The following is a 57671-nucleotide window of genomic DNA, read 5'->3' on the forward strand; positions in this document are numbered from 1 at the left end:
AGAGAAATTGCTCTACACAGCACTGATTGCTTTTATCTGGTATGAAGGTGATGAAGAGGAAAAAAATCTGAATACCCTTCTGGATCTTTTGAATGAAAGCGAAACCCGTGAAGAGGATGAAACTTACCAGAATCCAGTGGATATGATGTTTCAGGAACTGGAAGAAAGAGATCCGCAGCACTTTGCGGTCAGACAGTATAAAAAATACAAAATGGCCGCCGGCAAAACTGCAAAATCGATTTTGATTTCCTGTGGAGCCAGACTTGCCCCATTTGACATCGCAGAGCTTCGTGAGATCATGTCTTATGATGAAATGGAACTGGATAAGATCGGTGACAGGAAAACAGCCTTGTTTCTGATTATGTCCGATACAGATACAACCTTCAACTTTGTGATTGCGATGCTGCAGTCACAGCTTTTCAATCTGCTTTGTGATAAGGCAGACGATGTATATGGAGGAAGACTTCCGGTGCATGTGCGTGTCATCGCTGATGAGTTTGCTAACATCGGGCAAATTCCTCAGTTTGACAAGCTGATTGCAACTATCCGAAGCAGGGAAATTTCTGCTTCTATTATTTTGCAGTCACAGAGTCAGCTAAAGGCAATGTATAAGGATAGTGCAGATACCATTCTGGGTAACTGTGATACTACACTATTTCTTGGTGGAAAAGAGAAAACTACCTTAAAGGAAATGAGTGAACTTCTGGGTAAGGAAACCATTGATCTGTATAACACTTCGGAAACGAGGAGCAATCAGAAGTCCTTTGGATTGAATTACCAGAAAACAGGCAAACAGCTGATGACAGAAGATGAGATTGCAGTCATGGATGGAGGAAAATGTATCCTGCAGATTCGTGGTGCCAGACCATTTTTCTCAGACAAATATGATATCACGAAACACAAAAATTATCGGTTTCTTGCAGATGAAAATGAGAAAAACCGATACAAAGTAGAAAAAGAGTTAAACCCGCAGTACACACCGAAACCCGAAGAAGAGGTGGAGGTAATTCAGGTGGAGCTGTCGGAGTAACCATGGGAATGAACGAAAAATAATGAGGAAAGGAATAACTGACATTAGGTGCGCCGGCTTTTTAGTCGGTGTTTTTTCATTCCCGTAAACACCTGAAAGAGGTCAGTTTTGGTGAATGTATATGGCATTTTTTAGCAGTGCAATTACAACTTTAAAAACTCTTGTAGTCGCAATCGGCGCAGGTCTTGGCGTGTGGGGTGTCGTAAACCTTCTGGAAGGATATGGAAATGACAATCCCGGCGCTAAGAGCCAGGGCATCAAACAGCTGATGGCTGGTGCCGGAATCATGCTGCTGGGAACTACCCTGATTCCACAGCTGGCAACATTGTTCTCTTAAGAGGAGTGGTAGATGAACACCATCATTGAGAGAATTACGGAAGCGATAAAGGATATCCTGATCGGGCTTATCAAGTCAAGTTTGGATAACATGTTCACGTCTGTCAATGAGCAGGTGGGAACCATAGCCGGGCAGGTGGGGCAGACACCGCAGGGATGGAATGCAGGGATTTTTAATCTGATTCAGAATATATCCCAAACGGTGATTGTCCCCATTGCGGGACTGATCATCACCTTTGTCCTGTGCTATGAATTGATCACGATGGTAACACAAAAAAACAATTTCCATGAATTTGAGACTTATAACATTTTCCTCTGGATCTTCAAAGCGTATGTAGCCATTTATCTGGTGACAAATACGTTCAATATCACGATGGCGGTCTTTGATGTTGGCCAGCATGTGGTCAACAATGCCGCCGGGGTGATATCAGGAAACACTGCGGTGGATGCAACAGAAGCAATTTCACGGATTGTGGATGCCCTGGAGGATATGGAGTTAGGGGATTTGTTCCTGCTATCCATGGAAACGATGTTAATCAGTGTTACCATGCACATTCTGTCAATTATCATTACGGTAATCTTGTACGGAAGAATGATAGAAATTTACCTTTATACTTCCATAGCACCAATTCCGTTTGCCACCATGACCAATAAGGAATGGGGTAATATCGGAAACAACTATTTAAAAGGCTTGTTCGCACTGGCATTTCAGGGATTCTTCATGATGGTTTGTGTGGGAATTTATGCAGTTTTAGTAAATGCAATGACCATATCCAGTGACCTTCATGCAGCAATGTTTTCAGTAGCGGCTTATACCGTGATTCTTGCATTTTCATTATTCAAGACCGGAAGCCTTAGCAAATCGATATTTAATGCCCACTAACGGGCAGGAAAGGAGCGCATACCATGGCGTATGTACCAGTACCAAAAGACCTTACCAAGGTCAAAACAAAAGTAGCGTTAAATCTGACAAAGCGGCAGCTGATTTTCTTTTCACTTGCCGCAGTTGTGGGAATTCCGTTTTATCTGTTCATGAGAAAACCAATTGGTTCCAGTATCGCAGCCATCCTGATGGTAACGATCATGCTTCCATTTTTCTTCATGGCAATGTATGAAAAAGACGGGCTTCCATTTGAAAAAGTGGTGGCAAATATCATTCGACAGAAGTTTATCTGTCCGGCGGTAAGACCATATAAGACAGAAAATTTTTATCAGGAGATTTCCACCCTTGTAAAAAAGGAGGGTGTGCCGGATGGCAAAAAAGACAAAGCAGGAGGCTCAGCAGGAGCGTCTGTCCCTGGCGGAAAAAAGAAACCGTCAGGAAAGAAGAAACAAAAAAAGCAGAAAAGAAAGAGAACAGGAAAAGCGTAGGAAGAAGCAGGAACGGGATCGTAGGAAACAGAAAAACATTCCTACAACTGCACAGCAGAGTATTCCGTATATTCGGATGCTGCAGGATGGTATCTGCCAGGTGACAAAGACCTTTTTCTCTAAGACAATTCAGTTTTATGACATCAACTATCAGCTTGCTTTAAATGAGGATAAGACCACGATATTTGAAAATTACTGTGATTTCTTAAATTACTTTGATTCTTCCATCAGTGTGCAGCTGTCCTTTATCAATCAGCAGGTGGATGTGGCAGAATTTGAAAAAAGTATTGATATTCCGGATCAGAACGATGACTTCAATGCCATTCGTGAAGAGTATCGTACTATGCTGAAAAATCAGCTTTCCAAAGGAAATAATGGTCTGGTGAAGACAAAGTATATTACTTTTGGAATCGAAGCAGAAAGCCTGAAGGCGGCAAGGCCAAGGCTTGAAAGAATCGAAACAGATATCTTAAATAACTTTAAGGTCCTGGGAGCACAGGCACATTCCTTGAATGGTTTGGAAAGGCTGGAGATTCTGTATCATGTGTTCAACCAGGATCGGATTGAACCATTTAAGTTCCAGTATAAGATGCTTCCAGAAACAGGATTAAAGACCAAAGATTTTATTGCACCGACTTCCTTTAACTTTTCCAAGAATCAGACATTTTTGATGGGAAGAACGATGGGAAGTGTGAGTTATCTGCAGATTTTGGCACCAGAGCTTACAGACCGGATGCTTGCAGACTTCCTGGATGTGGATGACAGCATCAATGTCAACATTCATATCCAGTCCATTGACCAGAGTTCTGCGATCAAGATGATCAAGAGTAAGATTTCAGATTTGGATAAGATGAAGATTGAAGAGCAGAAGCGAGCAGTACGTTCCGGTTATGATATGGATGTGCTTCCGTCGGACCTTGTGACTTATGGAGAAGAGGCGAAAAACCTGCTGGAAGATCTGCAGTCCAGAAATGAGAGAATGTTCCTCGTGACGGTTCTGGTAATGAATACCGCAAAGAAGCGTCAGAAGCTGGATAACAATATTTTCCAGGTGCAGGGAATCGCACAGAAATATAACTGTTCCTTAAAACAGCTGGATTATCAGCAGGAAGCAGCACTCATGTCCTGTATTCCGCTGGGAGTCAATCGGATTGAAATTCAAAGAGGGCTTACCACATCTTCAACAGCGATCTTCGTGCCGTTTACGACACAGGAACTGTTTCAGGAAGGGGAGGCTCTTTATTATGGACTGAATGCATTATCCAACAACATGATTATGGTTGATCGGAAACGTCTGAAGAACCCGAATGGACTGATTCTTGGTACACCAGGTTCCGGTAAGTCCTTCTCAGCAAAGAGAGAAATTACAAACTGCTTCCTGATCACAGAAGATGATATCATCGTCTGCGATCCAGAAGCCGAATATTCGGCACTTGTGCAGGCACTGCACGGACAGGTGGTACGGGTTTCTCCGGTATCTGACCAGTATATCAATCCAATGGATCTGAACCTGAACTATTCCGAGGAAGATAATCCACTGTCATTGAAAGCAGATTTTATTCTGTCTTTGTGTGAGCTGATTGTTGGAGGAAAGAATGGACTGGAGCCGGTAGAAAAGACCATCATTGACCGTTGTGTGCGGTTAGTATATCAGGAATATCTTGCCGATCCAGTACCGGAGAAGATGCCAATCCTGGAGGATTTATATAACCTTCTGAGAAAACAGGAAGAGCCGGAAGCACAGCGTCTTGCAACTTCATTGGAGATTTATGTTACAGGCTCCCTGAATGTATTTAATCATCGCACAAATGTAGATATCAACAATCGTATCGTTTGTTTTGATATCAAAGAGCTTGGAAAACAGCTGAAAAAGATCGGGATGTTGATTGTGCAGGACCAGGTATGGAACCGAGTGACTATCAATCGTTCCGCTCATAAATCTACCCGTTACTATGTGGATGAATTCCATCTTCTATTAAAAGAAGAGCAGACAGCAGCTTACAGTGTGGAAATTTGGAAGAGGTTCCGTAAATGGGGAGGTATTCCAACTGGTGAACTGGTTTGTTACTTGTTGGTCGCTTAAAGTGCAAACTATCGCCGTTCTGACTGAAACCGGCAAGTAAGTCAGAAGTATCAATGCGGAAAAAAACGGGAAAGGGGTAGCGACCTAATCCGAGTGGAAGGCTATTCATAATAGAATAGCCACACGCAACGCATAGAGCTTGAACCTGCATAAGCAGAATATAACAGCTCCAAGAGGCCGCATTGCCAGCCGGTACGATATAATCGTGGTAAAAAGATATGCTATGCTGAGCGTGAAATGACACGCTGATGAAAATGGGCGAAAGCCCCAGAGAGGTGGATAAAAAGCCGCCTGATAATAACAATCAGATAACACAGAATATCAAAGATTTATTGGCTTCCAGGGAAATCGAGAATATTTTTGAAAACTCTGATTTCATTTATATGCTCAACCAGGCTTCCGGAGACAGGAAGATTCTGGCAAAACAGCTGAATATCTCACCAACCCAGCTGTCCTATGTAACCAACAGTAATGAGGGGGAAGGACTTCTGTTCTATGGAAATGTCATTATCCCATTCGTAGACAGATTCCCGAAGAATTCCCTCTATAAAATCATGACAACCCGCTTGGAGGAAACTTCTGAAGCAGGGTAAATCAAAGGAGAAAACAATGTTACGAGCAATTTCATATGTATTAACTTTTAGTGGCGGTGCTGTTTTTGGCATCGCTTTTCTCTGCTTATTACAGGCAGGGAAAGGGTATCCGAAGAAGGAGGAGTAAGTAGTGGCAGAACAGAGAATGAAAGTCAGGGACAAGAAAGTCCAAAAGATGACCAAGGATGGTCTGGTGGAAGAAAACCTGACGGATAAATCTTCTGTTCGTGTCAGTAACCGTGCCAGTGATGTGCAGATGGGAGGAAAACAGGGGGAAAAAGAATTAAGCCTTGTGGATAAGTCTTCCCGCCAGTCTGAACGGAGTGGGAAAAATATTCGTCCCTCTGTGCAAAAATCCAGAGATGCACCGGAACTGATACGGACAGAGAAGCAAAGTGAGGATTTTGGACAAAATAGAAAGCAGCAAAACCGGAAAAGGATTCGTGCTGAAGTCGGAAAAGAATCCAGACTTGCAGAAAAATATGAATCCGGACAGTTAGGGAGACTGAAAGAAAAACGTGTTGATCTATCAGAAAACCGAGGAGACAGCCGGAGAAATCAGACCGGCGGCAGCAAAAAGCCAAAACAAAAACAGCGTTTGAAGTTTGCTTATGAGGAAACTGGTGCTTCTGTGAAAAATGACAAAAATATGGAGAAATTGAACCAGATGGATACGGATGGAGTCAATTTCCGCCATCAAAAACAGAAGGAAAAAGCCAAAAAGTTTTCTTATGAGGAAGCCAAAAAGAAAAAGGAAGCTAAGCAGCATTCCAAGAAGGCACAGGTCTATCGGGCAAATGAAGGGGAAACTCCTGGAAAGAAGAAATCCCGCCTGAAGTTTGGCGAAGGGGAATCTGTAAAAACAGAAAAAGCTTTTGTTGTCAAGAAAGCAGGAAGTGCAACTTCCGCAGCATTGCATCGTGAGATCAGTAAAAATGAAGACGACAATGCGGCAGTGGAAGGTGCCCATAAGTTGGAAGAAGGCGGCGAAGGTATTTACCGGCTGGAACAGAGAAGTGCCAGACGCAGGAAACAGAGGGCATCCAGAAAGAGAAGCAGACTGGAGAGACAGAAAGAGAAACAGACACAGGCGGCAGCCCGTCAGGAGCAGAAGAAACTAAAAAAACAGATTCAGAAGCAACAGATCAAACGGGATTATGCCAAAGCGAAGCGAAGTGAACAGATAGTAGGAACAGCTGCAAAAGGTACGATTGATTATATTAAGAAGATTGGCGGCAAAGTCACTAACTTCTTTAAAGAAAACCGGAAGGTGTATATCAGTGTAGCAGTTCTGATCGGATTGATGTTTCTAATCATAACAAATATCACATCATGCTCTGCGGTGTTTTTACAAAATGTGATCACTTACACGGGAACCAGTTATCTGTCATCAGATCAGGCAATTAGGGAAGCAGAATTGTATTATACACAGCTGGAAGCTAATCTGCAGGAGCGGATCAACAACATGGAATCTGAAGAACCGGGACATGAGGAATATCGATATAACATCGGACCTATTGAGCATGATCCGTTTATCCTGATCAGTTATCTGTCAGCAAAGTATGAAGAGTTTACCTTTGAACAGGTCAAGCCGGAACTGGATGCTCTTTTTGCATTGCAGTATCAGTTAGAAACAGAAGCAGTCAATGAGACTGTGACAGAGACAGCAACTGTAAGAGTTGGAGAATCTTTGGGACAAGTAGTGACCAGTGGATATTGTAACTGTCCGATCTGTTGTGGTATTTGGAGCGGAGGACCGACTGCCAGTGGAGCATATCCAACAGCCAATCATACCTTAGCAGTAGATGCTTCCAATCCGTTTGTTCCAATGGGGACAAAGGTGGTAATGAATGGTGTCGAATATACGGTAGAAGATACCGGAGCTTTCGCAAGATACGGTGTACAGTTTGATGTCTATTATGACAGTCATGCGGCAGCATCTGCACATGGACATCAAACATGGGAATGTTATCTGGCAGATGATAATGGAAGCAATGAAGTGGAAGTGACCAGGACAAGAGATGTAGATGTGCTGAATGTCACCTTAAATAGTGGAAACCTGATGTCAATCTGTCAGGACAGGCTGGGATTTTTCCAGAAAGAACTGTTCAGTGCCTACAACGATACAAAAGGCAATTTACAGATGTTTGCAACACCGGTTGATTTTAACTGGTATTCCAGTGTGACCAGCTATTATGGATACAGGATTCATCCAATATCAGGAGCAAATCAGCTTCATAATGGTATGGATATTGGTGCACCGGAAGGAACAAAAGTGATGGCAGGACTGACTGGAACTGTTACGACTTCTGGTTATAATGACAGCTATGGAAATTACGTCATTATCAAAGACAGCAAAGGTTATGAGCTTCGCTATGCACACCTTAGCAGCCGGAGCGTATCTGCAGGAGCATCTGTTAGCAAAGGTGATGAAATTGGTCTGGTAGGAAACACTGGAAATTCGACAGGAAGCCATCTTCATATTGAACTGTTAAAAAATGGAGAACGGTTGAACCCGATCTTTTATCTGGAAACAGGAGAAGGTTCCAGTTTTGGCGGCAATGAATACACCAGTGAAGCGGCACAGCGATTACTAGAAGAAGCGGCAAAATATCTCGGAACACCGTATGTGTGGGGTGGATATTCCCCAAGTGGATTCGATTGTTCCGGATTTGTAAGCTACTGTCTGACAAACTCTGGTGTAAGGAATACAGGAAGACTAACAGCACAGGGACTGTACAACATTTGTACACCAGTATCCCAGTCGGAGGCACAGCCGGGAGATTTGATTTTCTTTACTGGAACTTACGACGCAGGGGAGCCGGTAACGCATATCGGAATCTATGTAGGCAATGGTCAGATGATCCATTGTGGGCATCCGGTGCAGTATACGTCCATCAACTCTCCATACTGGCAGAGTCATTTCTATGGATTCGGACGATGGTAAGGAAAAGGGCGGTGTAACAGCCGTCCGGAAAGGAGAAGCGATGAAAAGTCTTGAAAAAGCAACGGCAGATTATGAGAAAGCCAAGGAAAAAATGGAAGCCTCCAAAGCCAGATATGAAGCAGATTTAAAGCGGTTCAAGGCTGCGGAAATTGCAAAAACAGAAGCGGAAAATCTGGAAATTGTAAGAATTATCCGTGCAATGGATATGAGCATTCCGGAATTGGAAGCTTTCAAAAAGAGAATGAAAAATGAACTGCCCGGCAGGGTAGAAATACAGAAGGAGGAAACAAAAGCCGATGATGAATCTGGAAAAAATGAAACAGAAGAAGAGAACAATTACTAAAAGCAGGGTAAAAAAGAGCTTGCTTGCAGCAACGACATTTCTTTGCCTGACAACACCTTTGCTCCAGACACAGACTGCTTATGCAGCTGAGAATACTACACCTGCAATCACGATTGAGAAGCCGGATGGCTGGAAACAGGGAGAAACAACCATTGCTGTTACGGTAGATGCCAGCCATATGCCGGAAGGTTTCTCTATAGCAAAGATTGAAGCAAAAGCAGGAAAAGATGGAAGCTGGCAGGATGTAACAGGAAGTGGAAGTATCACGATCACTGGAAATCAGACAGTGTACGTGCGGGTGACTGATGGTGAGGGGAAGGTCTATGAGCAGAATCGCTCTATTAAGTGTTATGACACGGAAAAGCCGACACTCTCTGCTTCCCTGACAGATGGTGTGCTGACGATTCAGGGGAATGATACAGTATCCGGGATTACTGCAGTAACAGTCAATGGCACCACTTATACAGATCTGAAGGATGGAATGCTGAGAGTGCAACTGACACAGAAAGATTTTACAACAAAACAGATTGAAATCACGGTAACGGATGGTGCCGGAAATACTTCTGAGAAATATGTACTGCAGAATCCTTATTATGAATGGGCAAAGAAGCAGGCAGAGAAACAGAAAACCTCCAGTGACAGTAATGGCGTAATGGCAACTACGACCAGTGCAGATGAAACTGGGACTGAGAAAACAACGACTTCACCACTTCCGCAGGATGCACAGGCTTCTGAGCCAACAGATGCAAAAGGAACCGTGGATGATCGGACAGTGACAGGTATCGAGGAACAGCTTAATAAAGAAGGTGAGACAGCAGATTCTGTTACTAAAACAGCTACAGAAGGCACAAAAGAGTTTTATACCATTTCAACTAAGAGTGGTAAGATTTTCTATCTGATTATTGATAATTCAAAATCTCAGGATAATGTGTATTTCCTTACCGAAGTCAGTGAGAAAGATCTGATGAACTTCACGCTTTCTGATTCAGTGACACTTCCGGAAGTAGATACTGTTTATGCAGAACCAGAGAAAAAAGCGGAGGAAGAAAAGACGGAAACGACAGAGACAGCCGAGAAAGATAAGGTAGAGGATGATATTCAGATGCCTGAAGATAAAAGTCCATTTGGAACGTATCTTCTGATTGCACTGGTAGCAGTCGGAGCTGCGGCAGGAGGATATTACTTCAAAGTCTATAAACCGAAGCATGAATATGATGACGAGGATGAGATGGAAGAGGATGAAGAGGAATCCGAAGATTCAGAGTCTGAAAAGCGGGAAGTAGACGATGCAGATGAGCAGGAAGAAAGTACAGAACCGGAAATCCTGAGAGATGAAGATTTTGACGATAATGTGCTGGAAGATGAAGAAGAGGAGCAGGAGTAAATGAAATTAGTGATTGCAGAAAAGCCATCGGTTGCGATGGCACTGGCTTCCGTGCTTGGAGCCAGAACAAGAAAAGATGGCTACGTGGAGGGAAACGGTTATATCGTTTCCTGGTGCGTAGGACATCTGGTTGGATTATGTGATGCATCGGAATACGATGAAAAATATAAAAAATGGAGATATGAAGATCTGCCGATTGTGCCGGAATGTTGGAAACACAAGATTTTGGAGGGCACAAAAAAGCAGTTCGGAATCTTAAAGAAACTGATGAGAGATTCCAAAGTAGATGAAGTGATCTGTGCAACTGATGCAGGACGTGAAGGTGAGCTGATCTTCCGTCTGGTGTATGAGCAGGCAGGATGTAAAAAGCCGATGAAGCGACTCTGGATCTCTTCCATGGAAGAACAGGCAATTAAAGATGGATTTTCGTCATTAAAAGACGGTTCGCGTTATGACAGTCTCTATCAGTCAGCACTTTGCAGGGCAAAGGCAGACTGGCTGGTGGGAATCAATGCGAGCCGTCTTTTTTCCGTTCTGTATAACCAGAATCTGAAAGTTGGAAGAGTACAGACACCAACACTTGCCATGATTGTGGATCGAAATCAGAAGATCAAGGAATTTACCAAAGAAAAATATTATATGGCTCATATCAAGTTTGACGATATGGATGCGGTCACAGAGCATTTTCAGAAAAAAGAAGATGCAGATAAAGTGGCTGCAGAGTGTCAGGAGCGTATGTGCGAAGTGGAGAAGGATGATGTGAAAGAGAAAACGGTCCGCCCTCCAAAACTCTATGATTTGACCACCCTGCAGAGGGAAGCTAACAGAATGTTTGGCTATACCGCACAGCAGACATTGGATGCTGTGCAGGAGATGTATGAGCAGAAGCTTGTCACTTATCCGAGAACAGACAGCCAGTATCTGACAGATGAGATGGGAGAAAGCACAGAAACTCTGATTCAGATGTTATTTGGGAAAATGCCTTATGCTGAAGGTCTGGAATATCAACTGGACGTGAGTAAGGTATTAAATTCAAAGAAAGTATCCGATCACCATGCGATTATCCCAACCATGGAAGTAGCCAAAGCAGATATTGGTGAACTGAAAGAACGAAGCCGCAAGATTTTGTATTTGATCAGTGCCAGGGTTCTGACAGCAACTGCAGAGCCTTATATTTATGAGAGTCATAAATGTCAGATTACCTGCAATTATCATACGTTTTATCTCAATGCAAAGAAAACAAAACAGGAAGGGTTCAAGACAATTGAGAAAAAACTGAAACAGTTCTTTGGAATCATTGCAGAAAAAGAAGAGCCGGAGTTGGATATCTGGGCAGGCAAGCATTATGGTCCCTGTGATTCTTTTGTATCGGAGCATTTTACACAGCCACCGAAACAGTACACAGAAGATACCCTGCTTTCTGCGATGGAACGTGCAGGGAATGAAGAGCTGACCGAAGATACAGAAAAGAAAGGACTTGGTACTCCTGCAACAAGGGCAGCAATCATTGAAAAACTGATTCAGTCTGGCTTTGTGAAAAGGGAAAAGAAAAATCTGGTGCCGACAGATGATGGAAATGTGCTGATTACGGTTCTACCGGATGAGATTAAATCTCCGAAGATGACCGCAGAGTGGGAAATGGCATTGAATCATATTGCCCAGAATACAGAGACAGCAGATGAATTCCTAAATGGGATTACAGAGCTGATGCAGGAACTGGTTGCCAGATATCAGGGGATTTCAGAAGAGAAGAAAAATCAGTTTCAGGGAAAGGCAAAAGGAGAAGTCATTGGCAAATGTCCCCGCTGTGGAGCAGATGTCAGGGAAGGGAAAGTAAACTTTTACTGTTCTGACCGGAACTGTGCTTTTACCTTATGGAAGAATGATAAATTTCTTGCAAGCCAAGGGAAAAAGATGGATAAGGCGACAGCAAAGAAGTTCCTGTCTAAAGGAAAAATCCATTATAAGGATCTGGTATCAAGAAAAACAGGGAGACAGTATGAAGCAACTGTGGAGATGGTCGATCCCGGTGAGGGAAATGTACAGTTCAATCTGATTTTTCCACAACGATAAGTAGTGTATTGCAGGCAGTCTAAGGACTGTCTGTTTTAATACAAATATATGAAAGAGAGGACCTTAGCATGAAGAAAAAAGGTAATTTTAGAAAAGTAGTATCTGGCTTGCTGGCAGGCATGACAATGCTTAGTACAGTGTTATCTCCGATGACAGCATATGCAGCGGAGATCCAGCCAGAGGAAAAACCGCCACTTTATGAGGAAGTGAAAGACCTTCTGGATGAAGATGAGGTAGTGACTGCCAAAGATTATGAAATGGAAGCTGGCAGTGTATTTGATGTGAAATCGGATTATACCGGACTGGAAATCAAGGATGATAACAAGGTAAAAGTCACATTTGAGGAAGCAAAGAATGACAAGGATGAGGATTTTACGACAGATCATGCGGACACTTACAAAGCGGTCTATTATGTGGAACCGGTAAATCAGGAGCATCCGAAGTACCAGATCAGCCGAAAACTGATTGTGCGTGAGAAAGCAACTGAAGCTCAGACAGAGGTGGCAGGGAGTGAAGCAGTGACCGAATCCGAAACAGCTGTAAGTGAGCAGCAGACAGAGGAAGCGGAGGATTCCGAAGCAGACTCGGAGGTTACCGATATTGACGCTGATGAATTTGATGATTTGGTAGAGCAGGCACAGAATCAGGATACCTATGATGAAGAATCAGGGTTAGAGCTTCATGATGTTTTGGAACAGGCAGGAGACGAAGGTGTGGATCTTGAGGCTATGGAAGAGGGAGAGATTGCAACATTTGAAGCAGTTTCGGCTTATTCAGCAAGAAGTACACAGCAGGTAACAATTGAAAAAGGACCACTGTATAGATATGCAGATTATAATCTTGGAACCTATCTGACAGAGCCGTACTATATCAGCTACGGAAGCGTCAGAGCAACTGCGTATTGTGTACAGCCAGCAAAGCCTGGACCTGGATCTGGAAATTATACAATTACAAAGATTGGAGACAATCAGGCGTTAACAAAAGTGTGTTATTACGGTACAGATGCCGCAGGAAGTGAAAGCTTTTTTGCGAATAAACACACGGATTTTTCAGAAGGAAAAAGATTCATCATTATTCACATGGCTGCATCATATGCCAACGGAAGTAGTGATGCATTTTACGGAACAAATGCTACAGGAGAGGCTTTGGCAAAAGAACTCTATAATTATTGTGTGAATAAGCCGGAAATACCAGATGTAGCGATGTCATTTTCAAAGCCGGATGTAAAAGCTTATGTAGATGGAAATGTTCAGAGAACGGAGAACATTCAGTTCAACGCATCTTCCCAGCAGAAAATCACAATGGACTTACCAAAAGGAGTAAAGCTCCATAATGTATCTACTGGAAATGTAAGTGCGGCAGGTGCAAGCGTAACAATTGGAGGAGGAACCACGTTTTATCTTTCTGCGCCTCTGACACAGACAAAAGATGTAAATGCTACTTTTTCTGCAAAAATGAAGGGAAGTATTACAAAAGATTACTCAGCATATAAACTGACTACGAATGCAAGTGTTCAGGATTTGGCATTTGTATTTGGAGAAGGTGTTGCTGATGAAAAATATGTAAGCTTAAAGGTGTCCTGGATTGAACAGGCTAAGATCGAAATCGTAAAGAAAGACGATACAGCGGATGTCAATCTTGCAGGTGCAGTATTCGGTGTATACAGCGATGAGGCTTGTACAAAGCTGATCACTCAGATGCCGGCAACGGATAAGAATGGAAAATCTTCTGTTACGATCATCAAGACACAGGATACCGTTTATCTGAAAGAAATCACAGCACCACAGGGATATGTAGTAAATGCAACGGCAACAAATGTAAAACTGGTAGCAAGTAAGACCTCAGCTGTAACCGTGGAAAATAAGGAACAGCTGGCAGAGCTTACCATTTACAAAGAAGGACAGGTTCTGACCGGAGCAGATGTCAGTGAAAATGGAACGGTATTTCAGTATGAAAACCGCAGACAGAAAAATGCAGTGTATAACGTGTATGCCGGGGCAGATATCGTAACAGCTTATGGCACAAAAGTGTACAGCAAAGGTGACCTTGTAAAAGAAAATCTGACAACAGGTGAGAATGGTTCTGTCACACTGAAAAACCTGCATCTTGGAACCTACGTGGTAAAAGAAACAAAAGCACCGGACTCCTTCTATAACGGCAGCGAAGAAAAGTCAGTGACTCTAACTTATGCTGGTCAGAACAAAGAAGTTGTATTTGCAGATGTGACTTTTAACAACGAGAGACAGAAAGCAGATGTTTCCGTAGTAAAAAAGGATAAAGACACCAAGAAACCACTGAAAGGCGGTATTTTTGCTATGTATGTATCCGATGATATCAGAAATGCAGACGGAACCGTTGTTGTGAAAAAAGGAACACTGATTGAGAAAGCAACTACTGGAGCAGATGGAACTGCAAAATTTACAGCAGATCTTCCGATTGGATATTCCTATTCTGTAAAAGAAGATCAGGCGCCGGAAGGCTATGTAAGAAATACAGAAGATGTGTATACGTTCAAGTTTTCTTACACCAATGATAAAGAAGCAACCGTATCATTTGCCCATACCTTCAGCAATGACCGTGTGACAGCAAAGATCAATTTATTCAAAGTTGATAAAGAAACAGGAAAAGCAGTACCACAGGGAGATGCCACACTGAAAGGTGCAGTTTATGGTCTGTATGCCCGTGAAGATATCGTGCATCCGGATGGAGCAACTGGAACTATTTATAAAGCAGGAGAACAGGTGGCTTCTCTTACAACAGATGACAAAGGACAGTCTTCTGTAAATGGCTTATATCTTGGCAAATATTATGTCAAAGAGATTACTCCGCCGATTGGATACCTGACAGATACAGAAGAGCATGATCTTACCTGCAGTTATGAAGGAGATATGACAGCAGAAGTAAAAAGAGAGTGCACTTCCAGTGAGCAGGTCATCAAGCAGCCATTCCAGATCATCAAAGCAGCCAACAATGGAAAGACAGATGCAGATCTGTTATCCGGAGCTGGATTTACAGTTTATCTGAAATCTTCCCTTACAAAGAAAGCAGATGGAAGCTATGATTTTGATTCTGCCAAACCAGTAGTGAGTGGAGAAAATGGAGCAACGGAGATTTTCACAGATGACAAAGGATATGCCTGCAGTATTCCATTACCATTTGGAAGCTATATCGTGCGTGAAACTACAACACCGCACAATTACAAGCCGATCGATGATTTTGAAGTGAATATCACGGAGCATCATCCAAATGAGCCGCAGATCTGGCGTGTGCTTCTGGATGAAGAGTTTAAGGCAAAACTGAAAATCGTGAAAAAAGACGATGAAACAAAAAAATCCGTCCTGATTGCAGGAACAGAATTCAAAGTGTACGACCTTGACAACAAAAAGTACGTGGAACAGGTAACAACTTACCCAGTGACAACCACTCACAAGTCCTATTTTACGGACAGTCAGGGATATCTGATCATGCCGAAGAATCTGAAAATCGGACATTACCGGATTGAGGAAGTCAATGCACCGGAAGGGTACACAATCAACAAGAACTATGTAGAGATTACAGTGGATGCAAACACAGCATACCAGATGGATTCTGAGAGCGGAGATGCCATTATTACGGTAGATTACGAGAACCATCCAGTAAAAGGAAAGCTGAAAATCTATAAAAAAGGTGAGATGCTGACCGGATTTAAAAAGGATTTTGTTTATGAAGAAAGATACCTGAAGGGTGCGGAATTTAATGTCTATGCAGCTGAAAATATCTATACACCGGATTATCAGAAAGATGAAAACGGAAACAGGCAGCTGATCTATGCGAAGGATGCACTGGTAACAACTGTTACGACCGGGGAAGACGGAAAAGCAGTTGCAGAGAATCTGCCGCTTGGTTCGTACTATGTGGTAGAAAAGATTGCACCGGAAGGATTCGTTCTAAACCATGATAGATCAGAAGTCGCATTTGTCTATGCCGATCAGGATACACCTGTGATTGAACAGGAAGTGACTGTTGGCGATGACCGACAGAAAGTTGCAATCCAGGTAGAAAAACAGGATGCAGAGAATGGTGCAACCGTAGCAGGGGCTGTCTTTGGTATCTATAACAAAGAGGATATCAAGGCAGATGGAAAAGTGATTGTGAAAGCAGATACACTCTTACAGAAAATGACTTCTGATAATGATGGTCTTGCAGTATGTACGCTGGATCTGCCACTTGGACAGTATTATGTGAAAGAGTTAAAAGCACCGGCTGGATTTGTATCCTCTGATGAAGTGCTGAATCTGGATGCTTATTATCGGGGACAGGATGTGAAGACAGTAAAACTGAAAACTGTGAAAAAGAACCAGCCAACAACAGTTGAAATCACAAAATCTGATGTAACAACAGGTGTGGAACTGGATGGGGCAAAACTCACCGTTCTCGATAAAGAAGGAAATGCTGTGGATCAGTGGACTTCTGTAAAAGATCAGCCACATGTGATCAAACGACTGACAGTTGGTGAGGAATACACCCTTCGTGAGGAAATGGCACCTTATGGTTATTTGAAAGCAACGGATGTGAAGTTCACGCTGGAAGATACCGCAGAGATTCAGAAAGTAGAGATGAAAGATGAAGTTCCAACAGGACTTCTGATCATTAACAAAAATGGAGAGTTTTTGGATAAAGTGACACTTCTGGACAATGTAAAAGGTACTGTGGAGCATCTCTTTGAGTATGTAACCGGAAGCCTTTCAAATGTAACTTTCGATGTATTTGCTGCGGAAGATATCAAAGCGGCAGATGGTGTCAGCGAAGATTATTTCAAAGCAGATGAAAAAGTGGGAACCATTACTACGGATTCCAATGGTATTGCACAGATGGGAGATCTACCGGCTGGCAAGTACTATGTGAAGGAAGTAAAAACTGCCCATGGTTATATGCTGGACGGAGAGCCGAGATATGTTGATCTTTCCTACCGTGATCAGGACACACCAGTCATTACTTATGATGAGAAATGGCAGAATGCCCGTCAGAAAGTAAAGGTTACGGTTGTGAAGAAAGAAAAAGATACAGACCGTGTCCTTGCAGGTGGTGTCTTCGGTCTTTATACCAGTGAAGATATCAAAAATGTAAAGGGCGAGGTACTCCTTGAGAAAGACAGTCTGATCGAGCAGCGAGTAACGGATGAAAAAGGACAGATTACTTTTACGGCAGATCTTCCGGTAGATGGAAAATACTATGTGAAAGAAATCTTTGCGCCGGACGGATTTGTTACAACAGAAGAAGTACAGGAATTTACCTTTGAATATGCCGGAGAAGACCAGGCAGAAGTAAGCTACGACTTTACTTTTGAAAATCAGCCAACCACAGTGGAGCTGTCCAAAACAGACCTGACAACAGGTAAAGAACTTCCAGGTGCACACCTGAAAGTAACGGATTCAGATGGCAATACAGTAGATGAATGGACTTCTACGGAAGAATCCCATGTGATCAAAGAACTGGTTGTTGGTAAGAAATACACCATGACAGAGACAAAACCGGCAGATGGATATGTCACTGCAGAAAGTATTACTTTCACAGTAGAGAATACAGCAGAGGTTCAGAAGCATGAGATGAAAGATGATGTGACAAAAGTAGAGATCAGTAAGACTGATATCACAGGAGAAACTGAGATTCCAGGTGCGAAACTGACGATTCTCGATAAGGATGATCAGGTAGTAGAGAGCTGGACTTCCACAGAGGAAGCACACTATATCGAAAAACTGCCAATCGGTAAATATACCTTACGTGAAGAGCAGGCACCGAAAGGATATCTTCTGACAGCCGATGTGACATTTGAGGTGAAAGATAACGGAGAAATCCAGAAAGTGGCTATGAAAGATGATACTGCCAAGGGAAAAGTGATTCTCAATAAGACAGATAAATCATCAGGAGAACCGCTGAAAGGGGTAGAATTTGAACTCCGTGACAGTAAAGGAAAAGTTCTGGAAACCTTAAAGACAGATGCTGCCGGTCATGCAGAAAGCAAGCTGTATGAGATTGCCACATTTAAGAATGGCAAATATGATACCGCTATCAAGTATTATCTGGTGGAAACAAAAACACTGGATGGATACACACTGGATCAGACCAAGCATGAAGTGACATTCGCCTATGCAGATGACAGTACGCCGGTTGTAGAAGTCACTTTTAATCTGACAAATGAGAAACCGGAAGTTCCAGAAACACCGAACACACCGGAGACACCACAGTCCCATGAAGAGACGAAGGTATCAAACGCACCGAAAACAGGTGACAGCACAAATATCTGGCTGCCGATCCTTCTTCTGGTAATCTCCACAGGAGGTATGGCAGGACTTTATATCAGAAAAAAGAAAAACAGAAAATAGTAAAGTAATTAATTTGCAGTAAAGGGGGCCCTGAATCAGGGCTCCCTTTTTAATACAACTAATGAAAGAAAGGAACAGAAAACTATGATGAAAACAATGGAAAAAAGACAGGAAGCAAAAAAGAACCAGGAGAAAACTTTAAAGAGAATGATGGCTTATCAGAAGAAAGCCGAGCAGATGGTCAGCAGAAAAAGAATGAACCATCACATGATCAGAAAGGGGTAAAAGCGTATGATGAACAGAAAAGAATTTTATGAATATGTCAAAGACAATGTAAAGGAGTATCTGCCAGAGTCTTACAAGGACGCAGAAATTACACTTCAGGAAGTAGAAAAAAATAATGGATTGAAGCTTACTGGCATTACAATTCCAAATGGAGATCAAAGAATTGTACCGAGAGTCTATCTGGATTCCTTCTACCTGGAATATGTGATTGGAAAAGATGTGGATTCTTGTGTTGGCGATGTGGTTGATATGTATATTGAAGCACAGGATAAAGCAGAATTTATTAAAATGGGAGTACCTGATATTTTCGATTATGAAAAAATGAAGGAAAAACTGCAGGTGAGAATCTGTGACCAGGAGTGGAATGAAGAACGTCTGGCAGACAAAGTGATCACGGAACACGGGGATTTTACAGCCTATTATGCAGTAAATCTGAAAGAAAATGAAGAGGAAGTCGGCAGTATTCCGGTAACTGTTTCTCTGATGAACGAGTGGGGAGTATCTGCCGAACAGATTCAAGCGGATGCAATGACGGCAGACCGAAAACGTGGTGTCACACTTATGGATATGAATGAGATTATCAAATCTATGATTTTTGGTGAAGAACCAGAAAACCTGCTGAATGAAAAAATGGATATGGAAGCCATGGAAAACCCAATGTTCTGTCTGACAAACAAAGCTAAGATGAATGGAGCTTCCCTGTTACTGCAGGAAGATATTCGTAAACAGATTGGGGAATGCCTGGGAAGTGATTACTTTGTCATCCCATCTTCCATTCATGAAGTGCTGATTATCCCTGATAACGGAATTTTTCAGGTCCCGGAATTAAATGCGATGGTAAAAGAAGTCAATGAGACACAGGTAGAAAGAGAGGAACAGCTGTCAGATAAGGTTCAGTTCTGTGATGGAAAGACAGCAGTCATGGAAAATGCTGAACGTAGGGAAGCACGTCTGGAAAAAGAAAAAGCAGCTGAAAAAGCAGAAGTAAAAGGTGGAATCCACGGAAAGCTGGAGAAAGCCAAGGCAGAGATCAAGGCAAAAGAAGCAGAGAAAGTGCCGAAGAATAAGTCAAAAGATCTTGCCACAGCATTATAAAGAGAAGCAACGATGATTTTAAGGGGACTGTGCTAAGCAGTCCCTGATTTTATGAAAAGGAGTAGCACATGGCAAATAAATTATATGTAATGGAACAGCTGACGGAAGAGGTGGCAAAAGATGTAGCTGCCAGTCCGCAGGAATGGATGCGGTTCCTAAACACTGCATCCAGACTGTACAAATACACTTTTCCAGAACAGCTTTTAATTTATGCACAGCGGCCGGAAGCAACTGCCGTAGCATCCATGGAAATCTGGAATCAGAAGATGTACCGATGGATCAAAAAGGGATCTAAGGGGATTGCCTTGATTGACAATACTTCCGGACCGAAAACAAAACTTCGGTATGTATTTGATGTGCAGGACACTTATAAAGTGCGGAATCTTGGAAAGGATCCTCAGTTATGGAATTTTCCAGTAGAAGGAGAACATCTGGTGGCAGATTATCTGCAGGAGCAGTTATCACTGGAAGATACAGAAGGAGGACTTGCTGAAAGTCTGCATCAGGCAGCGAAGGAGAGTATGCAGGAATGGCTTCCAGATGCATTGGAAGAACTGAGACTGGATGTGACAGGGACATTTTTGGAAGAACTGGACGAACAGAATCAGGAAGTAGAATTCCGAGAACTGATGACCAATAGTGTCTGGTGTGTATTACTAAACAGGTGTGGACTGGATGTACAGGAATATCTGGATGCAGAGGATTTTCGGCATATAACGGACTTCAATCAGTTGAAAGTGTTAGGACATCTGGGAAGTGCAGTCAACGAGATCAGCAGACCAGTCCTGATGCAGATTGGACGATATGTTCTGAATGATCTGGAAAATGACCTGAAAACGGTTGCAAAAGAAAAAGAAGTAGCTTATAATGAGTTTAACACGTTAATTCGTGAAAGTAACACAGATAATACAGAAGATAGAGAAGAAAAAAAGGAGGAAACAGACTATGAGAGAGATCAGTTACAGCCAGAACGGAGAGTATCAGATTCCAGATATCAGCCTGGAAGAGACGAGAGGAACGATCGGGAAATATGGAATGATGAGGAAAGAGTATCTGAGAAACCACAAGGTAGCCAGGTTCAATATTCTGACACTGCAGAACCGTCTGGACAGTCATCTGATGGAGATCGACAGTCAGGCAAGGCAGAGAGTAGACAACCTGATGAACGAACTTCTGGAGAAAGATCCGGCACCGGACAAGATGGCAGACACAATGGCGTGGACCAGACACATGAACCAGATCAAGGCACAGGCAGAGGAACTGGTAATTCGGGAGATTATTTACAGTTAAGCCTGTTCCCAACAGAAGAGGAACAGTTAGGAGAAATAAGGAAAGCGGCAGCTGCATTAGAACAGCCAGCCGCTTTTCTTATTTCGGATGAAGTGGTAGACGATATTCTCAGAACAGGAAGCGGACAGAAAAATACACTGTTTCACATTACTGCAAGATTGATCGAAGGTCTGGATAATGAAGAAATGCAAAGCTTCCTGAAAGAGGAATATGGCACTGGAGGAAAAGGATTTACCATAGATGGGCAGAAAATCAGTATCTGGTACGACAACGATGGTATCCGTATCCGACGAGGCGACTCAGCAAGAAGAAATTTTGACCGTATCGTTACGTGGGAAGAAGCTGCTGACAGGATCCAGGATATGTATGAGGAAGGAAATTATGTTGATAATCTTATCTCCAATAATGCTATCGAGCAGGAACAGAAAGAAATGACAGATCTTCTGGCACTCCATTTCCGTGATACGAGCAGAAACAGAGAAGAACGGTTGTCCTATTCTGACTGGCAGGATGTAGTGGGGGCGGCTTGGACAGATCCGGAAGAAGCAGCTGCGACAGCCTATCGTTTTGAATGGCTTCAGGAAGATATGGAAAAGAATCCAGAAGATTACCATCGTTGGGAAATCCAGCATAATCCGGAATATTTCCAGCGCTATAAAGATCTCCAGAGGGAGCGTTCCTGGGTGGATCAGCAATTCAAGGTAGAGCGACCGGCACTATCCTTTATCACACAGGATGAAATTGACGCAGTGTTAAGAAGAGGCGGCATTACTGCAGGAGGACGTAACCGAATCTATGAGTATTTCATGGAACATCATGATATGAAAGATGCAGCTGAGTTCCTGAAAAATGAGTATGGAACAGGTGGTTTTTCACCCGGAATACTAGGAGCAGATGCTTCCGACGCATCCCATGATGCAAAAGGATTAAAACTTGCGAAAGGAAAGATTGGCAGTCCAGAAGTAGAAATTCTATTAAAATGGAATAAGGTTGCAGAACGTGTCCGTCAGCTGATCCGCACCGATGATTTCTTATCACCGGAAGAATTGGAAAAGTATGAAGAGCGGCAGGAAGCACAGAGACTGGCAGATTTGGAAGAAGCACAGCAGATGTTAGGAGAACAGCTGGAGCAGGATACTTTGACAGCGGAAGATATAACTGATTTGAGATTAGTTGATTCAGAATATATGTCCGGTACCAGAACAAGAATCCATGATTTTGATTGCAAAGTTAAGGGAGAAGTGAATCGACTTCAATACACATTAGAATATCATGATGATGGAGAAGGTTTCACGATTCATACGGAAAAAGATGATATTTGGAATCGAATGTCAACACAAGAATTGGAACGTCTGGATGTAAAACTCGGACAAGAAGTACTTTATTATCATTATCACAACAAAACTGTAAATGCGGATACCTTAGATGAATTACGGGAAATCAGGGAAGAAATTATGGAGGAAGAGTCCTCGTATTTTACTGCTATTTCTCAACGTGTGTGGACAGATTATGATAAAAAAGAAAAAGAATTATCGGGAGAAGCTGAGGTATCGGAAGAAAAAGAATCTTTGGAAGAGATTAACGGAATAGCAGAACCGATTCAAGCAACGAACTTCCGTATCACAGATGATGAACTTGGACAGGGAACACCGAAGGAGAAATTCCGAGCCAATATCATGGCTATCCAGTTGTTAAAGAAATGTGAGGATGAGAACCGCAATGCGACATCAGAGGAACAGAAAATCTTATCCAGGTACGTCGGCTGGGGAGGTCTTGCAGATGCATTTGATGAGACAAAAGCTGCATGGGAGACAGAATATCTGGAATTAAAGACGGTTCTTACACCAGAGGAATATGCTGCAGCCAGAGCTTCCACGTTAAATGCTCATTATACACAGCCGATTGTGATTGAAAGTATGTATCAGGTGTTGGAGAATCTGGGATTTACAAAAGGAAATATCCTGGAGCCGTCTATGGGAGTCGGGAACTTCTTTGGAATGCTTCCAGAAAATCTAAATCAGTCCAAACTCTATGGTGTGGAACTGGACAGTATCAGCGGTAGAATTGCAAAGCTACTCTATCCAGATGCCAATATTCAGATCAAAGGTTTTGAGAAGACAGATTATCCTAATGATTTTTTTGATGTGGCGATTGGAAATGTGCCATTTGGTGCATACAAGGTCAATGACCGTCAGTATGATCGCTACAATTTCATGATCCATGATTACTTTCTCGCCAAGACGATAGATCAGTTACGTCCAGGTGGTGTGGCGGCACTAATCACAACAAAGGGAACTATGGATAAGGCGTCACCGGAAGTCCGGAAATATCTGGCAGAGCGGGCAGATCTGTTGGGAGCAATCCGACTGCCGAACACAGCTTTTAAGGCAAATGCGGGAACAGAAGTCAGTGCTGATATCTTGTTTTTCCAAAAGAGGGAAAGCCTTACGAAAGAAATGCCGGAATGGATAAATCTGGATAGTGATGTCAATGGCATTACAGTCAATCAGTATTTTGTTCAGCATCCGGAAATGATTCTGGGTGAGATGAAAGAAGTGTCCGGTCCGTATGGTATGGAAACAACATGTGCTCCAATGGAAGGAGCTGATTTGGAATTACAGTTACAAGAAGCTGTAAAACACATCAAGGGAAGCATGGCACCGGCAGTAGATGTGGAGACAGAACTGGATGAGATGCCAGAGAGTATTCCAGCAGATCCAAATGTGCGAAATTACAGTTATACGGTGGTAGATGATCAGGTATATTACCGTGTCAACTCTTTGATGAATCAGGTGAAAATGCCTGCCGCTACTGCAGAACGTGTAAAAGGGATGGTTGCAATCCGTGATACTGTCCGAGAGCTGATCGCTTTGCAGATGGAGGAAAACGTCACAGATGAAGAAATCCAGAAACAGCAGAAAAAACTGAATCAGGTGTATGATACCTACACAGCAAAGTATGGAGTTATTGGAAGTAATGCTAACAAACGTGCATTTTCTGATGACTCTTCTTATTGTCTGCTGTGTTCCCTGGAAGACTTGAATGAAGATGGAACATTGAAGCGGAAAGCGGACATGTTCACCAAACGAACCATTAAAAAGGCGGTCGCTGTGACAAGTGTGGAGACAGCCACAGAAGCACTTGCTCTGTCCCTAAATGAAAAGGCTAAAGTAGATCTTCCATATATGGCACAGTTGACCGGAAAGACCGAAGAGAAAATCACAGAAGAGCTGGTTGGAGTTATCTTCAAAAATCCACTGACAGACCAGTGGGAAAGCGGAGATGAATATCTGTCTGGAAACGTCAGAGATAAATTAAACACTGCGAGAACCTTTGCCGAGAGTCACCCGGAATTTACACCGAATGTCCGTGCATTGGAGGCGGTTCAGCCGAGAGATCTGGAAGCATCTGAGATTGAGGTACGTGTTGGAGCCACCTGGATTGAACCTTCGGATTATCAGGATTTTATGGTAGAACTGCTTCATACGCCATGGTATCTTGCACAGAAGGAAATACAGGTAAAATTCTCTGAGGTAAATGGTGAGTGGAGGATTACAGGAAAGAATGCCGACAGTCCAAGAAATGCGTTTGCCTATGCAACGTATGGAACTGAGAGAGCAAATGCCTATAAGATTCTGGAAGATACCCTGAACCTGAAAGATGTACGCATCTATGATAAGAGTGTCAATGAGAATGGTGATGAAATCCGTGTCCTCAATAAGAAAGAAACCATGCTGGCATCGCAGAAGCAGGATGCCATGAAAGCAGCATTTAAAGACTGGATTTTTAAAGATCAGCAGAGGCGTGAACGACTGGTAAAGGTGTACAATGAACGATTTAATAGCATCCGTCCCCGTGAATATGATGGCAGTCATTTGACTTTCCCAGGAATGAATCCGGAAATAGAACTTCGTCCGCACCAGAAAAATGCAGTTGCACACCAGCTTTACGGAGACAATGTGCTTCTGGCACATGTAGTAGGAGCTGGGAAGACCTACGAAATGGTAGCGGCGGCAATGGAAAGTAAAAGACTGGGATTATCACAGAAGAATCTCTTTGTCGTGCCAAACCATTTGACGGAGCAGTGGGGTGCAGAATTCCTACAGTTATATCCGGGAGCCAATATCCTGGTTGCAACCAAGAAAGATTTTGAACCAGCAAACCGAAAAAAATTCTGTGCCAGAATTGCTATGGGGAATTATGATGCCATTATCATTGGACATTCCCAGTTTGAGCGTATTCCAATCTCTGATGAGAGGCAGGAAGCTATGCTGCGGAAGCAGATTGATGATCTGGAAATGGCAATCCAGAGTGCAAGGTATGAACAGGACGGTGGGCGTTATACCGTCAAACAGATTGAAAAGACCAGAAAGACACTGCAGACAAGGCTGGAAAAACTGAATCAGAAAGAGAAGAAAGATCAGGTAGTTACGTTTGAAGAACTGGGCGTGGATCATTTGTATGTAGATGAAGCACACAGCTATAAAAATGCGTTTCTTTATACAAAAATGAGAAATGTAGCCGGGATTGCACAGAACGAAGCACAGAAATCCGCAGATATGTTCAATAAATGTCAGTATCTGGACGAGATTACCGGAGGAAAAGGCATTACTTTTGCTACAGGCACACCAATCAGCAACAGCATGACGGAATTATATGTTATGCAGCGGTATCTGCAGAACAGCAAATTACAAAATATGGGACTTGGACTGTTTGATTCCTGGGCTTCTACCTTTGGAGAAGTTGTCACGAGCATCGAACTTGCACCGGAAGGAACTGGATATCGAGCAAAATCAAGATTCGCCAGATTCTATAATATCCCAGAACTGATGAATATGTTCAAGGAGATTGCAGATATCAAGACTTCCGATCAATTAAAGCTTCCAGTGCCGGAAGCGGAATATGAAACAGTGGTGCTGAAACCAACGGAACAGCAGAAAGAAATCGTAGAAAGCCTTGGAGAACGTGCAGAAGTTGTCAGAAACGGAGGGGTAGATGCCTCGGTCGATAATATGCTAAAAATCACCAATGACGGAAGGAAGTTAGCATTGGACCAGCGTTTGGTGAATGAATTATTGCCAGATAATCCAGAAAGTAAAATATCAGTTTGTGCAGAGAAAAGCTATGAAATATGGAAAGACACAGCAGCACAGAAATCCGCACAGTTGATTTTCTGTGACTTGAGCACACCGAAAGGCGATGGCAGTTTTAATGTTTATGATGACTTGAAGCAGAAACTAATGGAGAAAGGTGTACCGGAAAAAGAGATTGCTTTTATTCATGATGCAAATACAGAAGCAAAAAAGACGGAGCTGTTTGGAAAAGTGAAATCCGGGCAGGTTCGTTTTTTGATTGGCTCAACAGCAAAGATGGGTGCAGGAACCAATGTGCAGGATCGTTTGATTGCCCTGCATCATCTGGATATTGGTTGGAAACCATCTGACTTGGAACAGAGGGAAGGACGTATTATCCGTCAGGGAAACCATAATAAAAAGGTTCATATCTTCCGGTATGTAACAGAATCCACATTCGACAGTTATATGTGGCAGTTGATCGAGAACAAGCAGAAATTCATCTCCCAGATTATGACGAGCAAAGCACCGGTCAGAAGTTGTGAAGATGTGGATGAAGCGGCACTGTCCTATGCAGAGGTCAAAGCACTTGCAACCGGAAATCCGGCAGTAAAAGAGAAGATGGCATTGGATGTGGACGTGGCAAAGTTGAAACTTTTAAAAGCCAACCACATGAATAATCAGTACCGTTTGGAAGATGACATTGCGAGGAATTTCCCGCAACAGATTGCAAAACTGACGGAGATTATTGACAGCTATAAGGCAGATATCGCTCATTTTTCTGAGCATAAAATCACAGATCCAGAGCAGTTTTCTATGGAAATCAGTGGCAAAGTGTTCACAGAAAAGAAAGAGGCAGGTATGGCACTTCTGGCGGTCTGCAAAGACATTAAGTCTGTAGATGCAGCTATGGACATTGGAAGTTATCAGGGATTTAACATGAGAATCCAATTCGACAGCTGGAGCAAAGAGTTTATCCTGTCTGTAAAGCATGAATCGGTAGCTAAAGTTCGGTTGGGAGCCGATGCCCTGGGAAATATCACTCGTATCAATAATCTTTTAGAAAGTTATCCGGAGAAACTGGCAGAAGCAGAACAACGGCTGGAAACGGTACAGGAGCAGATGGCAAATGCCAAAGAGGAAGTCGGGAAGCCATTTCCAAAAGAAGAGGAGTTGAACCAGAAACTGGAGCGACTGTCAGAGTTAAATGCACTTCTCAATATGGATGAGCGGGAAGATACAGAAACAGAGCAGTCGGAATCAAAAGAGAAAGAAGAAAGACCGGCACGAGGTTCTATCCATGAGAAACTGCAGATTTATAAAGAAAAGAGTCAACGGGAAAGTGAAACTGGCAAGGAAACCAGAAAACGGGACTTCGGTTTGGAATAAGTAAACAGGAAAGATGGCATAATTTGGTAGAAGAAGGTTCTGCCGGTTATGCCATTTTTTAGAACACAGGAGGAATTTGAATGGCGAGAAATATGATATCAGGAAAAGAAACGCAGAAAATGCAGGAATATACGCAGGAACAGATAGACCGTGCAGAACACATGGAAATAGAGATTCCAGCGGATGTAAAGGAACAGATTTTTGAATATGCAAATCTGATTGGCGAGGAAGAGAAAGTAAGGACGTTGGTAAGAAATCTGACAGATGCAATCAATCAGGCAGATGAAGATAAAGTAGAGGAACTTCTGGATGATGCAAAAATGGATATTCAGGACCTACCAGATCCAACCATAGGTAAGCTGGAATTACGTGATTATGGATATACAGCAGAAGACATGGTGCCGCTCAGAAAAGAAGCAGCTTTGGATTATCACAGAATGGGTTCTAAGATTTATTGCCTAGGCAGCGATGGCGGTAAGGGAGAGTATGCAAGTAAAGAAATGATACAGGCACACGAAGGGCTGTTTGGCATGGAATTACAGATGTGGGAACGGATAAGGGATCAGGATCTGGATTATGCAGATGAAGATTTTGGAGCATTTCAGGAGCCTATGAGTGTCATTGATCAGGAAGAAGCACTGAAATTATACGATGCCGGAGCAGATATCTATCTGATCACTAATTTTTCGTCACCGATCTATGTCACGGAACGCATGGAAATTGAACGAGGACCGGAGCATTATCAGATGTCCATGGCAGAACTGGAGCGTTTCCGTAACCTGGAATGGGAAATGCAGAAATATCCACAGATTCAGTCTTTGAAAGAGGCAAACCTGTTGTTAGGAACTAGGCGAACCTTTGGTATTTATCAGATCAAGGATGATTCACCGGGCGAAAACTATGCATTTATGAATATGCGCTTTATTGAAAGTCATGGTATGCAGATAAAAAAAGAAGATTATAAGCTGGTCTATGTTGGAGACTTATCGGGAAATATGTCACTGGAAGATATTTTTGAAAGGTTCAACATTGACAGACCGGAAGACTTCCGAGGACATTCCCTGTCTGTCAGTGATATCGTAGTTCTGAATGACGGGGAAAAAGTAACAGCTCATTTTGTAGACAGTATCAGTTTTGAACAACTGGATTCTTTCCTGAATCTGGAAGAACAGGTTCTTAGTGAACTGGCATATGAGGTAGGAGAACGTTACTTTGCTATTCAGAGAACAGAAGAAGGATACGATTATTCCTTTTACGATGAAGATTTCCGTCTGATGGATGGTGGCGTCTATGAAAATGATGAAATTTCTATTAAAGAAGCGGCAGAGGAACTTCTGGAAGACGAAGGCTGGACTGGAGAACGCATCCGTGGAGATTATGATCAGCTGATGGAAAAAGTAGAAGAAATGGATGAGGTTGTAATGGCGGAGATTCAGAACAGCCAGGGAGAATATAAGCCGTTGGCAAAGGTGGAGGAACTGGAAGAGGTGAATTATAACATGATTGATAATGTCCTCAATAATATGCCGCCGAAGAAAGAACCGTATCTGGAATACTTTGCGGCAGAATGCGATGAGTTCCATGATATGGGAGCTTATGAAAAAAGTACCGATGTTAATCAGATAGCTGCAGTCTATGAAAAATATAGGGAGAATCCAGAAACAGCTTATCTCGGATGCTCAATGGGAATTATCTATCGTGATCCGGAAGACAGTTACTATGATGAAGCCGAATTTGCAATCGTAAAAGGAAATACCGTATTTGGGAATGTGATGGATGATGTTCGGTTTTATGAGGAGCTTGCACTGGTACGGGAAGGAATTGAGAAAATTCATGAAGCATTGCCGGACTACAAGTATGTACCGATGCGAGATGTTCGAGAAGCAATGTATCCAGAGAAGATGACCACAGAACAGCTGGCAGAGGCATTGGATGAGATTGCAGAAGCTTTTGATCCGTATGAGTATCGAGATAATGTGGAGCCGGGAGAAAATACGGTACAAGAGGTGATGTTGGATTTGCAGAGTGGCAATACACATTCTTATATTTCTTATCTGAAGGATATTGTGGACGAAGAATGCGACCTGTCTGTTCGTGCAGGTGTATTGATGGAAAGACTGAAAGCCTATAAACCGGAGCTTCCAAAAGATATGGAGCCGATGGTGTATGTGAATTATTGTGAGAAAAGTGAGTTGGGGAGTCCAAGATGTCAAAAGTTATCTGATCTGGATTCCAAAACCGTAGAACAGGACAAAGCCTGGTATGCTGACCGTGATCCAAACACCAACGAACCAAAAACGACAGCACAGATGTTTTTTACAGTATATTATGCTGAGAAGGGTGATAAGATGCTGCACCATTTTCAAGGTAAGATAGAGATTGGTACCGGAAACGGTGGTATCATCAGTCAGTTAAAGATGCAGAATGAAATGAAATTGACAGATGAAAGCTGGATTAGTTATCAGCAAGGAAAAGGTAATGAAGAGTATCAGAAGTATATGGAAGATCTGACGGATATGCAGAATCATGTTCTGCCGTATTTGCAGAGTTTTTGCAGTCTGGAAGAAAAAGGTGTGAAGGAGAGACGAGAACAGCAGGTGACAGAGAAAAATGAGAGCAGAGAAGCTGTGTCAAGAGCCGGCGTTGAAGCAAATACAGCAGTTAAGGACGCAGGGAAAGCTGAAAGAAAGCCAGTAGCACAAAAGAGAGCAATGACGGGAAAAGAGAAGAAACCATCAATCCATGAACGCTTGGAAATCAATAAGAAAATTATCCAGGAAAAGCAGGGAAAAGATAAGCTGGAGAGAGGGGCTGATTTGGGTGTAAGATAAACAATAAAGCCTGGTAGATGATTTTAAAAGATTATTTACCAGGTGTTTTTGTGAAAATCTTAGAAAACAATAACAAATCAAACAACCTAGAAGAAAACTTAATTTTGGTTGAAACTATTCCGATAAAAGAATATACTTATAATAGGCTTGTTGTATCGTTTGGAGGAAAATTATGGATTATATAACAACGATCGAAATGTCAAAAATATGGGGAATTTCATCTAGAAGAATTTCTCTTTTATGTAGCCAGGGAAGAGTGCCTGGAGCAGAGAAAAAGGGAAAGACTTGGCTAATACCAAAAGATGCGGTAAAGCCAACAGATCCTCGAAAGAAAAACAGATGACGTATTGGAGGTTATAATGCTTATGGGAAGACCAGAAGATTCCAGAGTGAAGATTCCAGCGCTTGTGCACTTCACAAGACTTGGATATATCTATATATCAATTAAAGATGAAGTAGAAAGGAAAGTACCATGACAAAGGATGAAGTAACAAAACTCTGGATGGACAGTCCGGAATCACTACAGTTTTTAAATAATGCTACAAAATTTTATAATTTAATGATGATGTATCGTTGTGCTATTCGGGAGATACAAACTAAACTTGAGGTTTTGGATGATGAATTTTCAGTTGAGAACAATCGAAATCCTATTTCTTTTATAAAAACAAGGATTAAGAAGCCCAATAGTATTTACAATAAATTGCAGAAAATGGGACATGATTTTACAACAGAAAATATACAGACATATTTAAATGATGTAGCAGGCGTTCGAATAGTTTGTGCGTTTATTGACGATATTTATATGATATCAGATTTGATTACCCAACAGGATGATATTAAAGTTATTGAAATAAAAGATTATATAAAAAATCCAAAACCAAATGGTTATCGAAGCTATCATATGATTGTTGAAATACCAGTATTTTTTGCTAAGGGTAAAACACCTATGCGTGTAGAATTACAGATTCGAACCAATGGTATGGATTTCTGGGCAACATTGGAACATCAACTTCGCTATAAAAAAGGAATTGAAGAAATGCCTGGTTATGATGAGATAAGTGAAGAATTACTTCATTCTGCAAGAGCTATCATTGAAGCGGATAATGAAATGCAGAGAATAAAAGACAAAATTGGTATGTTTCATGAAATTTAGGCAGAAAACTGAGCAAGTAGGAAGGTGGAATATATATGAAGCAAGATACTTTAGAGGGCAAAGCAAAAACAAAAAATGGGGTAAAACGGCTGTGTTTTTCCATAGTCTGCATTCTTCTGGAAGTAATTTTTATTATTACTATCGTAACACGCTTGAATGAATATGCAGAAATTATAAATTTATTTACAAGGATTTTGAGTGGAATCTTGGTTTTGGGATTGTACGCATCAGATAAGACCTCTTCTATGAAAATGCCTTGGGTCATCTTAATTCTAATCTTCCCAATTATGGGTGTAGGCCTGTATTTGTTGATTGGTTTGAATGGTGGCACACATAAAATGCGTGAGCGATATGCAGAAATTGATAGCAAATTGTTACCAATGCTTCCGGACAGTCAGGAGTGTTTGAGCAGAATAAAAGAAACAATTCCGAAAGCAGGAAATATAGCAAGTTACATACAAAGAAATTCGCAGTATCCAATCTATCAGAATACGGATATTGTGTATTTTGATGAAGCAGTGAAAGGATTAGAGGCACAGATTAAGGATTTGGAGAAAGCACAGAAGTTTATCTTTATGGAATATCATGCGATAGAAGACGCTGAAGCATGGCATAAGATTCAAGATGTTCTGGAAGAGCGAGTAAAAGCAGGTGTGGAAGTTAGAGTATTCTACGATGATATGGGTTCTATAGGCTTTATTAACACAGATTTTGTGAAAAAGATGGAGGCAATAGGAATTCATTGCCGTGTATTCAATCCGTTTATGCCAGGTTTAAATCTGTTTTTGAACAATCGTGATCATAGAAAAATAACAGTTATTGATGGAAAAGTCGGATTTACAGGTGGATATAATCTGGCAAACGAATATTTTAATTACACACACCCGTATGGACAGTGGAAAGATACAGGTATTCGTTTAGAAGGAGATGCTGTTCAGTCGCTTACGGTGACATTTTTGGAAATGTGGAATGCAGTAAGTGATAAGGCTGCTAATGATTCTGATTTTAGTAAATACCTTTTCCACTATGATTATGCGGCACAGCAAACTGGGTTTGTTCAACCTTATGCAGACAGCCCTATGGATAATGAGCAAGTAGGAGAAGAAGTTTATATCAGTATGATAAATAAAGCTGAAAAATATTGTTGGTTTATGACTCCATATCTAATCATAACAGATGAAATGACGCATGCGTTATGTCTGGCTGCTAAGCGAGGGGTAGACGTAAGAATTATCACACCTGGTATCCCTGATAAAAAATTCATTTATAATATAACTCGTTCTTTTTATCATGGATTAGTTAAACATGGTGTTCGTGTTTATGAGTGGACTCCTGGTTTCTGTCATGCAAAAATGAGTGTGGCAGATGACTGTATGGCAACTTGTGGAACAATTAATCTGGATTATCGAAGTTTATATCACCATTTTGAAAACGGCTGTTTTATGGCAGATTGTCAGGCAGTTGTGGAAATAAAAAATGATCTGATAAGAACGATGGGAGAATGTCGTGATGTGACAGACCAATATCAAACCGGACGAAGTGCATATTTGCGACTGGGACAATTATTTATGAGATTATTTGCTGGATTGCTATAAGAATCTGATGAAACGACCTTTCAAAAAACAGTTGATTTAGAAGTTAACTGTTTTTGAAAGGCCGTTTTTGCTATATCTAACAGTCTGTTGTACAAAGAAGATTTTGCATGGATGAAAAAACAAACCTTGTTGAGGTTAAATTGAGTTTTTCATTGTATTGTATTGCTAATGAATAAGAATAAGAATAAGAACAGACAATGCTGAATGCTCTGGAAACAAGAATATCTGAGTATAGTATGTAAGTTCGTAACAGAATGAAAGGAGCGATTCAAATGAGCAATTTGGAAAATTATATGAAACAGCAAGCAATTTTTTGTGAACAAAATGATAGCATTAGTAAGAATCTGTATTCAGAGTATGGTGTAAAAAGAGGCTTACGAGATGAAAAAGGCCAAGGTGTGTTGACGGGGCTTACAAATATTTCTGATATAAAAGCTTTTGAATATCGTGATGGAGTAAAGAGTCCATGTGATGGCGAGTTATCTTATCGTGGTTATAATATAAAAGATTTAGTAACAGGAAGTAAAGGAAAAAGGTTTGTCTTTGAAGAAGGAGCATATCTTCTTTTATTCGGAGAATTGCCAACTGATACACAGTTAATGGAATTTCAGGGAAGACTATCTGATTGTATGGAACTACCGACTAACTTTACCAGAGATGTCATTATGAAAGCACCTACATCAGATATTATGGGTTCTATGACTCGAAGTATTCTTACATTGGGCTCTTACGATAAGGAGAAAGAAAGTCTTGAAATTCCGAATGTGCTAAGGCAGAGTATGCAGTTGATCGCAGCATTTCCTATGTTAGCAGTATATGCATACCATGCTTATTGTCATTATGAAAAAAACGAAAGTATGTATATTCATAGACCTGAAAAAGATTTATCTATTGCTGAAAATTTCCTGCGCCTATTAAGACCAGATACAAAATTCACAGAACTGGAAGCAAGAGTACTGGATATAGCATTATTGTTACATATGGAACATGGTGGTGGTAACAATTCTACATTCACTACACGGGTAGTAACATCTTCAGGTTCAGATACTTATTCTGTTATTTCAGCAGCAATGTCATCCTTAAAAGGAAAAAAACATGGCGGTGCAAATCTGATGGTAATGAATATGATGGATGATATTAAAAGTCATGTGAAAGATTATGAAGACGAAGAGGAAATTGCATCATATCTGAGTAAGATTTTGAAGAAAGAGGCGTTTGATCAGAAAGGACTTATTTATGGAATGGGACATGCTGTATATTCTATTTCAGATCCGAGAGAAAGGGTGTTCAAAGGCTTTGTAGAACAACTCGCAAGGGATAAAGGACGTGAGAAAGATATGACCCTTTATAACAATATTGAGAAGATTGCACCTAAGTTGATTGCAAAGCAGCGTCAGATATTCAAAGGAGTAAGTCCTAATATAGATTTCTATAGTGGTTTTGTGTATGACATGTTGAATATTCCAAGAGAATTGTACACGCCATTATTTGCGATAGCAAGAATTGCTGGTTGGAGTGCACATCGCCTGGAAGAATTGATAACTACAGATAAGATCATTCGCCCGGCATATAAGAGTCTAGTCAGCAAAAAAGAATATATAGAAAGAGAGGAACGATAATATGGGAGCAGGAACCAGTGCAGAGGAGTTTTTTTTAAAGAGCATCAATGTTGAAAGTATATTTGAATTTGTCGAAAGAACAGATTATTTGTTTCTTTATAGTATAAAGGAATGTGTTGAAAAATCAGACTGTCATGAAGGAGTATATCTTTCAGAAGTGGCAGAATACATGAAATTATCGATTCCAGAAACATCTAAGATGGTAAAAAGTCTTGAAAATAAAGGATATATTATCTGGAAATTAGATGAAAAAAAAGAAAGAACATACCTTGTTTTGACGAACAAGGCAATTGAATTAAGTAATTGTCAGAAAGAAAAAATGATAGAAGCTTATGAAAAAATCATATCGAATATACAAGAAGATGACCTGGCAGTTACACGGTGTACATTGAGAAAAATCCGACAGCTTATGGAAGAAATAAAATAGTGATTAATATAACGGAGTAAGAAAAGCTCCTTCATATATTAGAATAAAAATATGACTGTTTCATTAAAAAGAAGCCGGTCATATTTTTTATGAAAAATAAATTTTGTTGAGGTTAAATTGAGATTGACTTTGTATTGTATAAGTATGAAATAAAAAGGAATCAGGTGATGTACAATGAAAAAGCATAAAATATGTAAAATCCTTCTTGTTATACTGGCAATTTTTTTATGTGTGGCTTTTTATGAATTGCTCGGAATCTGCATTGCATATAAAAAGCAGCCGGAAGTGTCCAATACAACCAAAAAAGAAACAAAAAATGGTTCGTGGAACGAATGCAGTGAAAATACGGAACGTGCAGTGATCATAGAAAAGAATCCAGAAGCGCTTTTACAAAGAGTGCGTTTGATCCAGAATGCAAAAGAGGAAATTATTCTTTCTACTTTTGCATTTAAATCCGATGAAAGTGGAAAATTAATCTTAGGAGCACTGCATGATGCGGCAGACAGAGGTGTGCATATTCGTCTGTTAGTAGATGGAATGGAGAGCTGGATTGATATGGAAGGGAATCCGTATTTCTATGGATTATCTTCCCATGAGAATGTTGAAATTAAACTGTATAATAAAGCCAACCCGTTGAAACCATGGAAAATGATGGGTAGAATGCATGATAAATATTTGATTGCAGATGGTAAGACATATATTCTTGGCGGAAGAAATACATATAATTATTTCCTGGGGGATTTTCCGGGACATAAGAACTATGACAGAGACGTGTTGGTTGTTTGCAATGAACCTGAGAAAGAAAATTCAGTTAACCAGTTGTTAGATTATTTTGAAACTATATGGGATCAGGAAGACAGTGGTTATTTTCATAACAATAAAAAACTGGCAAATAGAAAATCTGTAAAGAACGCAGTTTTAGAGCTGCAGAACGGCTATCAGAAATATTTTGAAGAGAATAAGGAAAGAATCTGCGATACCGATTATACGGACGAAACTTTTGAGACAGAAAAGATTGCATTAGTGTCAAATCCTATCCACACAGGTTCCAAAGAACCAGTAGTGTGGTATCAACTGGGAGAACTAATGAAAAATGCAAAAGAGCGCGTGAAAATTCATACACCATATATTATCTGCAATGATATGATGTATAATACATGGAAAGAGATTGCGGAGAGAGTTCCGGATTTTTCTATCATGACCAATTCGGTTGCCAACAATGGAAATCCGTTTGGTTCTGCTGATTATGCGAGAAACAGAAACAGAATTTTAAATACAGGAATTGATATCTGGGAGTATGAAGGCGGCTATTCTTACCACGGAAAAAGCATCCTGATTGATGATGATCTATCCGTAATCGGTTCCTTTAACATGGATATGAGAAGCACGTATCTGGATACGGAACTGATGCTTGTAATTCGCAGTAAAGATATTAATAAACAGTTGGAAGAGGGCATGATGGAATATGAAAGAGTGTCCCGCCAGATATTGGAAGATGGAACCTATCGTGATCCATATCATGTAGAGCCAATCGAATTAACAAAGAAACGTCAGAGAAAAATATTTTTGGTACAGCATCTGCTTGGATGGGCAAGGTATCTGTTTTAATAAGGAGGAAGGAAAACGTGTTTCAAATATTGATTGTAGAAGATGATAAAGAATTAAGCCAGCTATTCCAAAAAGTGCTTGAGAAGAATGGATATCAAGTCAAAAGTGCATCGGATGGAGCACAGGCATTAGAAGTATTGGATAAGGAATATATTGATCTGATCATTTCTGATATTATGATGCCGGTTATGGATGGCTATGAACTGGTGTCAGAACTTCGTTCAGCAGGATATCAGATACCAGTGCTTATGATCACTGCGAAAGGTTCCTTTGATGATATGCGCCAGGGATTTCTTTCGGGAAGTGACGATTATATGGTAAAACCGGTAAATGTGAATGAAATGGTTTTAAGAGTCGGAGCACTGCTTCGCCGTGCACAGATACTGAATGAACACAAAATTGTGATCGGTTCAACAGAGTTTGATTATGATGCAATGACGGTTACAACTGATAAGGAAAGTCTTGTTTTGCCTAAAAAAGAATTCCTGCTTTTATATAAGCTTGCAGCTTCGCCAGGCAGAACATTTACAAAACAACAGTTGATGGATGAAGTATGGGGATACGAGACGGAGGCAGACCCACATACGATAGAGGTACATATAGGAAGAATCAGAGAGCGTTTTAAAGATAACCCTGATTTTGAAATCGTAACAATGCGTGGAATTGGATACAAGGTGGTGAAAAAATAATGGAACAAAAGAAAGAAAAAGGATTGCGGATCCGATCCTGTCTGACTGGTGCAATCTGGCTGGCACTTGTATTTTCAACAGTCATATCTGCTTTATTATTTGCTTTTTTGAATCATTTTTTTAATCTGCCGGGCAGCATACCTGTGCTTGGCTGGCTTTTGATTTTCAATACATTGATTGCAGGGCTGATCACTTCCTTTATCAATGCAAAGTTACTGGAACCAATTACCAGACTTAGTAAAGCAATGAAGGAAGTTTCTCAGGGAGATTTTGAACAGCATTTGGAAACGAACAGCCGTATAGCAGAAGTTGGAGAATCTTATCAAAGTTTTAACGTTATGACAAAAGAACTTCGTGCAACAGAGGTGCTGCAGATGGATTTTGTATCTAATGTTTCTCATGAGTTTAAGACCCCGATTAATGCCATTGAAGGATATACAATGCTGCTTCAGGGAGAAGAACTGTCTTCGGATCAAGAGGAATATGTAGAAAAAATCTTATTTAACACCCAAAGACTTTCCGGATTGGTTGGTAATATTTTGCTGTTATCCAAGTTAGAGAATCAGAATATACCAATGAAAAAAACAGAATATCGTCTGGATGAACAGATCCGCCAGGCATTTCTTTCATTGGAAACAAAATGGACAGAAAAAGAAATTGGTTTTCAGGTAGAATTGGAGGAAGTTAAATATACTGGGAATGAAGGACTTTTTATGCATATCTGGATAAATCTTTTGGATAATGCGATTAAATTCAGCCCTTCAAAGGGGACAATTACGATGTTTCTGAAACAAGAACAGGATTCTGTTAAGTTCATTCTGGAAGATGAAGGACCAGGAATAGAGGATGATGTAAAATCCAGAATATTTGACAAGTTCTATCAGGTAGATGGATCTCATAAAGCAGAAGGAAATGGCCTAGGTCTTGCACTTGTAAAACGGATTGTAGATAGTGCCGGAGGAACAATCAAAGCAGAAAACCGTGAATATGGTGGATGCAGATTTGTTGTAGAGCTTCCAATACAGAAAGATGAGGCCATATAAGTTTAAGAAAAACAGATAGAGGAGGAATTACATGACATTTTATCAGGAATTGCAGTTAAATCAGGCAGGTTCTAAAAATCTGTTGAAAAAGAGTGAAACAGTGAAAGAAAAATCATATCATATACTGGTATATTTGGTAAAGATAGCTGTTACAATGGCATTTTGTTTTTTATTTGTTACTATTTTCAGTATCTTATTTGGAAATGAGAACAGCATTGTAGGTGTAGTGGTCTTATTATGTCTCATGGTGTTTAGAAATGCGGATCTGGGGATCCACACCGGACAATCTACGATGCTTTTGGCTTTGTTCTTTGTAATTATGACTGTATGTCCGCATTTAGCAAATCAGTTTTCACCGGTATTGGGAATGCTGTTAAATATTGCGGCACTGGCTGTGTTGATTCTGTTCGGATGCCATAATCCATTCATGTTTAATCAATCTACATTGGTTCTTGGGTATCTGCTGCTATATGGTTATGATGTTACGGGAAAAAGCTATCAGATGCGATTAGTCGGAATGGCTTTAGGTGCAGCACTTACCTGCTTCGTATTTTATCGAAATCATAAAAACAGAACTTATAAAAGAAATCTGAAAGATCTGATACAAGAATTTGATATCACTTCTTCCAGAACAAAATGGCAGATATGTCAGATTTTATGCGTACCGATTGTCCTTTGCATTGCAGAACTTTGTAATATGCCACGTGCAATGTGGGCTGGTATTGCGGCCATGTCCGCGATTTTGCCGTTTATGGAAGATATGCACTACAGAGTCCGTAAAAGGATTGTCGGAAATATTGCAGGTGTTATATGTTTTACAGTATTATATTTTCTGCTTCCTTCGTCAATCTATGCATATATAGGAATTCTTGGTGGAATCGGTGTAGGATTTTCAGCACAATATGGCTGGCAGGCAGTATTTAACACATTTGGTGCTTTAGCCATTGCTGCAGAGACTTATGGACTACAAGGAGCGGTTAGTCTTAGAGTGATTCAAAATGTTTTTGGTGTTGTGTTTGCTTTAGCATTTTGTGTTATATTTTATTGGTTTATGTCTAAAAAAAAGGAAAGTGATGTGACTGTACATGCAGAGTGAAGTGAATCAGGAAGAAAATTTGAATAGAATTATTACAGTACCCAATTTGCTTTCTTTTTTTCGGTTTTGTCTGATTCCAGTAATTATATGGAGTTATTGTGTAAAGGAAAATCCTTTGTTAGCAGGAGAAATCTTATTGCTATCCGGTCTTACGGATCTCGCTGATGGATATATTGCAAGAAGATTTCATATGATTAGCAATCTAGGAAAGATTCTCGATCCGGTTGCCGATAAGCTGACACAGGCAGCAATGTTGATTTGCTTGTTTACTCGCTTTCCACATATGCTCCCGTTGATCGTTATAATGGCAGTTAAGGAACTTTATATGGCGGTTAGTGGATGCCTTGTGATACGAAAAACAGGAAAAGTGCATGGTGCAGACTGGCATGGAAAAATAGTAACCTTTTTATTATATGGAACTGCAGCGGTGCATATTATATGGTTCCACATTACACCGATGGTATCAGATCTGTTAATTGGTTTGTGCGCTATAATGATGGTTGTATCAGTTGTTTTGTACATTATCAAGAATACCAGAACACTTAGGGGAGAGACTGTATAAGCAATTTTATATTGCAATGACTAGAAAAATATTTAGGAGAACGAGGAAGCGGAAGTGATGAAGGAAATTTATCAGCAGACGGTAGAAGAGGTTCTTGAAAGGGTGAATGGCAAGAAATCTGGGCTTACGAGTGAACAGGTGAAAAGATCCAGAGAAAAGTGTGGGTGGAATGAACTTACAGAAGGAAAGAAGAAAGGTATCCTGCAGATTTTCTTTGAACAGTATAAGGATTTTCTTGTACTGATTCTAATTGCATCAGCAATCATATCTGGTATGCTTGGAGATGTGGAAAGTGCGGCAGTTATCGTGACGGTTATTATGATCAATGCAATCTTGGGAACAATACAGACGGTAAAAGCAGAACAATCTCTGCAGAGTTTAAAGAATCTTTCTGGCCCGGAGGCAAAAGTATTGCGTGATGGTACAGTCGTTCAAATTCCGGCAAGAGAACTGGTTGTTGGAGATGTGATACTGCTTGAAGCAGGAGATATGATTCCGGCTGATGGAAGACTGATTGAAAATGCAAGTCTTAAGATTGATGAGAGTGCTCTTACAGGAGAAAGTCTTGCAGTTGAGAAAAACATGGATACAATATTGACGGAAGCGCCACTTGGTGATCGGACAAATATGTTATTTTCCGGTAGTTTTGTAACGTATGGGCGTGGAAAAGCTGTTGTAACGGATATAGGAATGCAGACAGAAGTCGGAAAGATTGCAGGACTTTTGAAGTCAACTTCGGAAAAACAGACACCACTTCAGGTGAGTTTGGAAGTCTTTGGAAAGAAGCTTTCTATTATGATTCTGGTATTTTGCGGACTCTTATTTGCAATAAATGTGTTCCGCGGTGAAAAGATCAGCAGTGCATTTATGTTTGCAGTAGCACTTGCAGTAGCAGCAATTCCTGAAGCGCTAAGTTCTATCGTGACAATTGTACTTTCTTTCGGAACACAGAAGATGGCAAAAGAGCATGCAATCATTCGTAAACTACAGGCGGTAGAAGGACTTGGAAGTGTTTCTATTATTTGTTCGGATAAGACAGGAACGCTCACACAGAATAAAATGACGGTTGAAGATTATTATATAGATGGAAAAAGAATTTCAGCAGAGGCAATTGATATATCAGATCAGGCACAAAAATGTATCGTTAAATTATATATGCCTTTTTGACTATCTTTTTATATCTTCTCAAATGTCCGCAAAGCCTTATTTTATCGGCTCTACGGGCATTTTGCTTTTGTGGTAAACCTCACATATCTAGGTCTATCTTTTTATATTTTCGCTATCAAACGTGGTTAAAATCGTGGTAAATACTTCTATGCGATTAGACGCTGAACCTCTGATTTTGCGGTATCTATGGACGCATGAGCATACCAGTTCATTGTGATACTGATGTTTGAATGTCCCATGATATACTGTAAATCTTTCGGGTTCATGTTCTTGCTTGCCAGCCTTGTGCAGAACGTATGGCGTAGCGTATGCGGTGTGATATGTGGCAAGGGATTGTCCTTGTGTTGCTTGTTGTATTTCTTTACCATACGGACAAATAAGGCATTGTAATCAATCGCAACTTTGGGCTTGCCTTTATGATTGACAAACAGAAAATTGCTCCGTCCGTCTATCACAAATGGTTCTGCCTTTGGGCGTTTTTTCATAACCCGTTGAAATGCCTGTATTGTTTCTCTGCTTAATGGCACTTGCCTTGTTCCGTTCTTTGTTTTAGGCGTTTCAATATAATAGCCCTGTTCCTTGCTCTTTAATAACTGGTGGTCGATAATCACAACTTCATTCTTGAAATCAATATCGGCTACTGTCAGTCCGCACAGTTCCGAGATACGAAGTCCAGTCTTTAACAGTATCAGCACATCATCATAATACTTATGATACACGTTGTCCGTCTTAATAAATGACAGTAGGGCTTGTTCTTGTTCCTCTGTCAATGCCACTTTCTCTTTGGTATCATTTTCTAGGACTTCACTTAACTTGAAATCAAAAGGGTTCTTCCTTACACAATCGTCTTGTATGGCGATATAGAATGACGCTTTTAACGAGCGTTTATGGTTGTTAATAGTATTGTAGGAAAAGCCTTTCTCTTTCATGCGTAACGCCCATTCCTTAGCGTCAGAGGGTTTTATCGTATCAATGCTCCTAGCACCCAACTTGTCCTCTTTCAATAACCGCATGAGCTGTTCCCGTTGTTTCATTGTGCTTTTCTTCACGTTTGCCCTCTGTTCGTTCTGTTTGGCGTAGAGTTGGCAAAGCGTCATTTTCTTGCCTGTGCTGTCGATACCGTCCTCAATATCCCGTCTTATCTGCTGTTCCAGTTCACGAAGTGAGGTTTTTTCCCGTTTTCCCTTTGGTGTCGGGTCTGTGGGTGTCAATCTCCAAGCATACACATATTTTGTATTTCCAAATGCGTCTACATATTTATACAAGTATTTTCCGTCTGTTCGTTGGCTCTCTCCAGTATGCAGGATACGTCCTTTGTTATCCCGTCTTTTTTCTTTCATGGTGTCTGCTCCTTTCCTTGTTGGAAAGAGCCTTGATATGACTTGTGTTCATCATAACACATACAAGGCTCATTTGCATTAGATTGCGTCCAATTTATCAATAACCTGTTCAAACTGTCGTCGTTTAATCTGTATGCGGTTGCCATTCATAATGAGCCAGCCAGCGTCCTTGTTTTCCTCTGCCAAGCGTCTTAACTTGTTTTCTCCGATACGGAAATACTTTGACGCTTCTTCAATGGTAAGGGTGTATTTTTCCCATACGGGAATATCCTGTGCATTACTCATAAAACACCCCCTCACTTTCAATTACGTCTGCTATGTCCGTACACATTTGTTCCACAAGCATTTCCTGTTTTTCAGAAAGGTGGGTACATTCATCAATCATTTTCATGTAGTTTGAGCCTGTCAGCCTGTCGATTTCCTCTATCATCACGATTGACGGCATGACCTGTCTTTCCAGCCATTGCAGAGTGCGTTCCATATTGACAGGTACGGGGTTCATTTCAAAAGGTAAACTATCATGGGAAATGAATATCTCCCACAGCGGATAGTCGGGAAATTGCACAAAATCAGTAATAAGGTAAAACACCAGCCCATGAGGGTTATACGTCAATAACAGTTCCTCAACTGCCTGTACTGCCTTTTTGTCACGCAGACGAATTTCAAAACGGTTGATAATATCCGTATGTTTCTTTTTAGTTGCCTGTTCCTTTTGTTTTTCATACAGGCAGAAATATTTTGTGCTTGCTTTTGAGCCGATATAAAGGGTGCTTGCTAAATTGCGGTTTTTTCCGCTTAGTTTACCGCCTTGCACATTTTCATAGTTTTTACAGCGACAATCCGCACCGCCATTTTTGTATTTTTCAGATAAAACGGGAATATCCAGCAGACCGCACATATCGTTGATTGCCAAGTCAAAACGTCGGATAACACCGCCACAGTCAAGACAGCGGTTCAAGAATGAATACCAATCCCTGTTCTGTGCCTGTAAAACATATTCCATATTGCGTGAGCCTGCCCCTTTTAATTCCAAAAATACGCCCATGTGTTCATCATCAGAAGCCATAACCTTGATTTCTCCGTAGGCGTAATGCTCTTTATAGCCATAATATCCATAGTCATAATGGATAAAATAATCTGCTTTCATGCCAAGCACCTTTCGGATAATTTCCAATGCGTCAGTCGTTGGAAAACGGACAGACAGATAATCAACGAGCAGATAAAAAGGCTTATCGCAGATATAGTAATTCAGACAACGCAGGATAATATTTTGTGTTTCCTTGCTGGCGTTGGCTTTTCCGTTCTCAAAGCGGTTGATACTATATCTTGATACATGGGTAAGACTTGCAAGTTCTCCTTGTGAAAGACCGCTTGCAAGACGTTTATTCTTCATTTCAAGTGCAAATTCTAAATTGTTCATTGTATTCCTCCAATCCCACAATAGCCTTGAAATACCTGTAAACCACTATTCAAAAGAATGTGAAATTACTATCTTCTTAAAACTCCTCATTACTCCTTACAGCTTTGGGGTTGTATGGTTTTTGACTTGTCTTTTGTGAAATAGTGCCCCCCTGTTAGATAACGGGGGCACAGACAAGGCTCGCAGGCTCGCCAGCCGACAAAGCATTTCTTCCCCTTGACACAAGGTGTCATGGCGGTAAGCCTGAGAGGCTTCCGCCACCGTGTCAGAAATACTTTGTCAGCAAGTTCTGTTTTGCCTTTTCTAACAAGTTCCATTTCAACCGATATTCATATCTACGGATTTAATCAGATAGGTATTTCTTTTTGAATGTTTTTATATTTCATTCTATTGTGCTTATTCGATTACAAGAACATAGTAATTCTTATATGCTTATTTGTCAATATCTTTTTTTGCCTTTACAAATCATATTAAGCATGATAGACTTATAATAGCGAAGATATAACGAGATATGGAGGGTTATGCAATGAAAATAAGCCATTTAGGAAATAATATACAGACCATAAGAAAATTTAGGGGAATGAAACAACAGGAACTTGCGGACAAAATCGGTATCAATATGCAGAGCCTTTCCAAGATTGAAAGAGGGTTGAACTATCCTGCCTATGAAACGCTGGAAAAGATAATGGAAGTGCTGGACGTTACGCCCAATGAATTGTTGTCGGGAGAATGGAAGTATGTCAATCAATCTGAAAAGGAAGTCTGTCAGTTTTTAAGAGCCGAAGAACGTCTAAATGCAGAACTGAAACATGGACACTATGATAACTTCTTTGACAGCGAGGAAGAATGGCTGGAATATGAGTTAGAAAAGTTACGGGAATATATTACAGACTATATCAACGGGAAAAGCATTGAAGCGTCCGACCTTTACCCAATCAAAGAATTTATCCAGCATTTGAAGTTTCAAAAATTATTAGACCGCTATGATGATTTATACAGTATGGATATGTTTGGGGAAAGCATAGAGGGACATAAGTATAAGACACCTTATCAAGTCGTGAAAATGATAAACCCGAACTCAAAAGAAGATATGGAACTGTTACGAGAAGTATTAAGGAATAACAATTTTGATGATGAGGACGAGTAACTTTTTTCCTCTTGCGAGAAGATACAGCAAACAAAAAGCCCGATCAAGAGTGCAAAGCACCACCAATGGTGGCAAAGCTCTTGACAGGGCTTTTTCTTTTCTGTTGTGGGCAATCAAGAGGAAGAAAGGGATAAAATCTGATTTGTGGTAAATCAGGCAAAGGCAACGCAGGTATCTCAATTTGATTTGGTACTTGAAAAGAACGGGAGTAATTGGAAGATTATAGAATAACAAATATTGGTACATTATTACAGCTATTTTGTAATCACGTACTCTCTTTGATAAAAAATTGGAGATTCCTTTACAAATATGCTCTTACGTGCTATTATTTAAGTATCTATTTAAAAGGAGTTAATAAATATGCGGCAAGGTATTCTTAAATAAACTGTCAATTTGATAGTGGGAACAAATAATTGGATGTCCTTTTTTAGGAGGGCTTAGTTTTTTGTACCCAGTTTAAGAATACCTTTATCATGTGATTCTAAAGTATCCGGAGAATATCTGTATGCTTTGTATGCCTATGGTTATGCATAAAAATCCCAGTGATAAGAGTATTTATCACTGGGATTTTTATGCCCTTTTGGGCTTTTGAATGGAGGAAAATCACATGAAAATTATTAATATTGGAGTTTTAGCTCATGTTGATGCGGGAAAAACTACCTTAACAGAAAGCTTATTATATAACAGTGGAGCGATTACAGAATTAGGAAGCGTGGACAAAGGTACAACGAGGACGGATAATACGCTTTTAGAACGTCAGAGAGGAATTACAATTCAGACAGGAATAACCTCTTTTCAGTGGGAAAATACGAAGGTGAACATCATAGACACGCCAGGACATATGGATTTCTTAGCAGAAGTATATCGTTCATTATCAGTTTTAGATGGGGCAATTCTACTGATTTCTGCAAAAGATGGCGTACAAGCACAAACTCGTATATTATTTCATGCACTTAGGAAAATGGGGATTCCCACAATCTTTTTTATCAATAAGATTGACCAAAATGGAATTGATTTATCAACGGTTTATCAGGATATTAAAGAGAAACTTTCTGCCGAAATTGTAATCAAACAGAAGGTAGAACTGTATCCTAATATGTGTGTGACGAACTTTACCGAATCTGAACAATGGGATACGGTAATAGAGGGAAACGATGACCTTTTAGAGAAATATACGTCTGGGAAATTATTGGAAGCATTAGAACTCGAACAAGAGGAAAGCATAAGATTTCATAATTGTTCCCTGTTCCCTGTTTATCACGGAAGTGCAAAAAACAATATAGGGATTGATAACCTTATAGAAGTGATTACGAATAAATTTTATTCATCAACACATCGAGGTCAGTCTGAACTTTGCGGAAAAGTTTTCAAAATTGAGTATTCGGAAAAAAGACAGCGTCTTGCATATATACGTCTTTATAGTGGCGTACTGCATTTGCGAGATTCGGTTAGAATATCGGAAAAGGAAAAAATAAAAATTACAGAAATGTATACTTCAATAAATGGTGAATTATGTAAAATCGATAAGGCTTATTCCGGGGAAATTGTTATTTTGCAAAATGAGTTTTTGAAGTTAAATAGTGTTCTTGGAGATACAAAACTATTGCCACAGAGAAAAAAGATTGAAAATCCGCACCCTCTACTACAAACAACTGTTGAACCGAGTAAACCTGAACAGAGAGAAATGTTGCTTGATGCCCTTTTGGAAATCTCAGATAGTGATCCGCTTCTACGATATTACGTGGATTCTACGACACATGAAATTATACTTTCTTTCTTAGGGAAAGTACAAATGGAAGTGATTAGTGCACTGTTGCAAGAAAAGTATCATGTGGAGATAGAAATAAAAGAGCCTACAGTCATTTATATGGAAAGACCGTTAAAAAAAGCAGAGTATACCATTCACATCGAAGTTCCACCGAATCCTTTCTGGGCTTCCATTGGTCTATCTGTAGCACAGCTTCCATTAGGGAGCGGAGTACAGTATGAGAGCTCGGTTTCTCTTGGATACTTAAATCAATCGTTTCAAAATGCAGTTATGGAGGGGATACGCTATGGCTGTGAACAAGGATTGTATGGTTGGAATGTGACGGACTGTAAAATCTGTTTTAAGTATGGCTTATACTATAGCCCTGTTAGTACCCCAGCAGATTTTCGGATGCTTGCTCCTATTGTATTGGAACAAGTCTTAAAAAAAGCTGGAACAGAATTGTTAGAGCCATATCTTAGTTTTAAAATTTATGCGCCACAGGAATATCTTTCACGAGCATACAACGATGCTCCTAAATATTGTGCGAACATCGTAGACACTCAATTGAAAAATAATGAGGTCATTCTTAGTGGAGAAATCCCTGCTCGGTGTATTCAAGAATATCGTAGTGATTTAACTTTCTTTACAAATGGACGTAGTGTTTGTTTAACAGAGTTAAAAGGGTACCATGTTACTACCGGTGAACCTGTTTGCCAGCCCCGTCGTCCAAATAGTCGGATAGATAAAGTACGATATATGTTCAATAAAATAACTTAGTGTATTTTATGTTGTTATATAAATATGGTTTCTTGTTAAATAAGATGAAATATTTTTTAATAAAGATTTGAATTAAAGTGTAAAGGAGGAGATAGTTATTATAAACTACAAGTGGATATTGTGTCCTGTATGTGGAAATAAAACACGATTAAAGATAAGGGAAGATACTGAATTAAAAAAATTCCCCCTCTATTGTCCGAAATGCAGACAAGAAAATTTAATTGAAATAAAGCAGTTCAAAGTAACTGTGATTACAGAGCCAGACGCAAAGACGCAGAGCCGATAAAATGAGATTAATACAATCTCATTTTATCGGCTCTTTCCGTTATGTATGGATTCTTTTAATTAGTCTTCGATGTTTCTTGCTTCGTTGATACCGCTGGCTAAAGATTCCATTAAGGATAGTTCTTTGTCTGTAAAGCTATCCATGTATTTCTCTATCTGTAATCGTCGGGTGCTTTTTACCAAGTTATTAGCAGGTAAGAAAAATTCATCAACGGAAACATGAAGTAACGATACAAGGTCATAAAGAACTTGTATGCTGGGGTGTTGCCCTTTATTTTCAATATTAGTTAAGTACCGTGGGTCAATTTCAATCAATGCTCCCACTTGTTCACGAGTTAAACCTCGTTTCAATCGAGCTTCTTTAATGGCTAAACCAAAGGCTCTAAAATCATATTTATCTTCTTTTTTACGCATAGTAGACCACCTCTATACATTTTATTGTTCCTACTGAATTAAAAACAGGTATAGAAAAACGTGTTATATGGTTTATAGGTTTATATTTAATAAAAAGCACTACTAAACGCCAATAAAAAAAACCGTTATATGGTAGTGCTATTTACGCTGTTAAAATATTGTATATTACTTCCAAATGGCGGTTTGTTGGAGGTCAACGTCGCCATGAAGTACATCATATACAATAAATTTCCTTACATTGGGTTCTTGTCAAAAAAAGTCGTCTATCTGCAATAGATAAGTACGTCCACCAATGTGGTTTTATAAATCATATAGATAGAATAACAGAAGCATGTAAACAGAGAAATAAATCTGTTTATATGCTTTTTTGGCTATTCAGAACTTTTTTACAAAGTTTATTTATCAGTAATGCAACAAATCCCCCTTTCACATTGGGACTAAGAGTGAAAGGAGATAAACGAGCAAGGCTCACTTCCTTTCCTAGACAGAAAGGGGGTGAGAAACATGAAACCATCTTCTTTTCAGACCACAATAGAAAATCAGTTTGACTATATCTGTAAACGTGCTATGGAAGACGAGCGAAAGAATTATATGCTTTATCTTTCAAGGATTGCAAAGCGTGAGGTGTCCTTTTCGGATGTTGGCGATTATCTTGTTAGCCAGTTTGCGACAACAGATAACTATTCAACTGACTTTCAGATTTTTACACTCAATGGGTTATCAGTAGGCGTTGAAAATGATTTGTTGAGTGAAGCATTACGTGAGTTGCCAGACAAGAAACGTGAAATTCTACTGCTGTTTTACTTATGGGAATTTCGCTATTTTTAGAATTGCCTGCAATAGTTTCCTACTGGGTAGTTACAGTGATGTGCTTTGTGGCTATGGGTGTATCTACTATGTTTGTTGTTCAAATTTACACTCTTGTTCAGACACAAACACCACCGCAATTAGTAGGAAAGATAATGGCTACGCTGGTAGCAGTTGCTATGTGCGGTCAACCTATTGGACAAATGGTTTACGGTATTTTATTCGATGTATTTATACAAGAAACATGGGTTGTTATGTTTGTAGCTTCTATTGCTTCAATCATGATTTCAATATATTCAAAAAGAATTTTTCAAAAGTTAGAGATATAATACAAGGGGTTAAATAGTATGTTAGGCTAAAAACAATATATAAAAGAAAATTTGAAATCTGCTAAAAGGATAGTGTTATAAAAGAAAGAGTAATATTGCAGTATTTAAGGCTCGCACAAATATATGTTTTGTGTGGGCTTTTTTCTTACCATTTTTCTGTATTTCTAAAGGGTATAAACGGTATTCCGTTTATATATTTCAGCATTAGCAGAAAGGGGGTGAGATTATGAGGACATCTTCTTTCGAGCATATCGTCAGATTACAGTTCAATTCTTTAATGCTGATTGTCATTAAGAACAAAGTGAAAAGTCGAAACAGACAGCTTGCAAGACATTCTAAACGTGAAGTATTGTTTTGTGAAATAGCCGAAACGAAACAAGTTGAACGTGGAACGATTGATACCTGTTTTTATGATTGTGTATCATTTAAAGTCTTGCACTTTACAATTTATGTATCTGATGAAACACTTGGTACAGTTTTACATAGACTGTCAGAAAAACAGCGTAGTGCGATTTTATTACGTTATTTTCAAGGAATGAACGACAGAAAAATTTCAGAACTGTACCATGTATCACGTTCTGCTATTTGCAGTAGAAGAACTAGAGGACTAAGGAAGTTAAAAATGCTTTTGAGCGAAGGGAAGTAAAGAAATGAGTAAAGATTATGGCTATCCCTCTTTTGAATTGATTTGCAAAGCGTCAAGCGGAGATGAAATGGCAGTTAAAGAGATTTTGAAGTTTTATGACGGTTATATTTCTAAATTATGCTTGCGTCCTTTTTACCACTCTGAAAGTGGTAAAATCATTATGCAGGTTGATGAAGAACTAAAAGGAGAAATTCATACAGACATGATGAAAGCAATATTGAAATTTGAAATCGGAGTGAAGTAATCAACTGTATAAAAAAATCGGGAGATACACAGTTTCGTGCTATCTCCCTTAGTAGTTTTACGGTCATATCAAGGCTCATTCAATCGTGGTAAATTCGTGGTAAGATGAGTGTTTTTCTATACTTCAAAATGCTTGAATGTATAGTGTTTATGCGGATAATTGAAAATTAGATATAAAATTTCTTTTAAATTACAGTATTCTATGTAATGATTCGACAAATGAAAATGGAGTAGAAATTGGAGATCCAACAGAAACAGCATTGATTAATCTTGGAAGTCGATATGGGATAGAGGCGGCAAGCGTAAGAAAGCTTTATCCAAGAAATGGAGAACTGCCATTTGACAGTGATCGAAAGATGATGTCAACACTTCACCTGATAGATGGTAAAAATCAAATGATTGTAAAAGGTGCAGTCGACAAGCTCCTGGAACGTACAGAGCAAATCTGGACGAAAGAGGGAATTCGAAAAATTACTGAGGAAGATAAAGAAAAAATACAACGTCAAAATCAGGAATTTTCGATGGAAGGTTTAAGAGTACTGGCTTTTACCTATCGTGAAATTCCTGAGAATCACACATTAACGACACAAGATGAGGATCACTTAGTATTTCTTGGTTTGATTGCGATGATGGATCCTCCGAGAGAAGAATCAAAAGCTGCGGTAGCGGAATGTATAAAAGCGGGAATTCGACCGGTTATGATCACCGGAGATCATAAAATTACAGCAGCAGCAATTGCAAAGAGAGTTGGAATATTACATGATTTATCGGAAGCCTGTGAAGGGGCAGATATAGAAAATATGAGTGACGAGGAACTCAAAGAATTTGTCCCAAATATTTCTGTGTATGCAAGAGTGTCACCGGAACATAAAATCCGCATTGTTCGGGCATGGCAGGAAAGAGGAATGATTGTGGCAATGACAGGAGACGGTGTCAATGATGCACCGGCATTAAAGCAGGCAGATATTGGTGTTGCAATGGGAATGACCGGAACGGAAGTTGCGAAAGATGCAGCAGCGATGGTACTTACAGATGATAACTTTGCAACAATCGTAAAAGCAGTGGAAAATGGACGAAACTTATATCAGAATATCAAGTATGCGATACAGTTTCTTTTGTCAGGAAATTTCGGAGCAATTTTAACCGTTCTTTGTTCATCGGTTGCAGGACTTCCGGTGCCATTTGCACCAGTACATTTACTCTTTATTAATCTTTTGACGGATAGTCTTCCGGCAATTGCGTTAGGCTTAGAGCCGGATAGAAGTGAAGTGATGAGTGAAAAACCGAGATTGGCAGATGAGTCGATATTGACAAAAGATTTTCTTAGCAAAATCGGTCTGGAAGGTTTGGTAATTGGAGCAATGACAATGATCAGTTTTTTGACAGGATACAACCAGAATGGTACATTGCTTGGAAACACGTATGCTTTTGGAACTCTTTGTCTGGCACGTTTGTTTCATGGATATAATTGCAAATCAGATCATCCGGTCATTTTTACAAAAGGTCTCTTTCATAACAAGTGGCTTCAGGGAGCATTTGTGTTAGGTGCAGTACTCATTACAACAGTACTGACGGTTCCTGGTTTCCATAACTTATTTAAAGTGGAAACTTTGAATCTGATGCAGCTTGGATGTGTATATTTATATGCTTTTGCAAGCCTTCTGATTATTCAATTACTTAAGTGTATACGTATGAAACTAAGAAAAAGAGGGGAAAGATAGTGGATTTAAGTAGATGTTCTATGAAAAAAATTCGAGAACTGATTGTGTTTACGGCATTTCTTGTAGTTGCTTTGTGGAAATTCGATGTGGTGATTGAAGTGCTGAAGTCAATATGGAAAATTGTGTTTCCTTTTGCGCTTGGTGGTGCAATTGCCTTTGTGATTAATGTACCAATGAGTTTCCTAGAAAAGAAAATGCTCGGAAAGATAAAAGAAAATAATAAAATAGGAAAAAAAGCTGCGAGACCGATAAGCCTGCTTCTTACAATTATATTGGCAGCAGGTGTAATGGTATTGGTAATGTTTGGTGTGATTCCACAGCTTACACAGACCATGGGAAATCTGATGACGAGTATTTCAGATTTTATTCCACAGATGCAAAACTGGATTCGGGAATTTTCACATGATAATCAGGATATTATGAAATTGGTAGATCAGCTGCAGTTTCAGCCTGATCAGGCAATTAAATGGGGAATAAGTCTTCTTGGAAACGGAGCCGGAAATATGATGAATACGACGATGTCAGCAGTAGGTTCCATTGCCAGTGGATTAGCGACCTTTTTTATTTCGTTTTCCTTTGCATGCTATATTCTTTTTCAGAAGGAAAAATTACATTTACAGGTAAGAAAAGTGATTTTCGCTTTTATTCCAAAACAAAAAGCAGATGCAATTCTTAACATATGTTCGCTGACATATCGGACATTTGCAAATTTTCTTGCAGGGCAGTGTCTGGAAGCAGTAATTCTCGGAATGATGTTTGTTATCACGCTAAGTATTTTAAAAATGCCATATGCACTTTTAATTGGAATTTTGATCGCGTTTACCGCATTGGTTCCTATCTTTGGAGCCTTTATTGGCTGTGCCGTGGGAAGTTTTCTGATCTTTATGGTAAATCCAAAACAGGCAGTTTTATTTATTATAGTTTTTCTGCTTTTGCAGCAGATAGAAGGTAATCTGATCTATCCTCATGTGGTTGGCGGATCAGTAGGACTTCCATCAATTTGGGTACTGGCGGCAGTTACAATCGGCGGAAATCTTATGGGAATTATAGGTATGCTGATTTTCATTCCACTTGTATCGGTATTTTATACTATATTCCGGGAGTTCGTATATCTGCGCCTAAAAAAACAACATATAAAACGAGTAACGAGAACGGATGTGGAAGAGTATGCGGAGGAGGAAATTGCGTCATCCTTTATCGTGCCGAATGAAAAATAATGATATGATTCAAATATAAATGAAGTGTAATGCCGATTATTAAGACGTTATAAAAATAGATTACAAAGGAAGAAGATATTATGAAGAAAATAGGAATCATGACAGACAGCCACAGTGGAATTTTGAGCGAAGAAGCGCAGAGACTCGGAATTAAGGTACTACCGATGCCCTTTTATATCGGAGAGAAAGTGTATCGTGAAGGAGTAGATCTTTCCAGAGATGAATTTTATGATATGCTTCGAAAGGGCGTAGATGTATCTACATCTCAGCCGTCACCAACAGAAGTTATGGATATGTGGAAAGAGATGCTGAAAGAATATGAGGAGATTGTTTATATTCCTCTTAGTAGTGCTTTAAGTGGGTCCTGTATGACAGCAGAAGCCATGGCAAATGAAGATGAATTTGCCGGTAAGGTGTTTGTCGTAGATAACGGTCGTGTGGCAACCCCGATGCATCGTTCTGTTCTTGATGCAGTAGAAATGGCAGAAGAAGGATACAGTGTAGTCGAAATCAAGAAAATTCTTGAAGAAACCAGAGAAAAAATGACAATTTATATCGGGCTCAGCACACTGAAATATCTCAAAAAAGGAGGAAGAGTCAGCTCTGTGACAGCTTTGGCAGCAGATGTCCTGAATATCAAACCTGTTATGCATTTCAGCACAGGAAAGCTTGATATCTACCAGAAATGCCGTGGTATGAAGAAATCACGTAAAGTTATGATCGATGCAATGAAGCATGAGCTGGAAACGAATTTCCGAGAAGAATATGCTGCGGGTAAAGTGTACCTGATGGCGGCGTCCAGCAGTACCGATGAAGTGACAGAAGAATGGGTAAACCAGATTAAAGAAAGTTTCCCGGGAATGGAAGTCATGTGTGATAAACTTTCCTTCGGTTTGTCCTGTCATATCGGTCCGGATGGACTGGGAATCGGATGCACCTGTAAGCCAGTGTAAAAAACTGCTCCGGAGAAGATAAAATAAAAGATTAGGGTGTCAAAAGGTTTATAGCCTTTGATATAAATTTGTACCTTGAAAACTTAACACGATATGTAAAAACATTGGATTCTTTGGTAAAATGTAGGTAGCATTTTATGAGGTGATCTATATGTCTTTTGTTAAAAATGATAATCAACAGCTTACTGTTTTAGACAGTACTTTTAATCTTACAGAACGCGAAAAACGAATGTTAGAAAAATCATGGGCAAATACTTTTGCAGACAAAGTTTTTCCTGCTATTGATGAAAATATTTTTTCTGTTCTTTACAGTAAAAAAGCATCCAGACCTAATACTCCGGTCAATGTGATTGTTGGGGCACTGATTCTTAAAGAAGCTCTTAATGTTACTGACGATGAGATCGTTGAAGCTATGGCATTTGATATCCGCTATCAGTATGCACTGCACACAACCAGTTTTGAAGAGCAGCCAATTAGTGACAGAACCCTCAGCAGGTTTAGAGCAAGAGGAAACAGAGCATGATGTTGATCGTATTCATGAATGTGTTGTAAAAATGGCAAAAGAAATATCTGATTTTATGGATATCACTCTGGATAAACAACGTATGGACAGTTTAATGGTTGCTGCAAATATCAGAAACCTCTCATTGCTTGAATTGTTTTATACTTGTGTTGCTAATCTTTGCAAAATAATGGATGAGCGTGGAACAAAAATTCCGGATGAACAATATCATTATATTAAAAAAGATGATTATAATAAATGCATTTATCACAAGCGGGATATGGATGCAACTGAGAGAAACGTTGTTGTGATGAAAGATGCAGATATCTTGATAAAGATTTGTGATTCAACCGGTGATTTTGATGATACAAGTGAATATCAGCTTCTTATTCGCCTATTAAAGGAACGCACAATCATTGATGATGGTGGCTCAAGGCGGCTTCGACAAAAAAGAGGAAGTTGAAAATCCTTCAGAAGTATTGCTTAATCCTTCTGATCCAGAAGCCACTTTCCGCTATAAAGCAGGTGGCAGACATCTTGGATACGTTGGAAACGTAGTTGAAGCTGTCGGAGAAAAAAGCAGTCTGGTCATTGTCTACGATTACCAGCAAAATACTTACGCAGATAATCAGTTTATGAAAGATTATCTTAATGAGAAAAAAGATTTTTCTGATGGTTCTTTTATTGTTGCCGATGGGGCATACAGCGGAGAAGAGAACTCACGTTTAGCATCTGAACATAATCTAAAACTTGTTACAACCAATTTCACAGGACGCAAACCAGATGAAATATATGCTGATTTTGTTTTTACTGATGATGGAAAATATCTCATCAAATGTAAGAATAATCGTGTACCTGAAGACTGTATCTATGATCCAGGCAATGAGCGTTCCGTTGCGTATTTTCGGATAAGTGACTGCGAAGGATGTCCTTACAAAGAACGGTGTCAGTCGCGTTTTCTAAAAACACGAGTCCGAAAGGAAGTATCTTGGAAATCCGTTGGTCGTGCAAAACAATTACAGTACATGCAGACGGAAGAATTTTCTGAATATGCAAAATTTAGAAATGGAGTAGAAGCAATTCCCTCTCTTCTTCGTCGAAGATATCATGTGGACAAGATACCTGTGCATGGCAAAAAACGTACCCGGTTATTCTTCGGATTTAAAATAGCAGCATTAGATTTTCAAAAGCTATTAGATTATAAAAAAGCATTATATTTTCCAAAAAGCTGGTCGATAGAATCCAGGAGGCCTGCAAGATCTCCAATTAGTTTCGTGGCTGAAAGAAACAGATTGTGAGATGGCTGCCATGGAAAGTACGGGCTCTTATTGGAAACCTGTATATAATATATTTGAAGAAGAACAGATACCGATCATGGTTGTGAATGCGCAGCATATCAAAGGAGTTCCCGGACGTAAGACGGATGTAAAAGATGCAGAGTGGATTGCCGATCTGGTACGCCATGGATTAGTAAAAGCAAGTTACATACCAAATAGGGATATTATATGGTTCCAAATTACACCGATGGTATCAGATCTGTTGATTGGTTTGTGCGCTATAATGATGGTCATATCGGTCGCTCTGTATATTATCCAGAATACCAGGACGCTTAAGGGAGAGACTGTATAAGCAATTTTATATTGCAATGACTAGAAAAATATTTAGGAGAAGATAGATATAAACAGTAAGTCAAACACACAAACTATGGAGTCTTTAGTCGCTTTAATAAAATTTTAGATAGAAAATAAATCATTCAATGTCATTTAGATAAGGTTTTTTATGACAAAAAGACAGATTGCTTATCTGCCTTATAATGCAGTATAATGGTAACGAGATTTATGCAACCCGATACATGAAATCCCTATTTCTCTTTGGACGGAGGTGGATAGGATATTTTCGATTGTACTTGACAGGTGTCAGATACTTTTGTATGAGAAGCATGGACTCTGTTTCGTTACCATCGTGTTTGAGATATGCCCTGCATATGTTTACTGCATTTGAAACGGATTTACTCTGCATCTGGAGCATAAACTGAATATACTCGCGGAAAGAAAGTTTGCGGTTCCTGGTAAAATCACTTTCCGGATTACGGCAGAACATGGAGTGAATTTCATCGAGTTCTGTGATGCAGTTGTCGAGTGTGGATTTTAAATTAGATAAGAAAAAATCAGCCATAATGAGCCTCCTTGAAATATGTTTATAATCAAGGCTTGCGCAACATATATTGGCTTACTTGTCAACTGTTTTTTGTAATATTTTTAAAGTTTTTAGGTATAAAAACAGTGGCTTTCTATGACAGAAAACCACTAAAATGATGCTTAACTGAATGGCATTGCTTTATCACCACTTTGAAAATGGTTGTTTTATGGCGGATAGTCAGACAGTTTTGGATATAAGAGATGATCTGGGAGCAACCATGAATGAATGCAGGGAAGTGACCGAAAAGTACCGCACAGGACGGAGTGCATATTTACGGCTCGAACAGTTGTTTATGCGATTGTTTGCAGGATTATTATAGCAGAAAGAAGAGGTGTTCGATATGTGTACAGCAGCAACTTACAAAACAAAAGATTTTTATATGGGCAGAACGCTTGATTATGAATTTTCCTATGGGGAACAGATCACGATAACGCCAAGAAATTACGAATTTGATTTCCGGTTTGCCGGGAAGATAAAAAGCCATTATGCTTTGATCGGAATGGCATTTGTTGCAGGAGGTTATCCGCTTTATTATGAT

General features: G+C 40.0%; 43 protein-coding genes and 6 pseudogenes (1 of these 49 running past the window's edge). 44 read left to right on the forward strand and 5 right to left on the reverse strand.

Features of this window, described 5'->3' with window-relative positions:
* From WKT17_RS02055 to WKT17_RS02185, 27 genes and pseudogenes are all read left to right on the forward strand, one after another.
* Positions 1 to 1030, forward strand: a 1030-nt coding sequence (locus tag WKT17_RS02055; RefSeq protein ID WP_340271810.1) for a VirD4-like conjugal transfer protein, CD1115 family, incomplete at its 5' end; no start/stop codon positions are given.
* A gap of 121 nt (positions 1031 to 1151) precedes the next feature.
* A complete protein-coding gene (locus WKT17_RS02060; protein WP_017144663.1) occupies positions 1152 to 1367 on the forward strand; it encodes a Maff2 family mobile element protein in 216 nt (71 codons plus the stop codon).
* 12 nt (positions 1368 to 1379) lie between these two features.
* Complete coding sequence (locus tag WKT17_RS02065) at positions 1380 to 2249, forward strand: VirB6/TrbL-like conjugal transfer protein, CD1112 family (RefSeq protein ID WP_015524554.1); 870 nt, start codon at positions 1380 to 1382, stop codon at positions 2247 to 2249.
* A 23-nt stretch (positions 2250 to 2272) separates the two neighbouring features.
* The gene (locus WKT17_RS02070; RefSeq protein ID WP_012744297.1) at positions 2273 to 2737 is read left to right on the forward strand and encodes a PrgI family protein; all 465 of its coding nucleotides are present in this window, start codon (positions 2273 to 2275) and stop codon (positions 2735 to 2737) included.
* Positions 2619 to 4790: pseudogene (locus WKT17_RS02075) on the forward strand (VirB4-like conjugal transfer ATPase, CD1110 family); the annotation flags it as partial. The gene WKT17_RS02070 and the pseudogene WKT17_RS02075, both read left to right, overlap by 119 nt.
* Before the next feature lie 338 nt (positions 4791 to 5128).
* Positions 5129 to 5413: pseudogene (locus WKT17_RS02080) on the forward strand (hypothetical protein); the annotation flags it as partial.
* A gap of 16 nt (positions 5414 to 5429) precedes the next feature.
* Entirely contained in the window at positions 5430 to 5540 is a 111-nt protein-coding gene (locus WKT17_RS02085) for a hypothetical protein (RefSeq protein WP_008688066.1), read from the forward strand.
* Between the two features lie 18 nt (positions 5541 to 5558).
* The gene (locus tag WKT17_RS02090) at positions 5559 to 8360 is read left to right on the forward strand and encodes a CD1108 family mobile element protein (RefSeq protein WP_340271840.1); all 2802 of its coding nucleotides are present in this window, start codon (positions 5559 to 5561) and stop codon (positions 8358 to 8360) included.
* Positions 8341 to 8703: a DUF4315 family protein gene (locus tag WKT17_RS02095; RefSeq protein WP_243867719.1), complete on the forward strand. Its 363-nt coding sequence runs from the start codon at positions 8341 to 8343 to the stop codon at positions 8701 to 8703. The genes WKT17_RS02090 and WKT17_RS02095 overlap by 20 nt, the downstream gene beginning before the upstream one ends.
* Positions 8657 to 10087: a CD1107 family mobile element protein gene (locus tag WKT17_RS02100; protein ID WP_330514744.1), complete on the forward strand. Its 1431-nt coding sequence runs from the start codon at positions 8657 to 8659 to the stop codon at positions 10085 to 10087. The genes WKT17_RS02095 and WKT17_RS02100 overlap by 47 nt, the downstream gene beginning before the upstream one ends.
* Positions 10088 to 12160 (forward strand): DNA topoisomerase 3, encoded by a 2073-nt coding sequence (locus tag WKT17_RS02105; protein ID WP_340271813.1) that lies wholly within the window; start codon positions 10088 to 10090, stop codon positions 12158 to 12160.
* Between the two features lie 68 nt (positions 12161 to 12228).
* Positions 12229 to 18522 (forward strand): SpaA isopeptide-forming pilin-related protein, encoded by a 6294-nt coding sequence (locus WKT17_RS02110; protein WP_340271815.1) that lies wholly within the window; start codon positions 12229 to 12231, stop codon positions 18520 to 18522.
* 84 nt (positions 18523 to 18606) lie between these two features.
* A complete protein-coding gene (locus WKT17_RS02115) occupies positions 18607 to 18747 on the forward strand; it encodes a hypothetical protein (protein WP_173692125.1) in 141 nt (46 codons plus the stop codon).
* A gap of 6 nt (positions 18748 to 18753) precedes the next feature.
* The gene (locus WKT17_RS02120) at positions 18754 to 19842 is read left to right on the forward strand and encodes a DUF5688 family protein (protein WP_291682649.1); all 1089 of its coding nucleotides are present in this window, start codon (positions 18754 to 18756) and stop codon (positions 19840 to 19842) included.
* A gap of 68 nt (positions 19843 to 19910) precedes the next feature.
* The gene (locus WKT17_RS02125; protein WP_340271817.1) at positions 19911 to 27593 is read left to right on the forward strand and encodes a DEAD/DEAH box helicase family protein; all 7683 of its coding nucleotides are present in this window, start codon (positions 19911 to 19913) and stop codon (positions 27591 to 27593) included.
* Positions 27594 to 27673: 80 nt separating this feature from the next.
* Complete coding sequence (locus WKT17_RS02130; protein ID WP_340271818.1) at positions 27674 to 30424, forward strand: YodL domain-containing protein; 2751 nt, start codon at positions 27674 to 27676, stop codon at positions 30422 to 30424.
* Between the two features lie 172 nt (positions 30425 to 30596).
* Positions 30597 to 30767, forward strand: coding sequence for a helix-turn-helix domain-containing protein (locus tag WKT17_RS02135; protein ID WP_008371604.1), 171 nt, complete (start codon positions 30597 to 30599; stop codon positions 30765 to 30767).
* Positions 30768 to 30896: 129 nt separating this feature from the next.
* Positions 30897 to 31577 (forward strand): GTP pyrophosphokinase, encoded by a 681-nt coding sequence (locus WKT17_RS02140; RefSeq protein ID WP_008371606.1) that lies wholly within the window; start codon positions 30897 to 30899, stop codon positions 31575 to 31577.
* Between the two features lie 35 nt (positions 31578 to 31612).
* On the forward strand, positions 31613 to 33172 hold the full coding sequence (cls, locus tag WKT17_RS02145; protein ID WP_008371607.1) for a cardiolipin synthase: 1560 nt from the start codon (positions 31613 to 31615) through the stop codon (positions 33170 to 33172).
* A gap of 254 nt (positions 33173 to 33426) precedes the next feature.
* On the forward strand, positions 33427 to 34791 hold the full coding sequence (locus WKT17_RS02150) for a citrate/2-methylcitrate synthase (RefSeq protein ID WP_172679323.1): 1365 nt from the start codon (positions 33427 to 33429) through the stop codon (positions 34789 to 34791).
* Between the two features lies 1 nt (position 34792).
* Entirely contained in the window at positions 34793 to 35218 is a 426-nt protein-coding gene (locus tag WKT17_RS02155; protein ID WP_006858455.1) for a MarR family winged helix-turn-helix transcriptional regulator, read from the forward strand.
* A gap of 174 nt (positions 35219 to 35392) precedes the next feature.
* Complete coding sequence (locus WKT17_RS02160; protein ID WP_340271819.1) at positions 35393 to 36826, forward strand: phospholipase D family protein; 1434 nt, start codon at positions 35393 to 35395, stop codon at positions 36824 to 36826.
* Positions 36805 to 37515, forward strand: coding sequence for a response regulator transcription factor (locus WKT17_RS02165; RefSeq protein WP_003693048.1), 711 nt, complete (start codon positions 36805 to 36807; stop codon positions 37513 to 37515). The genes WKT17_RS02160 and WKT17_RS02165 overlap by 22 nt, the downstream gene beginning before the upstream one ends.
* Entirely contained in the window at positions 37515 to 38558 is a 1044-nt protein-coding gene (locus WKT17_RS02170) for a HAMP domain-containing sensor histidine kinase (protein WP_117861348.1), read from the forward strand. The genes WKT17_RS02165 and WKT17_RS02170 overlap by 1 nt, the downstream gene beginning before the upstream one ends.
* Before the next feature lie 31 nt (positions 38559 to 38589).
* Complete coding sequence (locus WKT17_RS02175; RefSeq protein ID WP_006858452.1) at positions 38590 to 39654, forward strand: FUSC family protein; 1065 nt, start codon at positions 38590 to 38592, stop codon at positions 39652 to 39654.
* Positions 39644 to 40216 (forward strand): CDP-alcohol phosphatidyltransferase family protein, encoded by a 573-nt coding sequence (locus WKT17_RS02180; RefSeq protein ID WP_008370184.1) that lies wholly within the window; start codon positions 39644 to 39646, stop codon positions 40214 to 40216. The genes WKT17_RS02175 and WKT17_RS02180 overlap by 11 nt, the downstream gene beginning before the upstream one ends.
* A gap of 57 nt (positions 40217 to 40273) precedes the next feature.
* Positions 40274 to 41362: pseudogene (locus WKT17_RS02185) on the forward strand (cation-translocating P-type ATPase); the annotation flags it as partial.
* Between the two features lie 167 nt (positions 41363 to 41529).
* Here WKT17_RS02185 and WKT17_RS02190 read toward each other — a convergent pair.
* The 3 genes from WKT17_RS02190 to WKT17_RS02200 all read right to left on the reverse strand — a co-directional run bounded on the left by WKT17_RS02190 (position 41530) and on the right by WKT17_RS02200 (position 44143).
* Positions 41530 to 42723 (reverse strand): site-specific integrase, encoded by a 1194-nt coding sequence (locus WKT17_RS02190; protein WP_010727153.1) that lies wholly within the window; start codon positions 42721 to 42723, stop codon positions 41530 to 41532.
* Between the two features lie 78 nt (positions 42724 to 42801).
* Positions 42802 to 43008, reverse strand: a complete 207-nt coding sequence (locus WKT17_RS02195; protein ID WP_002341493.1) for an excisionase — start codon at positions 43006 to 43008, stop codon at positions 42802 to 42804.
* Complete coding sequence (locus tag WKT17_RS02200; RefSeq protein WP_010727154.1) at positions 43001 to 44143, reverse strand: XRE family transcriptional regulator; 1143 nt, start codon at positions 44141 to 44143, stop codon at positions 43001 to 43003. Before WKT17_RS02200 ends, WKT17_RS02195 begins: the two co-directional genes overlap by 8 nt.
* A gap of 526 nt (positions 44144 to 44669) precedes the next feature.
* On the opposite strand from WKT17_RS02200, the gene WKT17_RS02205 reads away from it, so the two are divergent.
* The 4 genes from WKT17_RS02205 (at position 44670) to WKT17_RS02220 (ending at position 48103) form a co-directional block, all read left to right on the forward strand.
* Positions 44670 to 45290, forward strand: coding sequence for a helix-turn-helix domain-containing protein (locus tag WKT17_RS02205; protein WP_010727155.1), 621 nt, complete (start codon positions 44670 to 44672; stop codon positions 45288 to 45290).
* 514 nt (positions 45291 to 45804) lie between these two features.
* Positions 45805 to 45882: a tetracycline resistance determinant leader peptide gene (locus tag WKT17_RS02210; RefSeq protein ID WP_078372222.1), complete on the forward strand. Its 78-nt coding sequence runs from the start codon at positions 45805 to 45807 to the stop codon at positions 45880 to 45882.
* A 15-nt stretch (positions 45883 to 45897) separates the two neighbouring features.
* Positions 45898 to 47817 carry a tetracycline resistance ribosomal protection protein Tet(M) gene (tet(M), locus tag WKT17_RS02215; RefSeq protein ID WP_021382096.1) on the forward strand — a complete coding sequence of 640 codons (1920 nt, stop codon included), beginning with the start codon at positions 45898 to 45900 and terminating at the stop codon, positions 47815 to 47817.
* Positions 47818 to 47914: 97 nt separating this feature from the next.
* Entirely contained in the window at positions 47915 to 48103 is a 189-nt protein-coding gene (locus tag WKT17_RS02220; RefSeq protein ID WP_012962334.1) for a cysteine-rich KTR domain-containing protein, read from the forward strand.
* Between the two features lie 59 nt (positions 48104 to 48162).
* Here WKT17_RS02220 and WKT17_RS02225 read toward each other — a convergent pair whose 3' ends face one another.
* Complete coding sequence (locus tag WKT17_RS02225; protein WP_001227347.1) at positions 48163 to 48516, reverse strand: helix-turn-helix transcriptional regulator; 354 nt, start codon at positions 48514 to 48516, stop codon at positions 48163 to 48165.
* 504 nt (positions 48517 to 49020) lie between these two features.
* Here WKT17_RS02225 and WKT17_RS02230 point away from each other — a divergent pair.
* From WKT17_RS02230 to WKT17_RS16285, 11 genes and pseudogenes are all read left to right on the forward strand, one after another.
* A complete protein-coding gene (locus WKT17_RS02230) occupies positions 49021 to 49344 on the forward strand; it encodes a hypothetical protein (RefSeq protein WP_010727157.1) in 324 nt (107 codons plus the stop codon).
* Positions 49305 to 49652, forward strand: a pseudogene (mef(H), locus tag WKT17_RS02235) (macrolide efflux MFS transporter Mef(H)); the annotation flags it as partial. The gene WKT17_RS02230 and the pseudogene mef(H), both read left to right, overlap by 40 nt.
* Before the next feature lie 226 nt (positions 49653 to 49878).
* Positions 49879 to 50298, forward strand: coding sequence for a sigma factor-like helix-turn-helix DNA-binding protein (locus tag WKT17_RS02240; RefSeq protein ID WP_010727158.1), 420 nt, complete (start codon positions 49879 to 49881; stop codon positions 50296 to 50298).
* A gap of 4 nt (positions 50299 to 50302) precedes the next feature.
* A complete protein-coding gene (locus tag WKT17_RS02245; RefSeq protein WP_008788617.1) occupies positions 50303 to 50542 on the forward strand; it encodes a helix-turn-helix domain-containing protein in 240 nt (79 codons plus the stop codon).
* 175 nt (positions 50543 to 50717) lie between these two features.
* Positions 50718 to 52262: pseudogene (locus WKT17_RS02250) on the forward strand (cation-translocating P-type ATPase); the annotation flags it as partial.
* On the forward strand, positions 52262 to 53479 hold the full coding sequence (locus WKT17_RS02255; RefSeq protein WP_243426649.1) for an AI-2E family transporter: 1218 nt from the start codon (positions 52262 to 52264) through the stop codon (positions 53477 to 53479). The pseudogene WKT17_RS02250 and the gene WKT17_RS02255, both read left to right, overlap by 1 nt.
* Positions 53480 to 53559: 80 nt before the next feature.
* A complete protein-coding gene (locus WKT17_RS02260; protein ID WP_005360251.1) occupies positions 53560 to 54432 on the forward strand; it encodes a DegV family protein in 873 nt (290 codons plus the stop codon).
* 151 nt (positions 54433 to 54583) lie between these two features.
* The gene (locus WKT17_RS02265) at positions 54584 to 54955 is read left to right on the forward strand and encodes a transposase (RefSeq protein WP_005360252.1); all 372 of its coding nucleotides are present in this window, start codon (positions 54584 to 54586) and stop codon (positions 54953 to 54955) included.
* A complete protein-coding gene (locus WKT17_RS02270; protein ID WP_340271824.1) occupies positions 54909 to 55397 on the forward strand; it encodes a hypothetical protein in 489 nt (162 codons plus the stop codon). Before WKT17_RS02265 ends, WKT17_RS02270 begins: the two co-directional genes overlap by 47 nt.
* Positions 55354 to 56232: a transposase gene (locus WKT17_RS02275; protein ID WP_008370190.1), complete on the forward strand. Its 879-nt coding sequence runs from the start codon at positions 55354 to 55356 to the stop codon at positions 56230 to 56232. Before WKT17_RS02270 ends, WKT17_RS02275 begins: the two co-directional genes overlap by 44 nt.
* A gap of 10 nt (positions 56233 to 56242) precedes the next feature.
* Positions 56243 to 56563, forward strand: a complete 321-nt coding sequence (locus WKT17_RS16285) for an IS110 family transposase (RefSeq protein WP_379692550.1) — start codon at positions 56243 to 56245, stop codon at positions 56561 to 56563.
* Positions 56564 to 56770: 207 nt separating this feature from the next.
* Here the strand turns inward: WKT17_RS16285 and WKT17_RS02290 are convergent, their stop codons facing one another.
* On the reverse strand, positions 56771 to 57109 hold the full coding sequence (locus WKT17_RS02290; RefSeq protein WP_007887600.1) for a hypothetical protein: 339 nt from the start codon (positions 57107 to 57109) through the stop codon (positions 56771 to 56773).
* Positions 57110 to 57269: 160 nt separating this feature from the next.
* Between WKT17_RS02290 and WKT17_RS02295 the strand changes: the two are divergent.
* Positions 57270 to 57452 (forward strand): annotated as a pseudogene (locus WKT17_RS02295) (hypothetical protein); the annotation flags it as partial.
* 21 nt (positions 57453 to 57473) lie between these two features.
* Positions 57474 to 57671, forward strand: the 5' end (the start) of a protein-coding gene (gene bsh, locus WKT17_RS02300) for a choloylglycine hydrolase (RefSeq protein ID WP_005360258.1). Its footprint extends 792 nt past the window's final position; 198 of the gene's 990 nt are visible here — the first part of the coding sequence; the start codon lies at positions 57474 to 57476; its stop codon lies beyond the right edge, outside the window.

It is taken from the genome of Blautia sp. HCN-20427 (assembly GCF_037890365.1).
Lineage (GTDB): Bacteria > Bacillota > Clostridia > Lachnospirales > Lachnospiraceae > Blautia.

Bases quoted from the DNA above. Each gene is read 5' to 3' on its own strand.
- WKT17_RS02060 (WP_017144663.1), top strand. From the start codon at position 1,152: ATGGCATTTTTTAGCAGTGCAATTACAACTTTAAAAACTCTTGTAGTC.
- WKT17_RS02115 (WP_173692125.1), top strand. From the start codon at position 18,607: ATGATGAAAACAATGGAAAAAAGACAGGAAGCAAAAAAGAACCAGGAG.
- WKT17_RS02165 (WP_003693048.1), top strand. From the start codon at position 36,805: ATGGGCAAGGTATCTGTTTTAATAAGGAGGAAGGAAAACGTGTTTCAA.
- WKT17_RS02200 (WP_010727154.1), bottom strand. From the start codon at position 44,143: ATGAACAATTTAGAATTTGCACTTGAAATGAAGAATAAACGTCTTGCA.
- WKT17_RS02110 (WP_340271815.1), top strand. From the start codon at position 12,229: ATGAAGAAAAAAGGTAATTTTAGAAAAGTAGTATCTGGCTTGCTGGCA.
- WKT17_RS02245 (WP_008788617.1), top strand. From the start codon at position 50,303: ATGAGTAAAGATTATGGCTATCCCTCTTTTGAATTGATTTGCAAAGCG.
- WKT17_RS02125 (WP_340271817.1), top strand. From the start codon at position 19,911: ATGGCAAATAAATTATATGTAATGGAACAGCTGACGGAAGAGGTGGCA.
- WKT17_RS02160 (WP_340271819.1), top strand. From the start codon at position 35,393: ATGAAAAAGCATAAAATATGTAAAATCCTTCTTGTTATACTGGCAATT.
- WKT17_RS02265 (WP_005360252.1), top strand. From the start codon at position 54,584: ATGTCTTTTGTTAAAAATGATAATCAACAGCTTACTGTTTTAGACAGT.
- WKT17_RS02070 (WP_012744297.1), top strand. From the start codon at position 2,273: ATGGCGTATGTACCAGTACCAAAAGACCTTACCAAGGTCAAAACAAAA.
- WKT17_RS02090 (WP_340271840.1), top strand. From the start codon at position 5,559: ATGAAAGTCAGGGACAAGAAAGTCCAAAAGATGACCAAGGATGGTCTG.
- WKT17_RS02065 (WP_015524554.1), top strand. From the start codon at position 1,380: ATGAACACCATCATTGAGAGAATTACGGAAGCGATAAAGGATATCCTG.
- WKT17_RS02085 (WP_008688066.1), top strand. From the start codon at position 5,430: ATGTTACGAGCAATTTCATATGTATTAACTTTTAGTGGCGGTGCTGTT.
- WKT17_RS02175 (WP_006858452.1), top strand. From the start codon at position 38,590: ATGACATTTTATCAGGAATTGCAGTTAAATCAGGCAGGTTCTAAAAAT.
- WKT17_RS02205 (WP_010727155.1), top strand. From the start codon at position 44,670: ATGAAAATAAGCCATTTAGGAAATAATATACAGACCATAAGAAAATTT.
- WKT17_RS02260 (WP_005360251.1), top strand. From the start codon at position 53,560: ATGAAGAAAATAGGAATCATGACAGACAGCCACAGTGGAATTTTGAGC.
- WKT17_RS02230 (WP_010727157.1), top strand. From the start codon at position 49,021: ATGAAACCATCTTCTTTTCAGACCACAATAGAAAATCAGTTTGACTAT.
- WKT17_RS02140 (WP_008371606.1), top strand. From the start codon at position 30,897: ATGACAAAGGATGAAGTAACAAAACTCTGGATGGACAGTCCGGAATCA.
- WKT17_RS02105 (WP_340271813.1), top strand. From the start codon at position 10,088: ATGAAATTAGTGATTGCAGAAAAGCCATCGGTTGCGATGGCACTGGCT.
- WKT17_RS02225 (WP_001227347.1), bottom strand. From the start codon at position 48,516: ATGCGTAAAAAAGAAGATAAATATGATTTTAGAGCCTTTGGTTTAGCC.
- WKT17_RS02095 (WP_243867719.1), top strand. From the start codon at position 8,341: ATGGATTCGGACGATGGTAAGGAAAAGGGCGGTGTAACAGCCGTCCGG.
- WKT17_RS02170 (WP_117861348.1), top strand. From the start codon at position 37,515: ATGGAACAAAAGAAAGAAAAAGGATTGCGGATCCGATCCTGTCTGACT.
- WKT17_RS02130 (WP_340271818.1), top strand. From the start codon at position 27,674: ATGGCGAGAAATATGATATCAGGAAAAGAAACGCAGAAAATGCAGGAA.
- WKT17_RS02150 (WP_172679323.1), top strand. From the start codon at position 33,427: ATGAAAGGAGCGATTCAAATGAGCAATTTGGAAAATTATATGAAACAG.
- WKT17_RS02240 (WP_010727158.1), top strand. From the start codon at position 49,879: ATGAGGACATCTTCTTTCGAGCATATCGTCAGATTACAGTTCAATTCT.
- WKT17_RS02190 (WP_010727153.1), bottom strand. From the start codon at position 42,723: ATGAAAGAAAAAAGACGGGATAACAAAGGACGTATCCTGCATACTGGA.
- WKT17_RS02180 (WP_008370184.1), top strand. From the start codon at position 39,644: ATGCAGAGTGAAGTGAATCAGGAAGAAAATTTGAATAGAATTATTACA.
- WKT17_RS02100 (WP_330514744.1), top strand. From the start codon at position 8,657: ATGATGAATCTGGAAAAAATGAAACAGAAGAAGAGAACAATTACTAAA.
- WKT17_RS02210 (WP_078372222.1), top strand. From the start codon at position 45,805: ATGCCTATGGTTATGCATAAAAATCCCAGTGATAAGAGTATTTATCAC.
- WKT17_RS02120 (WP_291682649.1), top strand. From the start codon at position 18,754: ATGATGAACAGAAAAGAATTTTATGAATATGTCAAAGACAATGTAAAG.
- WKT17_RS02290 (WP_007887600.1), bottom strand. From the start codon at position 57,109: ATGGCTGATTTTTTCTTATCTAATTTAAAATCCACACTCGACAACTGC.
- WKT17_RS02275 (WP_008370190.1), top strand. From the start codon at position 55,354: ATGATGGTGGCTCAAGGCGGCTTCGACAAAAAAGAGGAAGTTGAAAAT.
- WKT17_RS02135 (WP_008371604.1), top strand. From the start codon at position 30,597: ATGGATTATATAACAACGATCGAAATGTCAAAAATATGGGGAATTTCA.
- WKT17_RS02195 (WP_002341493.1), bottom strand. From the start codon at position 43,008: ATGAGTAATGCACAGGATATTCCCGTATGGGAAAAATACACCCTTACC.
- cls (WP_008371607.1), top strand. From the start codon at position 31,613: ATGAAGCAAGATACTTTAGAGGGCAAAGCAAAAACAAAAAATGGGGTA.
- WKT17_RS16285 (WP_379692550.1), top strand. From the start codon at position 56,243: ATGGAAAGTACGGGCTCTTATTGGAAACCTGTATATAATATATTTGAA.
- WKT17_RS02155 (WP_006858455.1), top strand. From the start codon at position 34,793: ATGGGAGCAGGAACCAGTGCAGAGGAGTTTTTTTTAAAGAGCATCAAT.